The 56,754-nt window shown below is 72.1% G+C and carries 47 protein-coding genes, 1 tRNA gene and 1 pseudogene (2 of these 49 only partly in view); 15 read left to right on the top strand and 34 right to left on the bottom strand.

The annotated features are described in order from the left end of the window. On the bottom strand, positions 1-901 hold the 5' portion of the coding sequence (locus ACIGFK_RS06485) for a carbohydrate ABC transporter permease (protein ID WP_376660927.1). The gene continues 59 nt to the left of window position 1, outside the view; 901 of the gene's 960 nt are visible here — the first part of the coding sequence; the start codon lies at positions 899-901; its stop codon lies off the left edge, out of view. 280 nt (positions 902-1,181) lie between these two features. Then, positions 1,182-2,510: an ABC transporter substrate-binding protein gene (locus ACIGFK_RS06490; RefSeq protein WP_376660911.1), complete on the bottom strand. Its 1,329-nt coding sequence runs from the start codon at positions 2,508-2,510 to the stop codon at positions 1,182-1,184. Between the two features lie 100 nt (positions 2,511-2,610). Here ACIGFK_RS06490 and ACIGFK_RS06495 point away from each other — a divergent pair, with 100 nt between their 5' ends. Further along, entirely contained in the window at positions 2,611-3,648 is a 1,038-nt protein-coding gene (locus ACIGFK_RS06495; protein WP_376660910.1) for a LacI family DNA-binding transcriptional regulator, read from the top strand. Positions 3,649-3,703: 55 nt separating this feature from the next. On the opposite strand, the gene ACIGFK_RS06500 is transcribed toward ACIGFK_RS06495, so the two are convergent. The 4 genes from ACIGFK_RS06500 to ACIGFK_RS06515 form a co-directional block, all read right to left on the bottom strand. Further along, positions 3,704-3,776: transfer RNA gene (locus ACIGFK_RS06500), tRNA-His, on the bottom strand. A 97-nt stretch (positions 3,777-3,873) separates the two neighbouring features. Beyond that, positions 3,874-4,476, bottom strand: a complete 603-nt coding sequence (orn, locus tag ACIGFK_RS06505; RefSeq protein WP_376661470.1) for an oligoribonuclease — start codon at positions 4,474-4,476, stop codon at positions 3,874-3,876. A 117-nt stretch (positions 4,477-4,593) separates the two neighbouring features. After that, a complete protein-coding gene (locus tag ACIGFK_RS06510) occupies positions 4,594-5,766 on the bottom strand; it encodes a helix-turn-helix domain-containing protein (protein ID WP_376661469.1) in 1,173 nt (390 codons plus the stop codon). Positions 5,767-6,142: 376 nt separating this feature from the next. Beyond that, positions 6,143-6,463: a hypothetical protein gene (locus tag ACIGFK_RS06515; protein WP_376661468.1), complete on the bottom strand. Its 321-nt coding sequence runs from the start codon at positions 6,461-6,463 to the stop codon at positions 6,143-6,145. 414 nt (positions 6,464-6,877) lie between these two features. On the opposite strand from ACIGFK_RS06515, the gene ACIGFK_RS06520 reads away from it, so the two are divergent. Together ACIGFK_RS06520 and ACIGFK_RS06525 are read left to right on the top strand one after the other, a co-directional pair. Beyond that, a complete protein-coding gene (locus tag ACIGFK_RS06520) occupies positions 6,878-7,411 on the top strand; it encodes a universal stress protein (RefSeq protein WP_376661467.1) in 534 nt (177 codons plus the stop codon). Between the two features lie 152 nt (positions 7,412-7,563). After that, the gene (locus ACIGFK_RS06525) at positions 7,564-8,130 is read left to right on the top strand and encodes a GPR1/FUN34/YaaH family transporter (RefSeq protein ID WP_400050777.1); all 567 of its coding nucleotides are present in this window, start codon (positions 7,564-7,566) and stop codon (positions 8,128-8,130) included. Positions 8,131-8,206: 76 nt separating this feature from the next. On the opposite strand, the gene glmS is transcribed toward ACIGFK_RS06525, so the two are convergent. The 3 genes from glmS to ACIGFK_RS06540 all read right to left on the bottom strand — a co-directional run bounded on the left by glmS (position 8,207) and on the right by ACIGFK_RS06540 (position 11,393). Next, entirely contained in the window at positions 8,207-10,024 is a 1,818-nt protein-coding gene (gene glmS, locus ACIGFK_RS06530; RefSeq protein ID WP_376661465.1) for a glutamine--fructose-6-phosphate transaminase (isomerizing), read from the bottom strand. Between the two features lie 65 nt (positions 10,025-10,089). Next, positions 10,090-10,365: a hypothetical protein gene (locus ACIGFK_RS06535; RefSeq protein WP_329385221.1), complete on the bottom strand. Its 276-nt coding sequence runs from the start codon at positions 10,363-10,365 to the stop codon at positions 10,090-10,092. A 107-nt stretch (positions 10,366-10,472) separates the two neighbouring features. After that, positions 10,473-11,393, bottom strand: a complete 921-nt coding sequence (locus tag ACIGFK_RS06540) for a DUF4429 domain-containing protein (RefSeq protein ID WP_376661464.1) — start codon at positions 11,391-11,393, stop codon at positions 10,473-10,475. Between the two features lie 51 nt (positions 11,394-11,444). Here ACIGFK_RS06540 and ACIGFK_RS06545 point away from each other — a divergent pair, with 51 nt between their 5' ends. Further along, positions 11,445-13,046 carry a beta-N-acetylhexosaminidase gene (locus ACIGFK_RS06545; protein WP_400050779.1) on the top strand — a complete coding sequence of 534 codons (1,602 nt, stop codon included), beginning with the start codon at positions 11,445-11,447 and terminating at the stop codon, positions 13,044-13,046. A 45-nt stretch (positions 13,047-13,091) separates the two neighbouring features. On the opposite strand, the gene ACIGFK_RS06550 is transcribed toward ACIGFK_RS06545, so the two are convergent. The 13 genes from ACIGFK_RS06550 to ACIGFK_RS06610 all read right to left on the bottom strand — a co-directional run bounded on the left by ACIGFK_RS06550 (position 13,092) and on the right by ACIGFK_RS06610 (position 30,113). Next, positions 13,092-13,625, bottom strand: coding sequence for a hypothetical protein (locus ACIGFK_RS06550; protein WP_400050781.1), 534 nt, complete (start codon positions 13,623-13,625; stop codon positions 13,092-13,094). 2 nt (positions 13,626-13,627) lie between these two features. Beyond that, positions 13,628-14,377 carry a hypothetical protein gene (locus tag ACIGFK_RS06555; protein ID WP_400050782.1) on the bottom strand — a complete coding sequence of 250 codons (750 nt, stop codon included), beginning with the start codon at positions 14,375-14,377 and terminating at the stop codon, positions 13,628-13,630. A gap of 225 nt (positions 14,378-14,602) precedes the next feature. Beyond that, positions 14,603-16,384, bottom strand: coding sequence for an IucA/IucC family protein (locus ACIGFK_RS06560; RefSeq protein WP_376660400.1), 1,782 nt, complete (start codon positions 16,382-16,384; stop codon positions 14,603-14,605). Continuing rightward, complete coding sequence (locus tag ACIGFK_RS06565) at positions 16,381-16,950, bottom strand: GNAT family N-acetyltransferase (protein ID WP_376660399.1); 570 nt, start codon at positions 16,948-16,950, stop codon at positions 16,381-16,383. The genes ACIGFK_RS06560 and ACIGFK_RS06565 overlap by 4 nt, the downstream gene beginning before the upstream one ends. Next, positions 16,947-18,248, bottom strand: coding sequence for a lysine N(6)-hydroxylase/L-ornithine N(5)-oxygenase family protein (locus tag ACIGFK_RS06570; protein ID WP_376660398.1), 1,302 nt, complete (start codon positions 18,246-18,248; stop codon positions 16,947-16,949). The genes ACIGFK_RS06565 and ACIGFK_RS06570 overlap by 4 nt, the downstream gene beginning before the upstream one ends. Next, positions 18,232-19,728, bottom strand: a complete 1,497-nt coding sequence (locus ACIGFK_RS06575; RefSeq protein WP_386472342.1) for a pyridoxal phosphate-dependent decarboxylase family protein — start codon at positions 19,726-19,728, stop codon at positions 18,232-18,234. The genes ACIGFK_RS06570 and ACIGFK_RS06575 overlap by 17 nt, the downstream gene beginning before the upstream one ends. A 142-nt stretch (positions 19,729-19,870) precedes the next feature. Beyond that, positions 19,871-20,782, bottom strand: coding sequence for a siderophore-interacting protein (locus ACIGFK_RS06580; RefSeq protein WP_400050785.1), 912 nt, complete (start codon positions 20,780-20,782; stop codon positions 19,871-19,873). Positions 20,783-20,849: 67 nt separating this feature from the next. After that, positions 20,850-21,884 (bottom strand): ABC transporter substrate-binding protein, encoded by a 1,035-nt coding sequence (locus ACIGFK_RS06585; RefSeq protein WP_400050787.1) that lies wholly within the window; start codon positions 21,882-21,884, stop codon positions 20,850-20,852. A gap of 216 nt (positions 21,885-22,100) precedes the next feature. Next, positions 22,101-24,032 (bottom strand): hypothetical protein, encoded by a 1,932-nt coding sequence (locus tag ACIGFK_RS06590; protein WP_400050789.1) that lies wholly within the window; start codon positions 24,030-24,032, stop codon positions 22,101-22,103. 221 nt (positions 24,033-24,253) lie between these two features. Further along, complete coding sequence (locus tag ACIGFK_RS06595) at positions 24,254-25,414, bottom strand: acyl-CoA dehydrogenase family protein (RefSeq protein ID WP_386472350.1); 1,161 nt, start codon at positions 25,412-25,414, stop codon at positions 24,254-24,256. Positions 25,415-25,421: 7 nt separating this feature from the next. Beyond that, positions 25,422-26,354 (bottom strand): hydroxymethylglutaryl-CoA lyase, encoded by a 933-nt coding sequence (locus ACIGFK_RS06600; RefSeq protein ID WP_400050791.1) that lies wholly within the window; start codon positions 26,352-26,354, stop codon positions 25,422-25,424. Beyond that, entirely contained in the window at positions 26,351-28,474 is a 2,124-nt protein-coding gene (locus ACIGFK_RS06605) for an acetyl-CoA carboxylase biotin carboxylase subunit (RefSeq protein ID WP_400050793.1), read from the bottom strand. Before ACIGFK_RS06605 ends, ACIGFK_RS06600 begins: the two co-directional genes overlap by 4 nt. Positions 28,475-28,496: 22 nt before the next feature. Further along, entirely contained in the window at positions 28,497-30,113 is a 1,617-nt protein-coding gene (locus ACIGFK_RS06610) for a carboxyl transferase domain-containing protein (protein ID WP_376660390.1), read from the bottom strand. 108 nt (positions 30,114-30,221) lie between these two features. Here ACIGFK_RS06610 and ACIGFK_RS06615 point away from each other — a divergent pair, with 108 nt between their 5' ends. The 3 genes from ACIGFK_RS06615 to ACIGFK_RS06625 all read left to right on the top strand — a co-directional run bounded on the left by ACIGFK_RS06615 (position 30,222) and on the right by ACIGFK_RS06625 (position 32,577). Then, complete coding sequence (locus ACIGFK_RS06615; RefSeq protein ID WP_376660389.1) at positions 30,222-30,800, top strand: TetR/AcrR family transcriptional regulator; 579 nt, start codon at positions 30,222-30,224, stop codon at positions 30,798-30,800. A gap of 65 nt (positions 30,801-30,865) precedes the next feature. After that, entirely contained in the window at positions 30,866-31,672 is an 807-nt protein-coding gene (locus tag ACIGFK_RS06620) for a phosphatase (protein WP_376660388.1), read from the top strand. A gap of 89 nt (positions 31,673-31,761) precedes the next feature. Beyond that, the gene (locus ACIGFK_RS06625) at positions 31,762-32,577 is read left to right on the top strand and encodes a DUF4253 domain-containing protein (protein ID WP_400050795.1); all 816 of its coding nucleotides are present in this window, start codon (positions 31,762-31,764) and stop codon (positions 32,575-32,577) included. Between the two features lie 18 nt (positions 32,578-32,595). Here the strand turns inward: ACIGFK_RS06625 and ACIGFK_RS06630 are convergent, their stop codons facing one another. Both ACIGFK_RS06630 and ACIGFK_RS06635 read right to left on the bottom strand, forming a co-directional pair. Then, on the bottom strand, positions 32,596-32,742 hold the full coding sequence (locus ACIGFK_RS06630) for a hypothetical protein (RefSeq protein ID WP_376660386.1): 147 nt from the start codon (positions 32,740-32,742) through the stop codon (positions 32,596-32,598). Between the two features lie 56 nt (positions 32,743-32,798). Beyond that, the gene (locus ACIGFK_RS06635; RefSeq protein ID WP_400050797.1) at positions 32,799-34,010 is read right to left on the bottom strand and encodes an RNA-guided endonuclease InsQ/TnpB family protein; all 1,212 of its coding nucleotides are present in this window, start codon (positions 34,008-34,010) and stop codon (positions 32,799-32,801) included. Between the two features lie 92 nt (positions 34,011-34,102). Here ACIGFK_RS06635 and tnpA point away from each other — a divergent pair, with 92 nt between their 5' ends. Beyond that, a complete protein-coding gene (gene tnpA / locus ACIGFK_RS06640; protein WP_400050799.1) occupies positions 34,103-34,531 on the top strand; it encodes an IS200/IS605 family transposase in 429 nt (142 codons plus the stop codon). Between the two features lie 256 nt (positions 34,532-34,787). Here the strand turns inward: tnpA and ACIGFK_RS06645 are convergent, their stop codons facing one another. The 5 genes from ACIGFK_RS06645 to ACIGFK_RS06665 all read right to left on the bottom strand — a co-directional run bounded on the left by ACIGFK_RS06645 (position 34,788) and on the right by ACIGFK_RS06665 (position 40,979). Beyond that, on the bottom strand, positions 34,788-35,666 hold the full coding sequence (locus ACIGFK_RS06645; RefSeq protein ID WP_376662059.1) for an acyl-CoA thioesterase: 879 nt from the start codon (positions 35,664-35,666) through the stop codon (positions 34,788-34,790). 34 nt (positions 35,667-35,700) lie between these two features. After that, positions 35,701-36,858 carry an acyl-CoA dehydrogenase family protein gene (locus ACIGFK_RS06650; protein ID WP_376662060.1) on the bottom strand — a complete coding sequence of 386 codons (1,158 nt, stop codon included), beginning with the start codon at positions 36,856-36,858 and terminating at the stop codon, positions 35,701-35,703. A 117-nt stretch (positions 36,859-36,975) separates the two neighbouring features. Continuing rightward, a complete protein-coding gene (locus ACIGFK_RS06655; protein WP_400050802.1) occupies positions 36,976-38,499 on the bottom strand; it encodes a hypothetical protein in 1,524 nt (507 codons plus the stop codon). 155 nt (positions 38,500-38,654) lie between these two features. Beyond that, positions 38,655-39,164, bottom strand: a complete 510-nt coding sequence (locus tag ACIGFK_RS06660) for a hypothetical protein (protein ID WP_376662062.1) — start codon at positions 39,162-39,164, stop codon at positions 38,655-38,657. Between the two features lie 177 nt (positions 39,165-39,341). Beyond that, positions 39,342-40,979 carry a PucR family transcriptional regulator gene (locus ACIGFK_RS06665; protein WP_400050804.1) on the bottom strand — a complete coding sequence of 546 codons (1,638 nt, stop codon included), beginning with the start codon at positions 40,977-40,979 and terminating at the stop codon, positions 39,342-39,344. Positions 40,980-41,095: 116 nt separating this feature from the next. Between ACIGFK_RS06665 and speB the strand changes: the two genes are divergently transcribed. The 3 genes from speB (at position 41,096) to ACIGFK_RS06680 (ending at position 47,809) form a co-directional block, all read left to right on the top strand. After that, on the top strand, positions 41,096-42,058 hold the full coding sequence (gene speB, locus ACIGFK_RS06670) for an agmatinase (RefSeq protein ID WP_376659074.1): 963 nt from the start codon (positions 41,096-41,098) through the stop codon (positions 42,056-42,058). Between the two features lie 48 nt (positions 42,059-42,106). Then, positions 42,107-43,789: a thiamine pyrophosphate-binding protein gene (locus tag ACIGFK_RS06675; RefSeq protein ID WP_376659075.1), complete on the top strand. Its 1,683-nt coding sequence runs from the start codon at positions 42,107-42,109 to the stop codon at positions 43,787-43,789. Between the two features lie 153 nt (positions 43,790-43,942). Continuing rightward, entirely contained in the window at positions 43,943-47,809 is a 3,867-nt protein-coding gene (locus ACIGFK_RS06680; protein ID WP_400050806.1) for an ABC transporter ATP-binding protein, read from the top strand. A gap of 58 nt (positions 47,810-47,867) precedes the next feature. On the opposite strand, the gene ACIGFK_RS06685 is transcribed toward ACIGFK_RS06680, so the two are convergent. Continuing rightward, the gene (locus ACIGFK_RS06685) at positions 47,868-48,422 is read right to left on the bottom strand and encodes an EF-hand domain-containing protein (RefSeq protein WP_376659077.1); all 555 of its coding nucleotides are present in this window, start codon (positions 48,420-48,422) and stop codon (positions 47,868-47,870) included. Between the two features lie 98 nt (positions 48,423-48,520). On the opposite strand from ACIGFK_RS06685, the gene ACIGFK_RS06690 reads away from it, so the two are divergent. The 3 genes from ACIGFK_RS06690 to ACIGFK_RS06700 all read left to right on the top strand — a co-directional run bounded on the left by ACIGFK_RS06690 (position 48,521) and on the right by ACIGFK_RS06700 (position 52,165). Beyond that, positions 48,521-50,110, top strand: a complete 1,590-nt coding sequence (locus ACIGFK_RS06690; RefSeq protein WP_400050808.1) for an aldehyde dehydrogenase family protein — start codon at positions 48,521-48,523, stop codon at positions 50,108-50,110. Between the two features lie 144 nt (positions 50,111-50,254). Then, complete coding sequence (locus ACIGFK_RS06695; protein ID WP_400050810.1) at positions 50,255-50,635, top strand: hypothetical protein; 381 nt, start codon at positions 50,255-50,257, stop codon at positions 50,633-50,635. Between the two features lie 84 nt (positions 50,636-50,719). Further along, positions 50,720-52,165 carry a S28 family serine protease gene (locus ACIGFK_RS06700; protein WP_400050812.1) on the top strand — a complete coding sequence of 482 codons (1,446 nt, stop codon included), beginning with the start codon at positions 50,720-50,722 and terminating at the stop codon, positions 52,163-52,165. A 26-nt stretch (positions 52,166-52,191) separates the two neighbouring features. On the opposite strand, the gene ACIGFK_RS06705 is transcribed toward ACIGFK_RS06700, so the two are convergent. Both ACIGFK_RS06705 and ACIGFK_RS06710 read right to left on the bottom strand, forming a co-directional pair. Then, positions 52,192-53,967 carry a glycoside hydrolase family 3 protein gene (locus ACIGFK_RS06705; RefSeq protein WP_400050814.1) on the bottom strand — a complete coding sequence of 592 codons (1,776 nt, stop codon included), beginning with the start codon at positions 53,965-53,967 and terminating at the stop codon, positions 52,192-52,194. Between the two features lie 67 nt (positions 53,968-54,034). Next, the gene (locus tag ACIGFK_RS06710) at positions 54,035-54,934 is read right to left on the bottom strand and encodes a LysR family transcriptional regulator (protein ID WP_376659082.1); all 900 of its coding nucleotides are present in this window, start codon (positions 54,932-54,934) and stop codon (positions 54,035-54,037) included. A gap of 82 nt (positions 54,935-55,016) precedes the next feature. Between ACIGFK_RS06710 and ACIGFK_RS06715 the strand changes: the two genes are divergently transcribed. Beyond that, positions 55,017-55,967, top strand: coding sequence for an EamA family transporter (locus ACIGFK_RS06715; protein ID WP_400050816.1), 951 nt, complete (start codon positions 55,017-55,019; stop codon positions 55,965-55,967). Here the strand turns inward: ACIGFK_RS06715 and ACIGFK_RS06720 are convergent. Together ACIGFK_RS06720 and ACIGFK_RS06725 are read right to left on the bottom strand one after the other, a co-directional pair. After that, a pseudogene (locus ACIGFK_RS06720) lies at positions 55,873-56,370 on the bottom strand (GNAT family N-acetyltransferase); the annotation flags it as partial. The gene ACIGFK_RS06715 and the pseudogene ACIGFK_RS06720 overlap by 95 nt on opposite strands. A gap of 51 nt (positions 56,371-56,421) precedes the next feature. Beyond that, positions 56,422-56,754: the 3' portion of a DUF937 domain-containing protein gene (locus ACIGFK_RS06725; RefSeq protein WP_400050818.1), read on the bottom strand. 174 nt of this gene lie beyond the right edge of the window; 333 of the gene's 507 nt are visible here — the last part of the coding sequence; the start codon falls outside the window, past its right edge — the gene reads right to left on this strand; it ends in the stop codon at positions 56,422-56,424.

Genomic DNA, 56,754 nt, shown 5'->3' on the forward strand with positions numbered 1-56,754 from the left:
TCAGGAACATCGCCCACGCGATCGCCGAGGCCCGGCCCAGGTGCAGGTTCACCCAGCCCTGCTCGTACAGGTACAGCCCGAGCGTCTGGAACTGGTGGTCCGAGCCGCCCGTCGCGCCCGCCCCGCCGTTGAACAGCAGCGGCTCGCCGAAGAGCTGGGTCGCCCCGATCGTCGACACCACACAGGTGAAGAAGATCGTCGGGCGGAGCGAGGGCACGGTCACGTGGACGAACTGCTGCCACGGCGAGGCCCCGTCCAGGGCCGCCGACTCGTACAGCTCGTCCGGCACGGCCTGCATGGCCGCCAGGTAGATCAGCGCGTTGTAGCCCGTCCACCGCCAGATCACGATGGCGGACACCGCCAGCTGCGAGGCGAGGGTCCCGTTCTGCCAGTCCACCGCCCCGAGGCCGACCGCCGACAGCGCCCAGTTGACCATCCCGTAGTCCCGCCCGAAGAGCAGGACGAAGACCAGCGTGGCCGCCGCCACCGAGGTCGCGTACGGGGTGAGCACCGCGACCCGGAAGAAGGCGGAGCCCCGCATCCTGTGGTTGAGCAGGTGGGCCAGGCCGAGCGCGATCGCCAGCTGCGGCACCGTGGACAACAGCCCGATGGTGACGGTGTTGCGCAGCGCGTTCCAGAAGAACTCGTCGTCCCACAGCCGGGTGAAGTTCTTCAGCCCCACCCACGTCATCGAATCCGGATCGGTCAGCTCCACCTGGTGCAGCGCCGCCCAGCCCGTGTACAGCAGCGGGAACAACCCGAAGGCGGCGAAGAAGAGGAAGAAGGGCGCCACGAAGGCGTACGGGCTCCAGCGCACGTCCCACCGGTAGCGGCGCGACCGCCACAACTGGCTGCGCGGTCCCCTCGCGGTGCGGCGGGAGGAAGCGGCGGGGGACAGCACCACGGTCTCGTCGGTCACGACCCCACCGCCCCCGCCCCGCGCCGGGCCAGGCGCCGGGGCTCGGGCGGCTTCGGGGCGTGCCCCGGGCCGGGCCGCGGGCGGCGCATCCCGTCGAGCGGGACCGCCGCCTGCGCGGCCACCAGCCGCCGGGCTGCTGACGGCTGCGCGGCCGTCGGCAGCCAGGGGGCCGCCGGACGGCACAGCCGTGGCTCGCGCAGCGGAGTCGTCCCGGTCGGCGCCGGACGGCACGAGCGGGGCCCGCGCAGCGGCTTCGGCCCGCTCACTGGTCCAACGCGTTGTCGATGGCCTTCACCGCGGCCTCCCAGCCCTCCTGCGGGCTGCGACCCTTCTGGTCGACCTGGAGCATCCCGATGTCCGCCAGGTTCTGCGCGATCACCAGGTCCTTCGGGCCGACCGCCGCCACCGGCACCCCCTCCGCCGCCTTCGCGAAGATCTCGCCGATCGGGGCCCCGCCGAAGTACTCGTGCTTCGCGCCCGACACCGACGGGAGCTTGTACGTGGCACTCGCGCTCGGGAAGCTGCCCCGCTTCTCGAAGAGCTTCGCCTGCTGCGCCGGGGCCGTCAGCCAGGCCGCCAGCTTCGCGGCCTCCTCGGCGTGCTTGCCGGCCTTCGGCACCACCAGGAAGGAGCCGCCCCAGTTGCTCGGCTTCGGCGCTTGCGCCACGTCCCACTTGTCCTTGCCGGCCGGGCCCGCCTTGTCCTGGATGTAGCCGAGCATCCAGGCCGGGCAGGAGACCGTGGCGAAGGAGCCGTTGGCGAAGCCCTGGTCCCAGGTCGGGGTGAACTGCTGGAGCTTCGCGCTCAGTCCCTCGGTGGCGAAGGAGGCCGCCAGGTCGAACGCCCCGCGCACCGCCGGGTTGGTCTTGTAGACGACCTTGCCCTGGTCGTCGTAGAACCGCTGCGCGCTGCTGCCGGTCACGGCCGCCATCACGCCCGAGGCCGAGTCCACGAAGGCCTTCCCCTCCCCGGCCTTCGCCTTGTAGGCCTTTCCCGCCTCCAGGTACTTGTTCCAGTCGCCCGCCCACAGCGCGCCGACCGCCGCCCGGTCCGTGGGCAGTCCGGCCGCCTCGAAGAGGTCCTTGCGGTAGCAGATGCCCTGCGGGCCGATGTCGGTGCCGAGACCGACCGTGGCGCCGCCCTTGGCCGCGCTCGCCGTGCCCTGCGCCCACTTCCACGGCAGGTAGGCGGCCTTGTCCACGCCCGGAGCCTTCGCCAGGTCGACCAGCTTGTCGGCCTGGGTGGCGGTGATCTCCGCGATGTTGTTGACCTCGACGGCCTGGATGTCGGCGAGCCCGCTGCCCGTGCCCAGGTGGGTCAGGAGCTGGGGGTAGTAGTTCTCGTTCCGCTCGATGGAGGTCTGCTCGATGCGGACCCCGGGGTTCTGCGCCATGTACTCGTCGTAGAGCCCGGCCTCCTGGAGGCCGAAGGCCCCGAAGACCCCGATGGTGAGGGTGGTCTTCGCCTTGCCGTCGCCGGCCGGGGCGCTGGGCCCGGCCTGCTCGGCGGGATCCTCTGCGCACCCCGCGAGGAGCAGGGCGGCCGCGCCGATCAGACCGGCCGTGGTGACAAGGGTTCTTCGGGCTCGCATCTGGGTCCTCCCTGGGGGACGGAACGTGCGGTGTCGCGTGTCACAATGTGGGAGCGCTCCCACGGCCGTCAAGAGGTAGATTCACATCCGGGAGGAAGCCATGAACGGGCAAGCGCGCGGTGGGGGACGGCCGACCCTTGAGGAGGTCGCGGCGCGGGCCGGGGTCGGCCGCGGCACGGTCTCCCGGGTGATCAACGGTTCCTCCAAGGTCAGCGAGCGGGCCAGGGCCGCCGTCGAGCGGGCCGTGACCGAGCTGGGGTACGTGCCCAACCGCGCGGCCAGGGCCCTCGCCGCCAACCGGACCGACGCCATCGCGCTCGTGATCCCCGAGCCCGAATCCCGCTTCTTCGCCGAGCCGTACTTCTCCGACGTGGTCCACGGGGTCGGTGCGGCCCTCGCCGAGACCGACGTCCAGCTGGTCCTCACGCTGGCCGGCGGCGACCGCGAGCGCCGCCGCCTCGCCCAGTACCTGACCGGGCACCGCGTCGACGGGGTGCTGCTCGTCTCCGTCCATGCGGGCGACCCGCTGCCGGAGATGCTGGCCGAGCTCGGCATCCCGACGGTGATCAGCGGCCGCCGCTCCGCCGACGAGCCGCTGCCCTGCGTGGACTCCGACAACCTGGCGGGCGCGGCCGAGGCCGTACGTCACCTCCTCGGCCGGGGCCGGCGGGCGATAGCGACCATCACCGGACCGCTGGACGTGTACGGGGCCCAGTGCCGCCTCGACGGCTACCGCCAGGCCCTGACGGCCGCCGGGCAGTCCGTGGACGAGGGGCTGGTCGCGATCGGCGACTTCACCGAGGAGGGCGGCCGGCGGGCCATGCGCGAGCTGCTGGAGCGCCGCCCCGCGCTGGACGCGGTCTTCGCGTGCTCGGACGTCATGGCAGCCGGCGCCCGCCGGGAGCTGCGTGCGGCCGGGCGCCGGATCCCGCAGGACGTGGCGCTGGTCGGCTTCGACGACTCGGTGGTGGCCCGGCACATGGACCCGCCCCTGACCAGCGTCCGGCAGCCGATCGAGGAGATGGGCCGGACCATGGCGCGGATGCTGCTGGACAGGATCGGCGGGGCGGAAGGCGCGGCCGGCGGCACGGCGGGCGTGGTCCTGCCGAACCGGCTCGTGGTCCGCGAGTCCTCGTAGGCCCCCCGGCACGCAGAAGGCCCGGTCCGCTTGCGCGGACCGGGCCTTCTCGCAGGGTGAGTGACGGGACTTGAACCCGCGGCCACCTGGACCACAACCAGGTGCTCTACCAACTGAGCTACACCCACCATGTCCGGTCGGGGAAAACCGACCGGCCGAAGAAAAGGGTACAGGGTCCGGGAGGGTGCTCGCTCCCCCCTTGTTCCGCCCCCGGCTCCGGTGCGGCTATTCGGCGCTCACCACGTGCTTGGCCGCGATGGCCCGCGCGGTGTCCGTGTCGGGCCCGGGCTGGGGCACGAAGACGGCCTCCCGGTAGTAGCGCAGCTCGGCGATGGACTCCCTGATGTCCGCGAGCGCCCGGTGGTTGCCGTTCTTCGGCGGGCTGTTGAAGTAGGCCCGCGGGTACCAGCGGCGCGCCAGCTCCTTGATCGAGGACACGTCCACGATCCGGTAGTGCAGGTGGCCCTCCAGCGCCGGCATGTCCCGCAGCAGGAAACCGCGGTCGGTGCCGACCGTGTTTCCGCAGAGCGGCGCCTTGCGGGGCTCCTTCACGTGCTCCCGTACGTAGGCCAGGACCTGGGCCTCGGCGTCCGCGAGGGTGGTCCCGCCGGCCAGCTCGTCGAGCAGTCCGGAGGAGGTGTGCATCTCGCGCACCACGTCGGGCATGGTCTCCAGGGCACGGTCAGGCGGGCGGATCACGATGTCCACGCCTTCGCCGAGCACGTTGAGCTCCGAGTCGGTGACCAGCGCGGCCACCTCGATAAGTGCGTCGTCCGTCAACGAGAGCCCGGTCATCTCGCAGTCGATCCACACCATGCGATCGTTCATGTGTCCCACCTTATGCGGTTGCCCGGGGCTCCGGTGGTGTCCGGCGGGTCGTACGCGAAAGGTCCCCCACCGGTGGTGACCTGTGGGGGACCTTCCATTCCGTACCCGTTGTGTGGGTTACGCGTGTTCGCGCAGGACCCGGCCCGGAGCGTAGAGCTCCGTCACCGTCGGGCCCGTCGCGGCCAGGGCCGCCGCCGCCCGCTGGGGCTGCGGGGTGCGCTGGTGCGGCACCGGCGCGGCCTGGATGTCGGACACCTGGGCCACTTCGGCCTGCGGCCGGCGTGCCCGGTAGGCCGAGCGGTAGGCGGCCGGGGAGGACCCCAGCTGCCGGCGGAAGTGGCCGCGCAGGGCGACCGGCGAACGGAACCCGCAGCGCCCGGCGACCTCGTCGACCGAGTAGTCGGAGGTCTCGAGCAGCCGCTGTGCCTGGAGCACCCGCTGGGTGATCAGCCACTGCAGCGGCGCGCTGCCGGTCAGCGAACGGAACCGCCGGTCGAAGGTGCGCCTGCTCATGTAGGCGCGGGCCGCCAGCGTCTCCACGTCGAACTGCTCGTGGAGGTGCTCCAGTGCCCAGGCGACGACCTCGGCCAGCGGGTCGGCGCCGATCTCCTCGGGCAGCGACCGGTCGAGGTAGCGCTCCTGGCCGCCGGTGCGGCGCGGCGGGACGACGAGCCGGCGGGCCAGTGCCCCGGCCGCCTCGCTGCCGTGGTCCGTGCGCACGATGTGCAGGCACAGGTCGATTCCGGCCGCGGTGCCCGCGGACGTGAGCACGTCGCCGTCGTCGACGAACAGCTCGCGCGGGTCGACGTGGACGGACGGGTACCGCTTGGCCAGCGTCGGCGCGTACATCCAGTGCGTCGTCGCGGGCCGGCCGTCGAGCAGGCCTGCGGCGGCGAGCACGAAGGCTCCCGTGCACAGTCCGACGATCCGGGCACCCTCCTCGTGCGCCAGACGCAGTGCGTCGAGCGCCTCCGGAGGCGGCGGTGAAGTGATGGAACGCCACGCGGGAACGACGACCGTGCCTGCCCGGGCGATCGCCTCCAACCCGTACGGCGCGGTCAGTTCGAGTCCGCCGGTGGTCCGCAGCGGACCGTCCTCCCCGGCGCACACGAGCAGTCGATAGCGTGGAACTCCCGCGTCCTGCCGGTCAATGCCGAACACGGAAAGTGGAATGGAGCTCTCGAAGATCGGCCCGCCGCTGAACAGCAGCACCGCGACGATCTCCCTGCGGCGACGCCCCGCGAGCTTCCGTCCCGCGTCAGCGATGACTGCGGTGGAATCCTGGCTCATGGCGCTAAGCCCCCCTTGGGTGTCGCGACTCCTTGGTCTGGTCGCACCTGCACGTTTCCCCTCGGCCTTGCACGTGGATCCCCCGCCGTAAATACATGATCGAATCTACTGCGTCCCGTGGTGTCGGCGTGACAAGTTCAGCACGCAGCGCTATGTCGACTTCTCAACTTGGCGAAAAGCATTCGATCAGGAAGCGTTCCGCTCCGCTACCGGTGCGGCGGCCGTTCCGTGCGCTCGTGGCCAGTACACATAGGGTCTCGATGTCCTGCCGACCTTGTAGTCCCTGGTGGTAGGGGGGTTGGGGGGACACTCCGGCAAGGGGGCGGTCCTGCCGGGAAGTTGGCTGAAAACATGCGGGTGTGGGTGTGCGAATCAGTCAGCCCTGCGGGTCCGGGGGCTCGGAAGTGCGGCAGCCGCGCCGTCCGCCGGCCCCTCCTCGGGGGCGCCGGCGGTGGTGGGCGGGCGGAAGGTACTCCTCCGACAGCACCCGCGCCGCGGTCCGCTCCGCCCGCTCCGAGTGGCGCAGCAGCACCCGGCACGCGGCCGTGACGGCCATCAGTCCGAGGGTCGCGACGGCGGCCCCGCCGAACGAGGTCCCGTAGACGACGAGGACCACCGGGACGAGCAGGCAGCTGAAGGCGGCCCAGCGCACGACGTCACCCGCGGGGTCGTCGTGGTGCCGCCCGGCGGAGTGCACGGACGGGTGAAGCGGAGGGCGGGGTGAGGGGGCGGAGTGGGTCGGCTGAGCGGGCTGGACGGGCTGGACGGGGTGAACCGGACGGCCGGACACGGCGTACTCCCTGCGGGCTCGTACCTGAAGGTCGGACGCATGACCAACGCCGCGCGGCGGGCCTCGGTCACTGCGCGCACGGGTGGCGGAGACCCGACCTCGTCACTGGCTGTAGGGGACAGTGGTCATTGCCAAGGGGCGCTCGCTCCGGCATGCTCCCTGGGACGCTCCCCAAGGGCGGCAAGCCCTGTGCAGGACAGGAGTGTCGCCGTACCCTGGTGGGTATGGGCTTGGGAAGATGCTTCCCGGACAGAGCTCCGTCACCCTGCGTCGCCAATTTCCCCTGTTGCTTCCTCCAAGGACCTCTTCGCCGAGACACTCATGGCCGGTCACGACTTCTCCGAACCCGCGGACCGCAAGCGCAAGCGGCTCGCCGACCCCGCGTCGGCCGCCGAGCTGCGCCCGGCGGAACAGCCGCGCCTTGCCTGCGATCCGGCCTTCCGGCACGGAGTCGTTGTGGGATTCGACGGATCCACTTCCAGTGAGCGCGCCCTGGCCTACGCGATCGGCATGGCCCGCCGCTCCGGATCCGGTCTGATCATCGTCCATGTGGCCAACCGGCTGCCCACGACCGTGTGGGCTGGCTGCGAGCCCCCGGTCTTCGTCGACGTGCCGGACCACCGCACCGAGGTGCTCGGGCTGGAGCTGGCCTGCGCGGACTATCTGGCCGAAGTGCCGTGGATCCTGGTCGAGCGCGGTGGTGACATCTGCCATGAGCTGGAGGAGGTCGGCCGGGAGTATTCGGCCGACGCCATCGTGGTGGGATCCACCCAGGGGATCGTGGGCCGGATCTTCGGCTCCGTGGCCGGCCGGCTGGCCAAGCGCGCACAGCGACCGGTCGTCGTCATTCCCTGACCGTCTTCGGAGGCGACCGGACCGGTCCGGTCGCTCGGCGTTGTCATCTCGTGACCATCTGTTAAGGCGCTTGTGCGGTTGTGTGCCCGTGTAAAGGGTAGATAAGTGCTGCTGGGACGCAGCAAACAACTGCAGATCGAAGGGAGCCCGCCGTGGACAATGGTGTCTCTGCGGGAAGCACGGCCTCGACTTCGACCCTGGGGAACATCGCCCTGGGTCTCACCCTTCTCGCATTCGGTATCGGCCACACCGGCGTCATCGACGGCGTGACCGCTGCCAGTTCCGTGTCGCTCGCGATGTACGTCGGCGGCGTCGCCCTGTTCCTCCTCGGACTCCTGGAGTACCGCGGCGGCAACGGATCCAACGGCACCGCCTTCGCGGGCCTCGGCATCTTCTGGTTCACCTGGGCCAAGGGCGCGGGTGCGGCGGCTTCCGGTGAAGCCGCCGGAACGTTTCTTGTCCTCTTCGCGCTGCTCGCGCTGACCCTCACGGTCGCCGCCGCGAGCGGTCTGTTCAGCCAGGGCGTCTACGCCCTGCTGACCCTGGCCCTCGTCCTGCTGGCGATATCCGCCTTCGCGGACAGCGGCGGCCTGGCCAAGGCCGGCGGCTGGGTCGCGGCCGTCTCCGGCCTGCTGGCCTGGTACGGGGCCACGGCGGCGCTGGCGAACTGGCCGATGGCCGTCGGCAAGGCCGGCAGGGGCGCGGTCGCCGCGAGCTGAACCGGAGTACAGGGCACCACAGGGAAGAACCCCCGTGCGCGGTGCGCACGGGGGTTCTTCGCCGGATCGGCTGCGACTACTCGACGGTGACCGACTTCGCCAGGTTGCGCGGCTTGTCGATGTCCCGGCCCATGGCCAGGGCCGTGTGGTACGCCAGCAGCTGGAGCGGGATGCCCATCAGGATCGGGTCCAGCTCGTCCTCGTTCTTCGGGACCACGATGGTGTGGTCCGCCTTCTCCTGCTCGCGGTGGGCGACCGCGAGGATCCGGCCGCTGCGGGCCTTGATCTCCTCGAGCGCCGCGCGGTTCTTCTCCAGCAGGTCGTCGTCCGGGACGATCGCGACCGTCGGCAGCGACGGCTCGATGAGCGCCAGCGGGCCGTGCTTGAGCTCGGAGGCGGGGTAGGCCTCGGCGTGGATGTAGGAGATCTCCTTGAGCTTCAGGGAGGCCTCCAGGGCCACCGGGTAGCCGCGCACCCGGCCGATGAACATCATCGACTTGGCCTCGGCGAACTCGGCCGCCAGCTTCTTGATGTCCTCTTCGCCCTCGAGGATCTCCTGGATCTGCGCGGGCAGCTTGCGCAGGCCCTCGATGATCCGCTTGCCGTCGGTGACCGACAGGTCCCGGATGCGGCCCAGGTGCACGGCGAGCAGCGCGAAGGCCACGACCGTGTTGGTGAAGCACTTGGTGGACACGACGCAGACCTCGGGGCCGGCGTGCACGTACACGCCGCCGTCGGCCTCGCGGGCGATGGCCGAGCCGACCACGTTGACGACGCCCAGGACGCGGGCGCCCTTGCGCTTGAGCTCCTGCACCGCCGCGAGCACGTCGTACGTCTCACCGGACTGGGAGACGGCGATGTAGAGGGTGTCGGGGTCCACGACCGGGTTGCGGTAGCGGAACTCGGAGGCCGGCTCGGCGTCCGCGGGGATGCGGGCCATGCCCTCGATGAGGCCGGCGCCGATGAGGCCGGCGTGGTACGAGGTGCCGCAGCCCAGGATCTTGACCCGGCGGATGCCGCGCGCCTCGCGCGGGTCCAGGTTCAGGCCGCCGAGGTGGACGGTGTTGAAGCGGTCGTCGATCCGGCCGCGCAGCACGCGGTCGACCGCGTCGGGCTGCTCGGAGATCTCCTTGTGCATGTAGGTGTCGTGACCGCCCATGTCGTACGAGGCGGCCTCCCACTCCACGGTCTCCGGGGTGGAGGTCGTGGTCGCGCCGGAGGTGGTGTAGGTGCGGAAGTCGTCGGCCTTCAGGGTGGCCATCTCGCCGTCGTCGAGGGTGACGATCTGGCGGGTGTGGGCGACCAGGGCGGCGACGTCCGAGGCGACGAACATCTCCTTCTCGCCGATGCCCAGGACCACGGGGGAGCCGTTGCGGGCCACGACGATGCGGTCGGCGAAGTCGGCGTGCATGACGGCGATGCCGTAGGTGCCCTCGATCGCCTTGACGGCCTCGCGGACCTTCCCCTCCAGGGAGTCGGCCGTGGAGCGGGCGATCAGGTGGACGATGACCTCGGTGTCGGTCTCCGAGACGAAGACGACGCCCTCGGCCTCGAGCTTCGCGCGCAGCTCGGAGGCGTTGTCGACGATGCCGTTGTGGACGACGGCGACCTTGTTCTCGGCGTCCAGGTGGGGGTGCGAGTTGATGTCGCTCGGGGCGCCGTGCGTGGCCCAGCGGGTGTGGGCGATGCCGGTGGTGCCGGCGAAGCGCTTGGGGACGCGGGACTCCAGCTCGCGGACGCGGCCCTTGGCCTTGACGACCTTGAGGGCGGCGGCCTTCGGGCTGTTCACGACGATGCCCGCGGAGTCGTACCCGCGGTATTCAAGGCGCTGCAGTCCTTCGAGCAGCAGCGGTGCCACGTCACGCTTGCCGATGTAACCGACGATTCCGCACATACGGTTTAGCCCCTCCTGAAGTTCGGTTCCTGTACTCGCTCGCGGCCGCAGGTGCGGCGGCCGGCTCAGCCGTAGACGATGCGGCGCAGCTGCCGGAGCGAGAGCTCCGGAGGCGCCACGGCGCGGTGCGGCAGTTCGGCCGCGATCCGCTCGAAGATCTCCGCGTTCACCGCTCCGCCGGACTGCAGTTCCCGGTGGCGGCGGCGGACGAACTCCTCGGTCGTCTCGTCGAAGTAGGCGAGCACGTCGAGGACCACCCGGGCTGCCTCGCCCCGCTGGAGCGAGGTGCTGCGCACCAGGTGTTCGACGAGGTCGTCATGCGACGGGCGGCGATCGAGCACCCGTAGATACTGGCGTCTCCAAGCGATGAACGCAAAGATCCTGCCCGAAATCGGGCAGGATCTCGCTGGTCTGGACCAGGGAATGCGTACTTCCGGTTGTAAATCGGCTAGAAACGCCGCAGAACGGCCTGCTTGGCCGAGGCGAACTCGTCCGCGGTCAGCACCCCCGACCGGTGCAGGTCGCCCAGCTCGCGCAGCCGCCGCAGCAGGGCGTCGTGGTCCTCGGCGGGGGCCGCCGACCCGGCGGGGTCGAGGGACTTCTGCGCTGCGGGCGCAGCGATCGCCGTGACCCCCGCCGGCAGGGCGTCCGGCGGGGCGTCCTGCGGCGCGGCCGGGTGGGGCATCCGTACCGCCACGGCCGCCGCGACCAGGGCCATCAGCGGGTCCTTCTTGAAGCCGAAGAGCTCCACCGTGTGCGGGTCGTACTTGGGCGCCAGGGCCTGCCCGGCGCCCGCCAGGGTGAAGCGCAGCCAGCCGTTCTCCAGCCCCTTCGACGGGGACCACTCCACCGACCGCAGATCGGCGATGCGCAGAACACGCGGTCCGCCGGAACGCTTGGCCTCCTCCGTCGTCCAGTTCCACTCCAGCGCCACCCGGTCCCCGTCGAAGGCCGCGGTCCCGTCGCCCGCGCCCACCGTGATCGGGACGGAGGGCCCCGGCAGCAGGTACTCGAGCGCCGGGCCCGGGTCCACCTGGTCCAGCAGCAGGGCCTGGCGCACCTCGTCCACGAAGTACTCCGCGACCCCCGTGCGGTCCGCCTCCACGGTCAGCCGGTACGGGTCCGAGGCCTCCGGCAGCCGCCCGCCCGTCACCTGCAGCAGCGGATCCGCGCCGTCACGCAGCCGCAGCCGCAGCCGGCCCGCCTTGCGGCCGGGCTCGTACGAGATCCCCGCGAGCGCGCGGAGCGGCACGAGCACCTCGCCGAGGGTCTGCCGCAGCAGTGAGACCCCCTTGTCGCGGCCCGGCACGATGCGCACCGCGTCCCCGTCGAAGGTCCAAGTACCGTCCTTCTGGATGATTTCCGCCATCCGATCATTCTTCCACCCACCGGGACGGGCCAGTTGGCCTATACCTGGGCCATGAGAGTCCTGCGACCGCGACGCACGCTCGCCGCTTTCCTCGGTGCCCTCCTCGCTGTGGGCGCCGCCTCCTCCTGCACCGCCGCCCGCGGCGACGACGCCAGGCCGGGAGGCGGGCGCCGGGCCGCGCTCACCCCCTTCGAGGCGCTCCTGCCCGCCCCCGTCTCCGCCCGGGCCGCGGGCCCCGGGTACGAAGTCGGCCCGGGCACGGTCGTCCGTACGCCGTGGGGCTCGGGCGAGGAGGTCCGCCGGGTCGCCGAGCTCCTGGCCGGACAGCTGCGCCGCCCGAGCGGGCTGCCGCTGCCGGTGGTCGACGGGGGCGGGGGCGGCGGGATCCGGCTGCGGATCGACGCGCGGGCCGAGGGCGTGGGGGAGGAGGGCTACCGGCTGGAGTCCCGCCCGGACGGGGTCACCCTGACCGCCCGCACCCCGGAGGGGCTCTTCCACGCGGGGCAGACGCTGCGGCAGCTGCTGCCCGTGGCCGGACCGGGGACGGTGCCGGGCGGGGAGATCACCGACGCGCCGCGGTTCGGGTACCGGGGGGCGATGGTGGACGTCGCCCGCCACTTCTTCACGGTGGAGCAGGTCAAGAGGTACGTGGACCAGCTCGCCCTGTACAAGGTCAACACCCTGCACGTGCACCTGACCGACGACCAGGGCTGGCGCCTGGCGGTCGACTCCTGGCCACGGCTCGCCGAGTACGGCGGCGGCAGCGAGGTCGGCGGCGGCCCCGGCGGCCACTGGACGAAGGACGAGTACCGGGAGCTCGTCGCCTACGCGGCGGAGCGGTACGTCGACCTGGTCCCGGAGATCGACATGCCGGGCCACGTGAACGCGGCGCTCGCCTCCTACCCGGAGCTCAACTGCGACGGGAAGGCCCCCGAGCGCTACACCGGCGTCAAGGTCGGCTTCAGCTCGCTCTGCGTCGGCAAGGAGCGGACGTACGAGTTCATCGACCAGGTCCTCGGCGAGCTCGCGGAGCTCACCCCGGGCCGCTACCTCCACATCGGCGGCGACGAGGCCCACTCCACCCCGGCGGCCGACTACGCGGCCTTCATGGACCGGGCCCAGGCGGTGGTGGCCCGCCACGGCAAGACGGTGGTGGCCTGGCACCAGCTGGCCGCGGCCCGCCCGGCACCGGGCGCGGTGCTCCAGTACTGGGGCCACGACCGCACGCCGGCGGCGGAGAAGGACCGGGTGGTGGCGGCGGCCGCGGCGGGCCATCCGCTGATCCTGTCCCCGGCGGACCGGCTCTACCTGGACATGAAGTACGACCTCACCACGAAGCCGGGCCTGGCCTGGGCCGGGCTCGTCCCGGTGAAGAAGTCGTACTCCTGGAACCCGGGCACCTACCTGCCCGGCGTCCCGGAATCCGCGGTCCTGGGCGTGGAGGCCCCGCTGTGGACGGAGACCATCGCGACCCGGGCCGACTGGGAGTTCATGGCCTTCCCGCGGCTGCTGAGCCTGGCGGAACTGGGCTGGTCCCCGGCGGGAGCGCTCGGCTGGGAGGCGTACCGGAACCGCCTGGCGGCGCAGGGCCCTCGGCTGGACGCCCAGGACATCCCCTTCTACCGGGCGCCGGACGTGCCGTGGGGGCAGTGAGGGGCGGGCGGAAGTGACGGGCGGGTGAGGTGACGGGCCAGGGGATCAGGGGCCCCAGCAGCTGGTCCTGGCCCCCTCGACGTCCGCGCCGACGGTGATCTCGAAGCCGGCACCGCCGGCGAACTCGGGACCGGCCTCCGGCCCGTAGAACTCGGCGATCCGTTCCGGCGTGACGAAGTGGACCCTGAGCTCCTTCGCTTCGCCGTCCCCGCCCTTCGTGAAGCACGAATCGACCTGCCGCATGCCGGGTACCGGATTGGGTTCGTACCGCCAGCCGTCGGCCTCCGCCGCCTTGCGGAAGTGGTCGAGCACCTCTTGGCGGGTTCCGGCGTAGACGTAACTGCGACTGGCGGTCAGATAGGCGTCGCCGCTGTCGTCCGCGCACTCGGAGAAGGCGGCGTCGCTCTTCGTGGGGGGCGTCGCGCCGGGCGGGGGCGAGGCGAGCAGCGGGAGCGACTCCAGCTCCTTCATGAGCGCGTCGGTCCCCTCACAGGTGGTGAAGGGGGACAGCAGCGAACAGCCGGTCAGCCCGCCGGCGAGGAGCACGGCCGACAGCAGCCACCGGATTCCCCGTTCCATCCTCAGAGCCCCTCGGCGGTGACGGTCTCGCTGTCGGCGGGTGGCCGGAGCTGGGTGACCGTCTCGAAGTCGTAGTAGGTGATCTCGGACCGGAGCCGACCGGTCTGGGTCCGCTTCAGCAGGTAGGGGCGGCCCTGCGCGGCAACGTAGTCGGTCACGGTGCCGCCCCCCGCCGCCCGATGCGTCAGCGTGACGGCGGGTTGCCCGTCGACGGTGGCGGAGGCTCCCCTGGTGATCTGCGGGTCCTGTTCCTCCAGCAGCATCGTGGGGTCGGAGAACCTGCATTCCTGGCCGATGCCCTTGGCTTCGGCCTGATCGGCGGTCAGTCTGATCCAGCGGCCGGCGGCCCGCTCGACCGCCGCGTCCTCCTGGGCCTTCGACCCCGTGAGGCTCGCCCGCCACGCTTCGGCGTCGAGCTTGGCGTGGACGACCTCGGGCGTGGCGTGGATCTCCGTTCTGCCGAGGCCTTCGCCGCTGAAGGTGCCCGCGCAGTCCACACGGGCGAAGGAGAAGTCGAGCGATCTGGTGACCCCGTCGCCCTCCAGCCGCGCCCGGACCTTCTTGAAATCCGCGGTGCGCGTGGTGTCGTAGGCGAGCTGCCGGATCTCCTCGGGCGTCTTGTCGGCATAGGAGTCGCCGGCGGAGGCCGCACGGCCCTTGCCGTCCGTGGCCGACTGGCCGGGCCCGCATGCCGCGAGGACGAGAGCGGCGAGGCAGGCGCCGATGGGCACGGCGGCGGTACGAGCGGACAAGGTGATCCCCCCTGGGACGAGTGCGCGGCAGGCGGGCAGGCTACACGGCGCCCGCAACGCGGCCACCGAACCCACCTGCCCCGACGCGGGCTTCGCCGCGAAGTCAGGGGCTGCGGGGGATGACCGGGCCGGACTCGTGGGCGGGGACGACGAGTCGGGCCCGGTCGCGGGAGACGGGCGGGAGGCCGAGGAACCGTATCGGCCTCCCGCCCGCTCCCCCCCCCGTCACCGCCGGGCGAAGGGCGCGACGGGGTTCTTGAGGGTGCCGATCAGCTGGAGCGCTGCGGACGGGTCGGCCAGGTCGACCATCTGCTTGTTGTTGCGCAGTTGGAGGCGGTTCAGGCAGGACAGCTGGAACTCGGGAGCGAAGAGGTCGTAGCGGGCGAAGCGGTCCGCCAGCGCCGGGACCGAGTCCTGGTAGTCGTGGGCGCAGTCGGCCACGGCCTTCCAGAAGGTGTCCTCCGTGCAGATGCCCTCCGAGGCGAGGATCGAGCCGAGGAAGCGGAAGAAGCAGTCGAAGACGTCCGTGAAGAGGGAGAGCAGCTTCATGTCTTCCGGGATGTCGGCCTTGATGCGCTCGACCGCGGGCGGGAGGACCGCGTCCGGGTCCATGACCACGATCTCCTCGGCGATGTCCTTGAAGACCGCCCGCTGCACGACGCCGTCCCTGATGACCAGGATGGTGTTCTCGCCGTGCGGCATGTACGCGAGGTCGTACCGGTAGAAGCAGTGCAGGAGGGGGAGGAGGTACGCGCGGAGGTACGGCTTCAGCCACTCGGCGGGGGTGAGGCCCGATTCCTCGATCAGCGCGCCGACGAATGACCTGCCCTCCGCGTCCACGTGGAGGAGGGAGGCCATCGTGGCGAGGCGCTCCCCGTCCTGGAGCCCGTTCACCGGGGACTCGCGCCACAGTGCGGCCAGCATCTTGCGGTACGGCGAGTAGCGGTCCGTCGCGCGCTCGTACTGGCGGTGGTGGTAGCCGATCGCCGCCCGCTCCCGGATGATCGAGAAGTCGACGGACCGGAGGACCGGATCCACCTCGATCAGGCGGTGCAGCCAGTCGTTGATGGCCGGGGTGGCCTCCATGTACGCGGCGGAGAGGCCGCGCATGAAGCCCATGTTGAGGACCGAGACGGCCGTCTTGACGTAGTGCTTGGCGGGGGTCGTGGTGTTGAAGAACGTACGGATCGACTGCTGCGGCAGGTAGGCGTCGGCGCCCTCGCCCAGCAGGACCAGGCGGCGGTTGGCGATCTCGGCCGCGAAGGTGACCGTCGTCTTGTTCCACCACTGCCAGGGGTGGACGGGGAAGAGGTGGTAGTCCGCGAGGTCCAGGCCGAGGGCGGTCAGTTTGGCCGCGAAGCCGGCGATCGCCGCCTCGCCGAGCTCCTCGCGCATGAACGAGTCGTGGTCCAGGCCCTCGCCCGCCGTGAAGGTGGACACGTCCTTGCGGGCCGCCACCCACACCAGGTGGACCGGGCTCGCCGTCTCCGGGGCGTACGCGAGGTACTCGTGCACGCCGAAGCCGAGGCGGCCGTTGTTGGCGACGAAGCAGGGGTGGCCCTCGGTCATGCCCGTCTCGATGTCCTGGAAGGAGGACTTGGCGAGGACCGAGGAGGAGAGCTGGGGCTTCGTGTACTTGAAGCCGGTGCCCGCCAGGGTGGAGGAGATCTCCTCCAGGTAGACCGGCAGGACTTCGGGGCTCAGGCCCAGGGCCTGCCGGAACTCGATGAGGAAGTCGAGGGCGTCGAGCTCGAGTGCCGTGCCCTCGCCGTGGCGGGTGATCGAGGTCTCGTCCACCGCCCAGTGGTCCAGCGCGTGGAGGGTGGCCCGGAAGCGGTACTCCACCGCGGAGTCGTCGCTGCGGACCGAGTACCAGGAGTCCCCGAGCGGGGTGGGGGTCAGCAGGCGTTCGTGGGAGAACTCCGCGAGGGCCTTGCGGACCAGGGCGCGGTTCGCCCGGGCCCACAGCTCCGGGGAGAGGTGGGAGACGGCGTCGGCGAGGCTCATATCGTGGCCGCCTCGAACTGCGCGCGGGTGCAGAAGCTGAGGAGGGCTTCCTTCTCCGGCTTGCGGACCGGGCCGTCGGGGACGAAGCCCACCGCCTCGTTGAGGGCGTGCACCGCCGTGTTGCGGACGTCCGGCTCGACCACGACCCGGTGGGTGGAGGGGTCGGAGAACAGGTACGACATGACCGTCGTGATCACCGCGCGGGTGAAGCCGGCGATGGGGGTGTCGGTCGGGGCTACGAGGAAGTGCATGCCGACGTCGCCCGGCCGGGGGTCGTACAGGCCCACCAGTTCGAGGTGAGCGGGGTCGTAGCTCTCCATCAGGAAGGCGGGCCGGCCCTCGTGGAGGCCGATGAAGGCCTGGTGGTGCTCGGCGGCGGAAATGCGCATGTACTCGCGCTCCACGTCCGGCAGCGAGGCGTCCTGCATCATCCAGAACGAGGCCTTGGGGTGGGTGACCCAGCCGTGCAGCAGCTCCGCGTCCGAGAAGGGGTCCAGCGGGCGGATCGAGAACGTGCCGAGGGCGGCGTCCTCACGGGTGAAGAGGGTGTTCGTGGTGGTGCTCATGCTGCCGTGCCTTCCGGGGCTGCGAACTGCTGGAACGCGATGGACTTCTCGACCTTGTAGTGCTCGCGGCCGAGGAGCTCGCCGACGATGTACGCGTTGCGGTACGCGGCCATGCCCAGGTCGGGCGAGGTCAGGGAGTGGTTGTGCGTGGTGCCGTTCTGGAGGTAGATCCCGCGCCCGGTGGTGTCCACGCTGTAGTTGCGGGCGGCGTCCAGGCGGCCGTGGCCGTCGAAGACCAGGCGGTCGTGGACGGGGGCGAGGAAGTCCGGGATGCGGTACCTGTAGCCCGTGGCCAGGACCAGTCCCTCGGTGCCGAGGGTGAAGTCCCGCTCCTGCTCCTCCTGGCGCAGACCCAGGGTGTAGGTACCCGTGGTGGTGTCGTATGCCGTGGAACGGAGGGAGGTGTTGGTGAGCAGCGTGGTCGGGACGGCCCCCGGCATGCTGATCCTCTTCTGGTAGAGCAGGTCGAAGATGGCGTTGATGAGCTCGCCGTCGATGCCCTTGAAGAGGTTCTTCTGCTGGGTCTCCAGGCGGTAGCGGGTCTCCTCCGGGAGGGCGTGGAAGTAGTCCACGTACTCCGGGGAGGTCATCTCCAGCGTCAGCTTCGTGTACTCGAGGGGGAAGAAGCGGGGCGAGCGGGTCACCCAGTTGAGCTGGTAGCCGTACGTGTCGATCTCCGCGAGGAGGTCGTGGTAGATCTCGGCGGCGCTCTGGCCCGAGCCGATCAGGGTGATGGACTTCTTGCGCTGGAGCTCCGCCTTGTTCTGCATGTAGGAGGAGTTGTGGAGGAAGTCCCCGCCGAGGTTCGCGCAGGCCTCGGGCAGGTGCGGCGGGGTGCCGGTGCCGAGGACCAGGCGGCGGGCCCGGTGGGTCCCGCCCTGGTCGGTGCGGACCTCGTAGAGGCCGGCCCGCTCGTCGTAGGTGACCTCGGTGACGGACGTGGAGTACAGGACGTTGTCGAGGCGGTCGGCGGCCCAGCGGCAGTAGTCGTTGTACTCGGCCCGCAGCGGGTAGAAGTTCTCCCGGATGTAGAAGGAGTACAGCCGGTCCTTGTCCTTCAGGTAGTTCAGGAAGGAGAAGGGCGAGGTCGGGTCGGCGAGGGTGACCAGGTCCGACATGAACGGCGTCTGCAGGTGCGCGCCGTCCAGGAACATTCCGGCGTGCCACTCGAAGTGCGGCTTGGACTCGATGAAGAGGCCGTCGAGCTCGTCGATCGGGGCGGTCAGGCAGGCGAGTCCCAGATTGAAGGGACCGAGGCCGATTCCGATGAAGTCGTGGGGCTTAACGGTGGACGGCAAGGGATTCTCCCAGGAACTGCGCGGCGTGGGCGGCGAGGAGGTCGAGGACGGCCTCGATGTCGGCCGTCGTGGTCTGCGGGTTGAGCAGGGTGAACTTCAGGTACTGGTCCCCGTCCACCTTGGTGCCGGCCACGACGGCCTCACCTGAGGCGAACAGGGCCTTGCGGGCGTGGAGGTTGGCCTCGTCGACCAGGTCGGCGCGGATGTCCGCACCGCCCTCGGGGACGTAGCGGAAGACCAGGGTGGAGATCTGCGGGCGGACGACGACCTCGAAGCGCGGGTCTGCGGCGATGACCTCGTAGCCCGCCGCGGCCAGGTCGACGACCTCGTCGAAGAGCGAGCCGACTCCGTCGGCGCCCATGACGCGCAGGGTCATCCAGAGCTTGAGCGCGTCGAAGCGGCGCGTGGTCTGGATGGACTTGTCGACCTGGTTGGGGATGCGCTCCTCGGCCATCCGGCGGGTGTTGAGGTAGTCCGCGTGGTACGTGGCGTGCTTCAGCGTGTCGCGGTCGCGCACCAGCATGGCGCTGGAGCTGACCGGCTGGAAGAAGGACTTGTGGTAGTCGACCGTGACCGAGTCGGCGTGCTCGATGCCGTCGAGGAGGTGCCGGCGGGTGGGGGAGACCAGCAGTCCGCAGCCGTACGCGGCGTCCACGTGCATCCACGCGGAGTGCTCGGCGGCCAGCTGGGCGATCTCGGGGAGCGGGTCGATGGACCCGAAGTCGGTGGTGCCGGCGGTGGCGACGACGGCCATGGGGAAGAGGCCCTCGGCGGCGCAGGACTCCAGCTCCAGGGCGAGGAGCGAGGTGTCCATGCGGCGGGCCCGGTCGACCGGGACGGCGATGACGGCCTCGTAGCCGAGCCCGAGCATGGCGGCCGACTTCTTCACGCTGAAGTGGCTGGCCTCGGAGGTGAAGATGCGCAGCTTCGGGAGCAGTTCGGCCTTGGTGAGCTCGTGTCCCTCCGCCATCGCCCGCTGCATGACGATGCGGCAGGCCTCGTCACGGGCGAGGAGCAGCGCGTGGAAGTTGGACTGGCTGCCGCCGGAGGTGAAGACGCCGTCCGCGGCCGGGCCGAGGCCGATCCGCTGGGCGGTCCAGTCGATCAGGCGGCGCTCGATGAGCGTGCCGCCGATGGACTGGTCCCAGGTGTCGAGGGAGGAGTTGACGGCCGACAGGACGGCCTCGCCGAGCACCGCCGGGATGACGACCGGGCAGTTGAGGTGGCCGAGGTAGCGCGGGTGGTGGAAGTACACCGCGTCCCGCAGGTACACCTCCTCGAGCTCGTCGAGGGCGGCGGCCGGGTCGTCGAGCGGCTTGTCGAGGTCGATCCCGTTGATGACGGGGGCGAGTTCGTCGACCGATATGCCGGTGTGAGGCCGCTGCGTGCCCGCGAGTTTGGCGGCGACGCGTTCGACTCCCTGGGTGACGGAACGCCGGTAGAGGTCCGCGGTCGTCTCATTCAGCAGATGCGAGCGCATCAACTTTCCTCCGGGCAGGGAGAGTGGGGAGTGGGGGTGATGAACTTAGGTTAGCCTAACCTAAGTTCAATGACAAAGAGAGATGGGCCCCGGCGGAAAGCCGGGGCCCATCTCTCGAATGCCCTGTGACGTGCGCGAATTGCTACAGCTCGGAGGTCGGCTCCTCGCTGGGGGCCTGGCCCGCGTAGGCCTCGGCCAGGAGCTGTTCCTCACTCGCGCCGAGCCGCCAGTAGCCGGTGAAGCGCACCGAGCGGCGGTCGACGGACCGTTCCTGCACGAAGTGGCGCCGGGTCGCGCGAACGGTGCCCGCCTCGCCCGCCAGCCAGACGTACGGGGCTGCGGCGGCCGGCACGTCCGCGGAGCGGAGCGCGCCCAGTACCCGGTCGGTGCGGTCGCGGCCGTCGCTCCGGCGCACGATCCAGGTGATGTCGGCGTCCGCGGCCGTCTGCAGCGGCAGCCGGTCGTCCTCGTGCGGGACCTCGAACCAGGCCCGCACCGGAATCCCTTCCGTCAGCCGTTCCAGGATCGCGGCCGCGGCCGGCAGGGCGGTCTCGTCCGCGTACATCCAGACCGCGTCGGCGGCCGGCGGCGGCTGGAACCGTACGGACTTGTTCTCCGCGACGGCCGGGCCGATCGCCAGGATCCGGCGGCCGGTCACCGCCCGCCCGGCCCAGCGGGAGGCGGGGGACGCATCGCCGTGCAGGACGAAGTCGATGTCGACCTCGTCCACGCCCTCGGGCGTACGGCGCTGGTCGCGCACCGTGTAGGACCGCATCACCGGACGGTCCTCGTCCGGCATCCCGCGCCAGGCTCCGAACCAGGTGTCCTCGTCCGTCGACGGGAGCACGGTGTGCTCCCGCCCGTCGGGCGGCAGGAAGAGCGAGAGGCTCTGGTCGAAGCCGCCCGAGCGGAAGTCCGCGAGGGATGCGCCGCCGAACGTGACGCGCAGGAACGAACGGCCGAGGCGGCGGGTGCGCAGCACTTCGAGCTCGAAGAACCGGAAGTGCGCGGTCTCCGCTGCGGCGTCGGCCGTGTCGGGCGCGGTGGCGGTCATGCGGTGGTCCCCCCTGGGTGTGGTCCTGGTTCAGCGGTGTTCGGCCGGTTCAGCCGAGTCGGCCGGGTCAGCTGACCTTCTTGGCGTTCTGGATGGACTTCGCGAGGTCCTCGAGGATCTGTGCGCACTTGGCGTACGAGTAGATCGGCTCGGTCACGCGCGGGGTGATCTGGCCGGCCTTGACGGCGGGCAGCTCGGCCCACGTGGCCTTCGCCTTCAGCTCCTCCGGCTGCAGGGTGCCGGTGCGGTTGTCGAGCAGGACCACGTCGGCCTTGTACTTGCCGGCGTTCTCCCAGCTGAGGCTCTCGAAGAAGCCGCCCTCGTCCAGCTTGTCCGGGGTGACGAACTCGACGCCGAGGGACTTGAAGTACTTCAGGTCGGCCGAGGTGTCCGGGGTGGAGGCGTAGAACAGGTCGGCGGAGCCGGAGCCGACGAGCACCTTGATGCCCGGGTTGGCCTTGGTGGCCTCGCGCAGCTTCGCGGCGGCGGCCTCGAAGCGGGCCTTGGCGTCGACGGTGTTCTTGGCGTTCATGTCGGCGCCGAGGGACTTGGCGAGGTCCGCGGTGCGCTCCAGGGCCTTGTCGAGGGTGACGTCGCCGCCGACCTTGATCGCGGCGGCGGGGGCCAGCTTCAGGATCTTGTCCTTGGAGGCCTCCGGCACGTACCAGTAGGTGCCGTCCCAGGTGTTGGTGACCAGCAGGTCGGGCTGGAGGGCCGCGTACTTCTCGACGTTGAACTCGTCGTAGACGTTGCCGAGGATCTCCACCTTCGAGATGTCCATCGAGCCGGCCTGGACGTCGGGCTTGCCGTCCGCGGTCCTGGTCGGGCCGAACACGCCCTTGACCGGGATGCCGTAGTCGTACAGCGCGGCGGCGGTGCCGGTGAAGGCGACGATGTTCTTCGGCTTCGCCTTGGTGCTGACCGGCTTGCCGAGGTCGTCCGTGAAGGACCAGGCGCCCGAGGCCGCCGAGCCCTTGTCGCCCGCACCGTCCTTCGCCTCGTCGGTGCCGCCGCATGCGGCGAGTGCCGCGACCAGGCCGAGGGCGCCGCCGGCCGCGATGACTCCGCGGCGGGTGAAGGGGGAGATGCGGGACTTGGGCATGTCGGTGTCCGATTTCGTGCGTGCCGGTGGCCACTGGGCCGTTCGGAGGGAAGGTTAGCCTAACCTTGGCTAAAATTGGTAAGGGGGACCTAACGTTCCTTGCGGTGTGTCCGGCTCCGCACGCGGAGAGGGCCTTCCGTCGGTGACGGAAGGCCCTCTCTGTCAGTCATGGCCGGAGCGGATCCGGCCTCGGCCGGGATGGCCGGGGCGGCCGGATCAGAGGCCGTTGTTGATGGTGATGTTGGAGTTCTCGGTGCCGCAGGTGCTGGTCGCGCTGTTGTGGGTGGCGTCACCCGAGTAGGTCGCCAGCCACTTGTACTCACCCTGGTTGGCGGCGTTGATGTAGAAGTTGGTGTTGTTGGTCTGGGCCGTGCCGTTCGACAGCGTGCCGGTCCAGGTGCCCACCTTGTTGGTGCTGCAGTTGTTGTTGTTCGGGCCGTACAGGTCGAAGGTGACCGTTCCCGTGGGCTGACCGCCGAAGTTGGCCGAGACCGTGGCCGTGTCCTGCGGGAGGAACCGCTGGCGGGTGAGGATGTTCGCCGGGGCCTTGCCCACGGTCAGGGGCTCGTCGGTGCAGGCGCTCACCGCCGGCATGTTGTTGGCGTCACCGCTGTAGCTGGCCTGCCAGTAGAACGTGCCGATCTGGTTGAACTGCACCGCGGCCGAGTTCGGGACGACCCCGTTGGTGACCGTCACGGGGTTGCCGGCCTGGACCCTGTTCAGCGTGCAGGCCGCGTCCGTGTAGTAGGCGTACGTGACCGTTCCGCCCGCGTTGCCGGTTGCGCCGCTGAGGCTGGCCGAGTCGTGCACGAAGTCACCGATGGTGGCCGTGGTGATCGGGTTTCCCTGGGCGTCGAGGAGCTGGGTGTTGATCGACGGGGCGGTCCGTCGGACCACGGTCGTCTCGTCGGCGTCCCGGCAGGAGGTGGCGGCGGGCTGGTTGTTCGCGTCGCCGGTGTACGAGGCGGTCCAGTAGTAGGTGCCGGCGGCCGTCGTGGTGAACCCCGGGTTGGTGGTGTACTGGCCGGGGCCGTTGACCGCGATCGGGCCGAAGCTCTGGACCAGAGCCGTGCAGGTCGAGTTGCTGTAGAGGTTGAACGTGATGCTGCCGCCCGCGTTGGCGGAGGCGCCGCCCAGCGTCGCGGTGTCGTTGATGGTGTCACCGACCGTCGCCTCGGGCGTGGCGGAGGTGATCAACGAGGTGCAGTTGGTGATCTGCACCGGCTCGGGCGAAATGAAGTCCTTCAGCTCGGAGTTGAACGAGTCCGAGGAGCGGCTCTTCACGTAGGCGGAGCCGAAGGTCGTGCAGGAGCTGCCCGACGGGAAGAGCGCGCTGTACGAGATCGCCGCCTCGCCGAACGTGAACGGGGCGAGGGCGGTCGGGCTGAGTCCGCCGGTCTGGTTGGCGGGGATCGAGGTGGTGTTGACCGAGCCCACCGCCAGCGGGTTCGACGTACCGCTGATGACCGTCGGCGAACCCCAGGCCGAGCCGCTCCAGGTGCGGATGGAGATGGTCGGGACGGTGCCGCCGTTGGAGAGGTCGTAGGTGATCAGCTTGTCGCCGATGGTGCGGACCGGGGTCTCGGGCGGCACGTTGGACCCGTTGTTCGCGCAGTTCGTGGGAACCTTCGTCAGGTCGCAGAACTTCTGGTTCAGCTCGAAGTCCATGTTCGTTGTGCCCTGCGGGTTGTTGACCCGCTGCCAGAACAGCTCCAGGAACTTCGGCGTCGTGTTCTGCTCCGTGAACACGCCGAAGTTCTTCAGGTCGCTCTTGTTCGGCGGGATCGAGCCGAACACGATGGTCGGGTTCGGGTCGTCCTCCTTCGAGCCCTGGCCGAAGGCGTCGTCGCTGCTTCCGCTGGGCCGGTCGGCCTTCACCAGGACCCCGCTGCGGAACGAGCTGTTGCTGCCGCCGGTGAGCCAGTCGATGCAGGAGACACCACCGTTGACGACCAGGTTCGCGTTGAGGTCGATCTCGAAGCGGCTGTTGTCGAGGGCCGTCGCCGTCGTGCACAGCTGGACCGCCGCCATCGCCTGGGCGTTCAGCGCCGCCGGCGCCGTGAGCGAAGCGGCGAGCGTAGCTGTGACGAGAGCTGCCCTGAGCCGTCGGCTCCTCCGGAGCGGGGGCGGCTGCACGGAACTGATCACCTGGGGTTCTCCTCATGTGCTTGAGGCCGGAGCGCGCCCACCGGCACCCCGGTCCCCGGACTGAGGCCGGGACCAGGGGCAGCGCGCAGCGAGGAAGCTAACACCGGCAAATTGCACATACACGGCAACACTCTGTTATCCCGGAATACCGTGACTAGTCACCCAATACGCCAAAAAGCGGCCCGCGTGGGGGCGCGGGCCGCTTCGAACCTGGGGCGGGGTCAGCCGGTGAAGCCCAGCTCACGGGCGATCAGCATGCGCTGGACCTCGCTCGTGCCCTCGCCGATCTCGAGGATCTTCGAGTCCCGCCACATGCGGGCCACCGGGTACTCGTTCATGAATCCGTAGCCGCCGTGGATCTGGGTCGCCTCGCGGGCGTTGTCGACGGCGACCGTCGAGGAGTACAGCTTCGCGATCGCCGCCTCCTTCTTGAACGGCTCCCCGGCCACCAGCCGGGAGGCCGCGTCGCGCCAGCCGATGCGGGCCATGTGGGCGCGCATCTCCATGTCGGCCAGCTTGAACTGGATGGCCTGGTTGTCGCCGATGGCCTTGCCGAAGGCGTGACGCTCCTTCGCGTACTTCACCGACTCGTCCACGCAGCCCTGCGCCAGGCCCGTGGCCAGCGCCGAGATGGCGATCCGGCCCTCGTCGAGGATCCGCAGGAACTGGGCGTAGCCGCGGCCCTCCGCGCCGACCAGGTTGGCGAGCGGGACCCGTACGTCGTCGAAGGACAGCTCGCGGGTGTCCGAGGAGTTCCAGCCGACCTTCGAGTAGGGGGCGGCCACCGTGAAGCCCGGGGTGCCGGACGGGACGATGATCGAGGAGATCTCCGGGCGGCCGTCCGCCTTGCGGCCCGTCACGGCGGTGACGGTGACCAGGCCGGTGATGTCCGTGCCGGAGTTGGTGATGAAGCACTTCGAGCCGTTGATGACCCACTCGTCGCCGTCGCGCACGGCGGTGGTGCGGGTGCCGCCCGCGTCGGAGCCCGCGCCGGGCTCCGTCAGGCCGAAGGCGCCGAGGATCTCGCCGGAGCACATCTTCGGCAGCCAGGTCTGCTTCTGCTCCTCGGAGCCGAAGAGGTAGATCGGCATGGCGCCGAGGGAGACCCCGGCCTCCAGGGTGATGGCGACCGAGGAGTCGACCCGGGCCAGCTCCTCGAGGGCGATGCCGAGGGCGAGGTAGTCGCCGCCCATGCCGCCGTACTCCTCGGGGAAGGGCAGGCCGAACAGGCCCATGCGGCCCATCTCGGCGACGATCTCGTACGGGAACTCGTGCCGCTCGTACAGGTCGCCGATCTTCGGCGCGACCACGTCGTGCGCGAACGCCTCGACGGTGCGGCGGAGTTCCTCGTGCTCGGGGGTGAGCCGGTGGTCGAGGGACATGTTCTCGTTACTCCTTGTGGGAGAGGGCGCGGACGGTACGGGAGGGGCTGGGACGGCCCAGCCGTTCGGCCATCCACACGCTCGTGGCGGTGAGGGCGGCCAGGTCGACCCCGGTCTCGATGCCGAGGCCGTCGAGCATCCACACCAGGTCCTCGGTCGCGAGGTTGCCGGTGGCGCTCTTCGCGTACGGGCACCCGCCGAGGCCGCCCGCGGAGGCGTCGACGGTGGTCACGCCGTGCTGGAGCGCGGCGAGGGTGTTGGAGAGGGCCTGGCCGTAGGTGTCGTGGAAGTGCACGCCGATGCGGTCGGTGGCGACGCCCGCCTCGTTGAGGGCGCTCAGCAGCTGCTGGACGTGGCCGGGGGTGGCGACGCCGATGGTGTCGCCGAGGCTCAGCTCGTCACAGCCGAGGTCGAGCAGGGCCTTCGCGACGGAGACCACCTGGTGGACCGGGACGGGGCCCTCCCAGGGGTCGCCGAAGCACATGGAGAGATAGCCGCGGACATGCGCCCCGCCCTCCTTCGCGCGGGCCACGACGGGCTCGAACATCGCGAGGGACTCGGCCACGGTCCGGTTCAGGTTCCGGGAGGCGAAGGTCTCGGTCGCCGAACCGAAGACCGCGATACGGGTGGCCCCGAGCGCGAGCGCACGGTCCAGGCCCCGCTCGTTGGGCACGAGGACGGGCAGGGCGGCCTCCACGTCGCCGAGCAGCGGGAACAGCTGCTCGGCGTCGGCCAGCTGGGGGACCCACTTGGGGTGCACGAAGCTGGTCGCCTCGATGGTGGTCAGCCCGGCGGCGGCCAGGCGGTGGACGAACTCCGCCTTCACCTCCGTGGGGACGGCCGTCTTCTCGTTCTGGAGCCCGTCCCGGGCCCCGACCTCGTGGATCCGGACCCGGGCCGGCAGGCCGGGGGCCGGCACGTTCATGGGCAGCCGGTTCATGCGCCCTCCTCCTCGTCCGGGGTGACGACGGCCAGGACCTGGTCCATGGCGACGGTGGTGCCGGGCGAGACGTCCAGCTCCGTGACGGTGCCGGCGTGCGGGGCGGAGATGACGTGCTCCATCTTCATCGCCTCGACGACGAGCAGGCTCTGACCGGCCGTCACCTTGTCCCCGACGGCCACCTTGACGACCGTGACGGTGCCGGGCATGGGGGCGGCGAGGGTGTCCGCGCCGGTCCGGGTCCCGCCGCTCAGGTTCGCCTCGACCGGGTCGTACGCCTGGACGTGCCAGGAGTCGGCGTCGCGGCCGAGCCAGGTCCCCTCCGGGGAGGTGGCGTGGCTGAACCGGTGCGTGACTCCGTCGAGTTCGATGGTGAGGTGGTCCGGGGTGAGGCTGACGATCCGGCTGCGGGCCGGTGCGCCGGGGCTCCGCCCCGGACCCCGCGCCTCAAACGCCGCCGAGGCTGGATCCGGGCTCGTGCCGTCTGAGATGAGCAGCTCGGTGCTCGCGTCCAGAGGGCGGGTACGGACTTCCACCGGGTCCTGGCCGGGGAGCCGGAAGTGGTGCACGGTCCAGGCGGGCGTCCCGCCGAGGCGCCACCCGTCGGCGGCGTCGAACGGGTCGACCCAACCACCCGTCCCCGCCGGGGCGTACCCACCCGGCCCCGCCGGCGTTTGAGGCGCGGGTCCGGGCAGAGCCCGGTTTCGGGGGAAAGAAGCCTTGAGCAGCGCAGCCGCCGCGTACACCTCGGCCGGGACGCCCTCCGGCAGCAGGGTCGGGAGGTCGCGCTCGACCAGGCCGGTGTCCAGGTCGCCGGACACCACGTCGGGGTGGGCCAGCAGCCTCCGCAGGAACCCGGCGTTGGTCTGGACGCCCAGGATCACGGTGTCGGCCAGGGCGCCGCGCAGCAGGCGCAGCGCGGTGGCGCGGTCCGGCCCGTGGACGATGACCTTCGACAGCATCGGGTCGTACGTCGACCCCACCGGCACGCCCGCCGTCAGGCCGGAGTCGGTGCGCACCGGCCCGCCGTTCGGCTCCGACAGGGCCAGGACCGTACCGCCGGACGGCAGGAACCCCCGCGCCGGGTCCTCCGCGCAGACGCGGGCCTCGATCGCGTGCCCGGTCAGCCGGATCTCGTCCTGGGTGACGGGCAGGGCCTCGCCGGAGGCGACCCGCAGCTGCTGCTCCACCAGGTCCAGGCCGGTGATCAGCTCGGTCACCGGGTGCTCGACCTGGAGGCGGGTGTTCATCTCCATGAAGAAGTAGGAGGACGGGTCCCCGCCCGGGACGATGAACTCCACCGTGCCCGCGCCGACGTACCCGCAGGAGCGGGCCGCGTCGACCGCCGCCGCGCCCATCGCCGCGCGGGTTTTCTCGTCGAGGAGCACCGAGGGGGCCTCCTCGATGACCTTCTGGTGCCGGCGCTGGAGCGAGCACTCGCGCTCGCCCAGGTGGACCACGTTCCCGTGGGCGTCGGCCAGCACCTGGATCTCGATGTGCCGGGGCCGGTCGATCCACCGCTCCACGAGCAGCGTGTCGTCGCCGAAGGAGGAGCGGGCCTCGCGGCGGGCCGCCGCGATCTCCTCGGCCAGCACCGCCTCGTCGCGCACGAGGCGCATGCCCTTGCCGCCGCCGCCCGCCGAGGGCTTCAGGAGCACCGGCATGCCGATCTCCGAGGCGGCCGCGACCAGTTCGGCGTCGGACAGGCCGCTGCCCGAGGAGCCGGGGACCACGGGAACGCCCGCCGCCTTCACCGTCTCCTTGGCGCGGATCTTGTCGCCCATGAGCGAGATGGCGGAGGCGGGCGGCCCGATGAAGGCCAGCCCGGCGTCGGTGCAGGCGGCCGCGAAGGCCGCGTTCTCGGCGAGGAAGCCGTAGCCCGGGTGGACGGCCTCGGCGCCCGTCCGCTTCGCGGCGTCCAGGAGCCGCTCCACCGACAAGTAGCTCTCGGCGGCGGCGGCCGGGCCGATGCGGACGGCCGTGTCGGCCTCCCGTACGTGGCGGGCGTCGGCGTCGGCGTCGCTGAACACGGCCACGGAGCGGATGCCGAGCTCCCGCAGGGTGCGGATGACCCGGACCGCGATCTCGCCGCGGTTGGCGACCAGAACAGTGCTGAACATCAGTGAGGTCCTCACGCTCGCGTCACATACGGAAGATGCCGAAGCCCGCGTCGCCCAGTGGGGCGTTCGCGCACGCGGTCAGGGCCAGTCCCAGCACCTGCCGGGTCTCCATCGGGTCGATGACCCCGTCGTCCCACAGCCGCGCCGTGGCGTAGTAGGCGTTGCCCTGCTCCTCGTACTGGGCGCGGACCGGGGCCTTGAAGGCCTCCTCGTCCTCGGCGGGCCACTCCTGGCCGGCGCCCTCGATCTGGTCGCGCTTGACCGTGGCGAGGACGGAGGCCGCCTGCTCCCCGCCCATGACGGAGATCTTGGCGTTGGGCCACATCCACAGGAACCGCGGCGAGTACGCCCGGCCGCACATCGAGTAGTTGCCCGCGCCGTACGAGCCGCCGACCACCACGGTCAGCTTCGGCACCCGGGCGCAGGCCACGGCCGTGACCATCTTGGCGCCGTGCTTGGCGATGCCGCCCGCCTCGTAGTCGCGGCCGACCATGAAGCCCGAGATGTTCTGGAGGAAGAGGAGCGGGATGCCGCGCTGGTCGCACAGCTCGATGAAGTGGGCGCCCTTCTGTGCGGACTCGGCGAAGAGGATGCCGTTGTTCGCGATGATGCCGACCGGGTGGCCGTGGATCCGCGCGAAGCCGGTGACCAGCGTCTGGCCGAACTCGGACTTGAACTCCTGGAAGCGGGACCCGTCCACGATCCGCGCGATGATCTCGCGGGCGTCGTAGGGGGTGCGCGAGTCGACGGGGACCGCGCCGTACAGCCCGTACGGGTCCACCTTCGGCTCTTCCGGCGCCTCGACCGACCAGGGCAGGGCCCCGCGCTCGGGCAGGGTCGCCACGATGTTGCGCACGATCCGCAGCGCGTGCGCGTCGTCCTCCGCGAGGTGGTCCGTCACGCCCGAGATCCGGGAGTGGACCTCGCCGCCGCCGAGCTCCTCGGCCGTGACCACCTCGCCGGTGGCGGCCTTCACCAGCGGCGGGCCGCCGAGGAAGATCGTGCCCTGGTTGCGGACGATGACGGCCTCGTCGCTCATCGCCGGCACGTACGCCCCGCCCGCCGTGCAGGAGCCGAGGACGGCCGCGATCTGCGGGATCCCGGCACCCGACATGCGGGCCTGGTTGTAGAAGATGCGGCCGAAGTGCTCCCGGTCGGGGAAGACCTCGTCCTGCATGGGCAGGAAGGCACCGCCCGAGTCGACCAGGTAGAGGCAGGGGAGACGGTTCTCCAGGGCCACCTCCTGGGCGCGGAGGTGCTTCTTGACGGTCATCGGGTAGTACGTGCCGCCCTTGACGGTGGCGTCGTTCGCGACGATGACGCACTCGCGGCCGCTGACCCGGCCGATGCCCGCGATGACCCCGGCGGCGGGGGCGGCGCCCCCGTACATGCCCTCGGCGGCCAGCGGGGCCAGCTCCAGGAAGGGGGATCCGGGGTCGAGGAGGGCGTCCACGCGGTCGCGCGGGAGGAGCTTCCCGCGGGCGGTGTGGCGGGCGCGGGCCTTCTCGCCGCCACCGAGGCGGGCCGCTTCCAGCCGGGCGCGCAGGCCCTCGGCGAGCTCGCGGTGGGCGGCCTCGTTGGTCCGCCAGGCCTCGGACGCCGGGTCCGCGGCGGTCGTCAGCACTGGTGCCTGCTGCATCGGTCGAGCTCCCTTGCTCGGTCCACACTGTGCACACTGTTAATGGTCGTTAACGTGTATGCGCCTTAGGTTAACGACCGCTAACCGCCCTGTCTAGAATGGATTCCCATGAGCACCAGAGCGGCCGCACCGACCCGACGCGAGCAGATCCTCAGTGAGGCCGCCCGCCTCTTCGCCGCGCGCGGATTCCACGGTGTCGGCGTGGACGAGATAGGGGCCGCGGTGGGCATCAGCGGCCCCGGCCTGTACCGGCACTTCGCGGGCAAGGACGCGATGCTCGCCGAGCTGCTCGTCGGGATCAGCGAGCGGCTGCTGACGGGCGGGCGCCGCCGCGTCGAGGAGACCGGCGGGGACCCGGCGGCCCTGCTGTCCTCCCTCATCGACGGGCACATCGACTTCGCCCTCGACGACCGGGCGCTGATCACCCTGCACGACCGCGAGCTCGAAAAGCTGCGGGAGGCCGACCGCAAGCTCGTACGGCAGCTGCAGCGCCAGTACGTGGAGCTGTGGGTGGACGTCGTACGCCGGCTCCACCCCGAGGTGGGCGAGGCCGAGGTACGGGTCTCCGTGCACGCGGTCTTCGGCCTGCTGAACTCCACCCCGCACCTGGCGGCCCTCGGCCGGGAGGCGACGGAGGCGCTGCTGCGCAGGCTCGCGCACGGGGCGTTCGGGGCGCTGACGGCGTGAGCGGGCGCGGCCGGCTGTTCCGAAGATCGGTATGGACGCGGCGGCTCCGCCCCGGCGGCGGCAGAATGGCCCGTATGCCGAAGCCGATAGAGACGCCCAGCCGAGCCGAACTCATCGACCATCTGGTCCGCACGCGGATCGCGGGACAGGTCGCGACCCCGCGCGAGAACAACCTGAGCCACTACCGCAAGCTCGCCAACGGCGACCGGCACTACTGGCTCGGCCTGGAGCTGGGCGACCGCTGGACGGACGAGCAGGACGTGCTCGCGGTGATGGCCGAGCGCGTCGGCGTGGTCGACGACCCCTCGCACCGGGCCGGCCAGGACACCATCGACCCCGAACTGACCGTGGCCGGCCTGGACCGGATGGCGGCCCGGCTGCGCAAGGCGGCGCTGGACCGCCAGAGCGTCCTGTTCGCCACCGGGCACCCGGGCGGGCTGCTGGACGTCCACCGCGCGACGGCCGCGGCGCTGCGGGGCGCCGGCTGCGAGATCGTGGCCATCCCCGCGGGCCTGGTCGCCGACGAGGGCTCCGTGTGGCAGTTCGCGGACGTCGCGGTGCTGGAGCGCGGTGCGACGCTGTGGCACACCCACTCGCCCGAGCCGATGGCCGCGATCCTGGACGGGCTGGCGGCGGAGGGGCGCCCGCAGCCGGACCTGGTCGTCGCCGACCACGGCTGGGCGGGCTGCGCGGCGCAGCGCGGCCTGGACGCGGTGGGCTACGCGGACTGCAACGACCCCGCGCTGTTCCTCGGCGAGGCGGAGGGCACCCTCCAGGTGGCGGTCCCCCTGGACGACCACGTCCGCGACCCGCGCTTCTACGACCCGATGGTGGCGTACCTCCTCGCGGCGGCGGGCCTGAGGGACGCGTAGCCCCTGCGGGCCGCCCTCCCGGGGCTCCGCCCCAGGGTGCCGCGCAGCGGCATCTCCGGCCTGTCAGAGGGAGCCGTTACGGTGGCCGTATGAGCGATCGCCCGAGCCCGCTGACCGCGCTCGGCTCCGCCGTTCCCGGCCTGCCCCCGGGCAGTGTCGTCAGTCGCCCGGTACGCCGCCGGCTGCGACGGGCGCGGATGGAGCCGTTGCTGTGGCTCTCCGACCGGCCGGTGGACGCGCCCGCCTCCGCCTACCCCGCACCCGCCGGGTTCCAGGCCGTGTTGCTCCATGACCGGCCCCACCTGGAGGAGTGGTGGAACACGGACGCCCTGGACCCGGCCCGGGCGTCCGACCCCGACGGCCACCATGCGGAGCCGGTGCTGCGGGAGTTCTGGAGCGCGGTGATCCCGGAACCGGAGGAGGGGGAGGAGCGGGAGAACGAGGAGCTGATCACCCCCTTCGGGCCGGCCTGGCCGGGACTCGCGGCGGCGGGCACCCCCGTCCGGGACCCGGAGACGGCGGCCGCGGAGCTCGCCGCCTCGTGCATGCGGGAGGGCTGGTTCGGCCGCCCCCGCCTCGCCCTGGTCCCCGCCCGCCGCGGCGCCGACGTGCCCGCCGCGCTGGGCTGGGGCGGCCCGCTCAACCACGAGAGCGACACGGCCCGGATCAGCGCGGTGCTGCGCTCCTGGGAGGACCGGTTCGGCGCCCGCATCCTGGCCCTCGGCTTCGACCGCCTCGACCTGCACGTGGCGGCCCCGCCCCGCACCACGGCCGAGGCCCTGCCGGTGGCCGCGGAGCACTTCGCGTTCTGCCCGGACAACGTCTGGCAGGGCTCGGGCACGGTCCGCGACTACGCCGAGGAGGCCCTGACCGGCAATGACCACTGGTCGTTCTGGTGGGACTGACCCGGGCCGGGCGCCCGGTCAGCGGCCGCCCGCCAAGGTGTTCTGGAGCCAGTCGAAGACGACCTCGCAGTGCAGTTGCGGTGCCATGGGGGAGCAGTGCAGCTGAGCGCCTTGCTGCGCGGTCAGCTTGACGTAGTCCTTCGGGGACGTGAGTGCGTCGTACATCCGGCGGGGCTGCCCCGGTTGAAGTGCTCTCCCGGCTGAAGCCGGGAGATTCCTGCTTACCTTGCGGTAGCGGGCTTGACGCGCTTGGCGCGCCTGACGACTGCCCTTCCGGCAGCCGGGATGGGCGCGAGGCCCATCCGGTACAGGTGCAAGACGTTGCGGGCCGCGTTGTGGTCGGCGTTGCCCGACCAGCCGCACTCCGGGTTCTTGCACACGAACACGGCCTGGGACTCCCGGCTGCCGGGCGTGGTGTGGCCGCAGGCGGAACAGCGTCGGGAGGTGCCGGGGGCGGGGACCTTGACCAGGGTGCCGCCGTGCCGGGCGGTCTTGTACGCCAGCATGGTTACCGTCCGGCCCCACGCCTGTCCGCTGATGGAGCGGTTCAGGCCGGATTTCTGGGCGACGTTCTTCCCTGGCTCCTCGAGGGTTCCCCTGGCGGACTTGACCATGTTCGTGATGGTGAGTGCTTCGACCACGACGGTGCCGTAGGTGCGGGCGATGGTGGTGGTCGTCTTGTGCTGCCAGTCCAGGGCCCGGCGCTTGGCTTTCGCGCGCAGTCCTGCGATCCGGTCGTAGGTGTGGTGCAGCCGGCGACTGGTCGGCTCGCCGGGTTGGCGATGGCGCTTACGCTGCGCGGCGCGCTGCTCCAAGCGCCGGAGCCTGGCCTTCTCCTTGGCGGTCAGCCACTCGCCGTGCTCGTACGTCTGCCCGTCCGAGAGGGCGAGGGGTACGGTGATGCCCACGTCGATGCCGACTTCCAGTCCCTGGTGGGCCTCGGGCTTGGCCTCCAGGGTCTGGACACGGAAGGCGATGTGCCAGCCCAGCGTGTCCTTGACCAGCCGGGCCCCGGTGATCCGGTTCTCCGCGTTGGCACGCTTGCCCACGGGCAGGTCTTTGGTCCACCGGAACCGGACCCGGCCCACCTTGGGGATGTTGACCATGCCCCAGCGGCGGTGCACGCGGAGGATGTTCAGGTCCCGGCCCTGCGGGATGTCCACGGACATCACCGTGCGCAGCCGGCCCTTGAAGGTGGGGGCGTCGGCGCGGCCGTCCCAGCAGTTCTTCCACGCCTGGAAGTACGTCTTGAGGACCGCTTGCGCGGCCTGCGCGGGCAGGGCGGCGAGAAAGCCGATGTCCTCGCGGGCCTGCCGTATCGCGGCGTCCGCGTTCGCCAGGGTTCGCTTGTCTTTCGGCATCATCTGCCGCCAGGCGTGCAGCAGGTTCCACATGGCGCGGGCCGCGTGTGCCTGGCCATCGGTCTTCAACACCCCGGCAGGCGAGAGCGCAAGCCGGGCACGGTGCCCGAACTGCCGCTTTACCAGGGTGCCTTGACTCACGATCGGGAACCTAGCGTTGGTTTATGTCACCGCGCTGGAATCCTCATCCCGATGTCAGAACGGGTCGCCATGTTGTCCACAACCTGCACGTTCACTTGGTCTTCGTCACCAAGTACCGGCGAAAAGCGTTCACCAACGCCATGCTGACCCGCACCGAAGAGATCATGCGGGAGGTCTGCGCCGACTTCGAGGCCGAGCTGAAGCAGTTCAACGGTGAACAGGACCACGTGCACCTGCTCGTGCACTACCCGCCGAAAGTCCAGCTCTCCAAGCTGGTCAACTCCCTCAAGGGCGTCAGCTCCCGCCTCCTGCGCCAGGAGTACGACAGTCATGTCCGGCGGTACCTGTGGGGCGGACACTTCTGGTCCGGCTCCTACTTCGCCGGATCGTGCGGCGGGGCACCCTTGACCGTCATGAAGCAGTACATCGAGAACCAGCAGCGCCCCCTCTGACCGTCACCACGGAGGCACAGAGCCCTCCGGCGCTCCGCGCCTCCTGCCCAAGGATGGCCTTCACCCCCGCCCTGAAGGGCGGAGCACTGGCCAAGACCAAAGGTAGACGCGGGCGGGCAGGACGGCATCCGCTCCGCACGGGCCGCGAGCCGTCCCCGCGTGCGGTCGCGGACGCACCGCACCCGGTGCGGCAGGGCGGGAGCCCGTATGCCGACCGTTCGGGGCTCATGGGGCCGTTCGGCGGAACGGCCCCGGGTCAGGCACGCGGAACGCGTACGACGCCTTCCTGGATGACCGTGACCGCGAGGCGGCCGTCCTGGGTCCAGATACGGGCCTGGCCGAGGCCCCGGCCGGCGGCGGCCGAGGGGGACTCCTGGTCGTACAGCAGCCACTCGTCGGCGCGGAACGGCCGGTGGAACCACATCGCGTGGTCCAGGGAGGCCCCGACGACGTCGCCGACGGCCCAGCCGCCCCGCCCGTGCGCGAGCAGCACCGAGTCGAGCAGGGTCATGTCGGAGACGTACGTGGCCAGACAGGTGTGCAGCAGCGGGTCGTCGCTGTCCAGCTTGTCGGCCGTACGGAACCACACCTGCGTGTGCGGTTCGATCGGCTCGCCGACGCTGCCCCACGGCGGGGTCGTCGCGTACCGCAGGTCCACGGCGCCGCGCGCCGCGATCAGCCGCTCCACCACGCCCGGATCGCGGAAGACGTCCCGGTACTCGGGCAGCGACTGCTCCGCCGTCGGCAGGGACTCCGGGTCCGGGGCGGCGGGCATGGCGGCCTGGTGGTCGAGGCCCTCCTCGTACGTCTGGAACGACGCCGAGAGGTGGAAGATCGGCTGGCCGTGCTGGACGGCGACCACGCGGCGGGTGGTGAAGGAGCGCCCGTCGCGGATCCGGTCCACCGAGTAGACGATGGGCGCGCCCGCGTCCCCGGCGCGCAGGAAGTACGAGTGCAGCGAGTGCGCGGTGCGGTCCCCGGGCACGGTCCGGCCGGCCGCGACCAGTGCCTGGGCCGCGACCTGACCACCGAAGACGCGCGGTACCAGCGAAGGGCGGCTGGTACCGCGGAAGATGTTCTCCTCGATCTGCTCGAGGTCGAGCAGATCGAGGAGCGTCGTCAGCGACTCGTTCATGGGGAAAGGGTAAGTGCCTTGACGGATCGAGGACTTAAAGGCCCATGGACTTGGCGATGATCGACTTCATGATCTCGCTGGTGCCGCCGTAGATGCGGTTGACGCGGTTGTCGGCGTACAGGCGGGCGATCGGGTACTCGTTCATGTAGCCGTAGCCGCCGTGCAGCTGGAGGCAGCGGTCGATGACGCGGTGCGCGACCTCGGTGCAGAACAGCTTGGCGCTGGCGGCCTCGGCCGGGGTCAGCTCGCCCGCGTCCAGGGCCTCCAGGGCGCGGTCGGCGACGGCCTGGGCGGCGTCCACCTCGGCCTGGCAGGCGGCCAGTTCGAACTTGGTGTTCTGGAAGTGCGCGACCGGCTTGCCGAAGACGGTGCGGTCCGTGACGTACTGCTGGGCGAACCGGACGGCCGCGGCGGCCTGGGCGTACGCGCCGAAGGCGATGCCCCAGCGCTCGGACGCCAGGTTGTGGCCGAGGTAGTAGAAGCCCTTGCCCTCCTCGCCGAGCAGGTCCTCGACGGGCACCTTCACGTCGACGAACGCCAGCTCGGCGGTGTCGGAGGTCTTCAGGCCGAGCTTGTCCAGCTTGCGGCCGATGGAGTAGCCCTCGGACTTGGTGTCCACGGCGAACAGGGAGATGCCGAAGCGGCGGTCCTCCGCGGTCGGGGCGGCGGTGCGGGCGCAGACGATCACGCGGTCGGCGTGGACGCCACCGGTGATGAAGGTCTTGGCGCCGTTGAGGACGTAGTGCGTGCCGTCCTCGGAGAGCTTGGCGGTGGTCTTCATGCCCGCGACGTCGGAGCCGGTGCCCGGCTCGGTCATCGCGAGGGCCCACATCTCCTCACCGGTGACGAACTTCGGAAGGAAACGCTTCTTCTGCTCGTCGTCGGCCAGCATCTTGATGTACGGGAGGGCGAGCAGCACGTGCACGCCGGAACCGCCGAAGTTGACACCCGCGCGGGAGGTCTCTTCGTAGAGGACGGCCTCGAACTTGTGGGTGTCCAGGCCCGCGCCGCCGAACTCCTCGGGCACGTTGATGCCGAAGACGCCCAGCTCGCCGAGCTTGTAGTAGAAGTCGCGCGGAGCCTGGCCCGCGGCGAACCACTCGTCGTAGACGGGCACGACCTCGGCCTCGATGAAGGCGCGGATCGTCTCGCGGAACGCCTCGTGGTCCTCGTTGAACACCGTACGGCGCACGGCCTGCTCCCTTCGGTCGCGGCAGTCCGCCGCCTGAATCTAAGCGCTTGCTCAGAATAAGTTACCGGCGGGTTGTCCTCCCTGTCCAGAGTGCCGTTCGCCACTGCGCGCGAGGGATCAGCCCGGCACGCCGAGCCGGTCCAGCAGCTCGTGGAGGCGGGCGGCGGAGAGGCCCGGGTTGGCCGCGGCGCCCTCGGCGGTCGCCGGGTCCTCCAGGAGCGCCGCGAGGAGTGCGGCGGGCAGCAGCGGGTTCGCGGCGGCGGCCCTGCGTACGACGGCCTCGGGATCGGAGAGGAGCCGTACGGGCGCCTGCGCCAGCGTGACGTCGGCGGCGGCCAGCGCGCGGACCTCCGCGTCCTCGTGGCCGAGGAGGTGCCCGAGCCCGGTACGGGGCAGGGTCGGCAGCGTCAGCAGGTGCGGGCGCTGCCCGGGGCTGGTGAGGAAGGTGTCGAGCACGAGCGCGGGCGGGGCGAGGGGGTGGTGGCAGGCCAGCGCCCGCCGCACCTCCGCAGCCGGGTCCGCGGCCAGCAGCTCCACCAGCTCCCCGGGCAGCAGCCGGTAGGTGGCGGCGATCCGGCGCAGGGGCTCGTGCTCGGAGCGGGCGCAGTCGGAGTACCAGTCGCCCTCCCGCTCCAGGTAGCCGTCGACGATCGCGCAGGCGCAGCCGAAGCTGTGGAAGACGGCGTGGTCGAGGACGTCGCGCTGGGCCCAGGTGCGGGGCAGCGGGTGGATCCGTGCGCGCGTGCGGACCCTCTCGTCCGGGTCCTCGGCCAGCTCCGCCAGGAGCGCCGGGCCGATGTCGGCCTGGGCCGCGACGGCCGCGCGGACCTCGGGATCGGGGTCGCGGGCGAGGCGGGCGACGGCGTCTGCGGGGGCGTCGCGGTTGTAGGCCAGCTCGTAGAGGTTGCGGCCCTCGGCGAGACAGGCCTCGACCACGGCCCGGGACACGGGGCGGTTCATGAGCAGGTGCTGCCTCGCGTGCCCGTCCTGCTCGGGCAGCTCGGCCTCCAGGGCCTCGGGGTCGCGCTCGCGGGAGGCCCGCTGCGCGGCCCGGAGTGCGGCCTCGCGCACCGTGGGATCGGGATCGGCGAGGAGGGCCGCGTGCTGCTCGGGGGCCAGGCTTTCCCAGCTGTAGGTCGCGTAGGCCCGCAGCGCGGGGTCCCTGTGCTCGGGCAGACGGCGGCGGAAGGGCATCGGTATCTGCCCGGAGGACTCCAGCTCCTGGCGGATCTCGTTCGCGGTGATGTGGAAGTCGCCGTCCGGATCGTCCTGCGCGGCCAGCAGGACCTCCAGCGCCGCGTCGGGCAGCGGGCGGACCCTGCCCGTCCGGGGCCGGGGACCTCCGGCGAGCCAGGCGCGCACCAGCGTGTGGGGGTCGTGCGCGAGTCTGCCGCGCTGGGCGGGATCGGCGTGGGGGTTCTGGGCGAAGGCCCGGCGGACCGAACGCTCGGGGTGGGCGAGTACCGCCTCGACGACGGCCGGGGGCAGGTCGCGCTCCCCGCAGAGGGCCGTCCAGGCCTCGCGGGCGGCCGGGTCGAGGAGGCGTACCAGGACGTCGGGCGGCGCGGCCGGATGCGCGGCGATGCCGCGCAGCCAGTGCTCGCGGAGCGGTCCGGGTCCGCTGGGGAGGTCGGAGGGCATCGGGACATCCTCGCAGCGGTCACGGCCGGGCCGCGCGGGGGTTTCGTGCGGCGCCGTGGGCGGGGGGAGAGGCAGGGCCTCCCGGTGCGGCTCGGAGGGTTCACCCACCGCCGAGCCGCCCAGAAGGCCCTGCCTGACGTCCCGGGACCGGGACGTCAGAACACGACGGTGCCCTCCGGCGGGATCACGATGTCGCCGAGGTCCTTGAAGAGGATGTCGGTGCCGCCCTGCTGGATGTGCAGCACGACGTGGTCGTACTCGACCCGGGTGAGGTTGACGGTCCAGTTCCCGTTGGGGCAGACGTCCCGTGAGGAAGGGGCCTCCGGGATCGGGAGGTTCACGTTGGTGAAGGTGATCTGGCCGTTGCGCGGGTTGAAGTTCCGCGTCGGGCCGACGACGGTGTTGAACTCGGTGCCCTGGCCGGGAGCGGTGTTGCCGCCCCGGTTCACGCAGAGGTACTCGGCCTGGACGGAATCCGCCGTGAGGAAGGCGGCGGTGGGGCGGTTGCCCAGACCGGCCGCCTTGCCGCTGCACGTGAGGCCCGAGGTGAGGGACTTCGTGCACGTGACGGCACCGATGAAGTGCTCGCCCTGGGCGGTGGCCGTCACCGTGCCGGCGGCACTGGCGACGAGGGTGAGGAGCGCGGTCGCGAGGACGCGTCGCATGGAATCTCCGTTTCGATGGAGGCTGAGACGAGTGCGCGACGGGCCTCCGGGCCGCGTCGGCGACCCGGCCATGTCACGCCGGAGCCCGGACCATGCGCGGCTTGGGGTGTCCGGCGTAGGGATCGAGCCGGTGTGAGTGACACCGTCGGCGGGTCTTCGCGAGGCGCGTGCGGGCCCTCAGGCCTCCTGGTCCCGGCGGAGGGCGAACCACAGCTCCATGCGGACGTCCGGGTCGTCGAGGTCGCGCCCGAGGAGCGCCGCCGTGCGGGCGGTGCGCTGGCGGACGGTGTTGCGGTGGACGCCGAGCGCGGCCGCGGTGCGGTCCCAGCTGCCGTGGTGGGCCAGCCAGGCGCGCAGGGTGGTGCGGAGGGCGGGGCTCAGGGGGGCCAGGAGGGCCTCGGCGTGCGCGCGGGCCTCCGCTTCGCCGACCAGCCCCGCGAATCCGGGCTCCGCGTGCCGGGCGAGCGGGGTGCGGGAGGCCTCGGCCCGTTGCAGTGCGCGCCGCGCCTGGGCCTCGGCGGCCTCCAGGGCCTCGGGGCCGGCCGGGGCGCCCACCCCGAGGCGCCACCCCGGCTGCGGGGCGGGCTCCCGCTCGGTGAGCAGGCGTACGTCGTCCCCGCGCGCGTCCAGCAGTACGGTGCCCAGCGCGGCCGCCAGGGCGTGCGGGTCGCCGGTGCCGCGGGCGTGGACGACGTACCAGGGCCCGGGAGCGAGCGCCTGGGCGGGGGACCCGCCGAGGAGGAGCCCGGTCAGCGCGGCGGCCTCCGAACCGGCCGGGCGGCGCGCGGTGAGCAGGCTCAGCAGCACGACCGCCACGGAGGCGATGGTGTGGTCGCCGGGGGTGCGGGCCGGGGTGGCCAGCGCGAGCACCCGCCCGCCGCCGACGGCGTAGGCGGCCAGGTGGGTGCCGCCGAGGGTGTCGGTGGCCGTCGCGACGCCCCCGCGGACCCGCTGCGCGAGCGCCGCCAGGGCCCCCAGCGCCTCCTCGCCGGGCTGGAACCCGCCCCCCGCCGCCGCCCTGGCCGCGCGGAACCCGCCGGCCGCCCCGTCCCCGCCCCCACCGCCCCGCCCCGCCCCGGCCCGGGTGTCCGTGCCCGTCCGGGGTCCGGTGGCGGCGGTTGCCCCCGGTTCGGTGGTCGGCTCCGGCTCCGGCTCCGGCTCCGGCACGGGCGCGGGCGCGGCGGCCGTGGCGCCCGGGACCTCCTCCGGCTCCGGGGGCAGCAGGGCCGCCCAGCCGCCCAGGCTCGCCGCGAGGCGGGCCAGTACGGCCGGGACCGGATCGGGGCGGGCGGCGGCCGCCGCGAGGGACTGCTGGGCTTCGGTCACCCGGCGCAGCTCGCGGGTGCGCGCCTGCGCCATCAGCCGCCAGACGGCGCGGGCGACCGCCGTGAACGGGGTGCGCGGCGGCACCTCCAGCAGCGGCAGCCCGTACCGGTCGCACGCGTCGAGCAGCGCCTGCGGGACGACCTCGTGCACGGGCGTCACCCCGAACCCGAGCGCCCCCACCCCGGCCCGCACGAGCCGCTGCACGTACTCGGCGGCGTCGACTCCGGCAACCCCCGCCCCGGCAGGGCCGGCGAGGCCCGCGCCCGCCGTCAGGAGCAGTTCGCCGCCCAGCAGGTAGGGGGACGGGTCCGCCATCTCCGAGGCGTGCACCCCGTGGACGTCCACCGCGCCGATGCCCGCCGGGCCGCCGCCCGCGAGCAGCCGCAGGCCCAGCTCGTCCGTGCCGAGCAGCGCGGTGAGCCGCACCGGCTCGGTCGGCGGCGTGGGGCGCGCGCCCGGTCGCTCCGCATCACCGGAAGACGGCCGCATGGATACTCCGTACAGGTCAAGGAGAGGCAGTGGATAAAACATACACTTCGCGCCCCCTCGGCGTCCGCTTACGCTCGAAGGACCGCACACGTCAGGCCAGAGAAAGAGGCACAGCCATGAGCACGCAGCCGCGCGGACCCGTCGACTCCTCCCGCATCCCGCGCTACGCGGGCCCCGCGACCTTCGCCCGGCTGCCCCGCCTCGACGAGGTCGGTTCCGCCGACGTCGCCGTCGTCGGCGTGCCCTTCGACTCCGGTGTCTCCTACCGCCCCGGCGCCCGCTTCGGCGGCAACGCCATCCGCGAGGCCTCGCGCCTGCTGCGCCCGTACAACCCGGCGCAGGACGCCTCCCCCTTCGCCCTGGCGCAGGTCGCGGACGCCGGCGACATCGCCGTGAACCCCTTCAACATCAACGAGGCCGTCGAGACGGTCGAGGCCGCCGCCGACGAGCTGCTCGCGGGCGGCTCCCGCCTGATGACCCTCGGCGGCGACCACACCATCGCGCTGCCCCTCCTGCGCTCCGTCGCCAAGAAGCACGGCCCGGTCGCGCTGCTCCACTTCGACGCGCACCTCGACACCTGGGACACGTACTTCGGCGCCGAGTACACCCACGGCACCCCGTTCCGCCGCGCCGTCGAGGAGGGCATCCTCGACACCGAGGCGCTCTCCCACGTCGGTACCCGCGGCCCGCTCTACGGCAAGCAGGACCTCGACGACGACGCCAAGATGGGCTTCGGCATCGTCACCTCCGCCGACGTCTACCGCCGCGGCGCCGACGAGATCGCCGACCAGCTGCGCCAGCGCATCGGCGACCGCCCCCTCTACATCTCCATCGACATCGACGTGCTGGACCCGGCCCACGCGCCCGGCACCGGCACCCCCGAGGCCGGCGGCATGACCTCCCGCGAGCTGCTGGAGATCATCCGGGGCCTGTCCTCCTGCAACCTGGTTTCGGCCGACGTCGTCGAGGTCGCCCCGGCGTACGATCACGCGGAGATCACCTCGGTCGCGGCCTCGCACACCGCGTACGAGCTGACCACGATCATGAGCCGCCAGATCGCCGCCTCCAAGGCGAAGTAAGGCGAAGCAGGCGGCCCACGCAGCACGGCACGAAGGGCACGCACGCACGTGACGCACGACCACGACCTGGTACTCCGTCCCACCGAAGCCCAGACGGCGGCCGCACTCGCGCCGCCGCCCGGGCGGACGGGCGGGGACCTGGTCGTGGAATCGCTGCGCTCGCTCGGCGCGACCACCGTGTTCGGCCTGCCCGGGCAGCACGCCCTCGGCCTCTTCGACGCGGTCGGCCGCTCCGACCTCCGCCTGGTCGGGCTCCGTACGGAGAACAACGCGGCCTTCGCCGCCGACGCGTACGGCCGGCTCACCGGCGAGGCGGCCCCGCTGCTCCTGTCGACCGGCCCGGGCGCGCTCATGGCGCTGCCGGCCCTCGCCGAGGCGGCGGCGGCATCGGCCCCCGTCCTGGCGATCTCCTCCCAGGTCCCGACCCCGGGCCTGGGCGGCGGCCGGCGCGGCCACCTGCACGAGCTCCGGGACCAGGCCGCCTCCTTCCGCGAGGTGGTGAAGTCGGTCCACACCGCCCGGACCCCCTCCCAGATCCCCTCCGTCATCGCGGAGGCCTGGGAGTCGGCGCTGACCGCCCCGCACGGCCCCGTCTGGGTGGAGATCCCCGAGGACGTGCTGCGCGCGGAGACGCTCATCCCGCAGGTCACCGGCGTGGACGCGACCCCGCACGAGTCGGCCCCCCGGCCGGAGCTCACCGCGCTGGCCGCCCACTGGCTGTCGAAGGCCGAGCGCCCGGTGATCATCGCGGGCGGCGGGGTCGTCCGCGCCGACGCCTCCGGCAAGCTGAGGCAGCTGGCGGAACGCCTGAACGCCCCCGTCGTCACCACCTTCGGCGGCAAGGGCGCCTTCCCCTGGACGCACCCGCTGTCACTCCAGTCCTGGCTGGAGGACCGCCACATGACGGACTTCCTCGAGGACGCCGACGTCCTGCTCGTCGTCGGCTCGGGCCTGGGCGAGCTGTCCTCGAACTACCACACGTTCTTCCCCACCGGCCGGGTCGTCCAGATCGAGGCCGACCTCGGCAAGCTGGAGTCCAACCACCCGGCCCTCGGCATCCACGCCGACGCCCGCCTCGCCCTCCAGGCCCTCCTGGAAACCGTGGAGCCCCGGCAGGACGACGCGGCCCCCGAACGGGTCCGCGCACTCCTCGCCGCGATCGCGGAGCGCCTCGCCCCGCAGGACGTCGCCCTGGAGCAGCAGCTCCTGGCCTCGATCCGCGCGGCCCTCCCGCCCCGCTCCCCGTCCTTCTGGGACATGACGATCCTGTCGTACTGGGCCTGGTCCGCCTTCGACGCCAAGCACCCCAACACCATGCACTCGGCGCAGGGCGCGGGCGGCCTCGGCTACGCCTTCCCCGCCGCGCTCGGGGCCTGCGTGGCCGAGCCGGGCACCCCGGTCCTGGCGGTCTCGGGCGACGGCGGCGCGATGTACTCGGTCTCCGACCTGGCGACCGCCCGCCAGCACGACCTCGACGTCACCTGGCTGATCGTGGACGACGGCGGCTACGGCATCCTGCGCGAGTACATGACCGACTCCTTCGGCCGCGCCACGGCCACGGAGCTGACCCGTCCCGACTTCGTGGCCCTCGCGGAGTCCTTCGGCGTCCCGGCCGCCACGACGAGCCCGGAGACCCTGAAGGACGACCTCGAGAAGGCCCTCGCCGCCCCCGGCCCCTCGGTCCTCGTCCTCCCGGCCACCCTCAGGATGTTCGCGCCGACCCACGTCTAGGACCCGGGCGCGCCCGAGGCCCTGCGCATTCGGGCGCCGCCCGGGTGCGCCGGAGGCTCCGGGCGTACACGTTCGAATTGTTGCGGCGGGATGAAATCCGCCGGTCGGGGCGTTGGCGCTTCCGGCAGGACAGGACGAACGGGGAGGCCTCACGTGGCGGCGGCAGAGACAGCGGCTGGGGAAGAACAGGGGTGGGGCAGGCGGCTTGCCGCCTACACCTGGCGCTACAAGGCCAATGTGCTGCTCGCGCTCGGGTCCTCCCTGGCCGGCATGGCCGTCATGGCGCTCGTACCGCTGGTCACCAAGGTGATCATCGACGACGTCATCGGCGACCGGAGCAAGCCCATGGGGCCCTGGGCGGCGATGCTCATCGGCGCGGCCGTCCTCGTCTACGGCCTGACCTACGTGCGCCGCTACTACGGCGGGCGGCTCGCACTCGACGTGCAGCACGACCTGCGCACCGACATGTACGACACCATCGCCCGCCTCGACGGGCGGCGGCAGGACGAGCTGTCCACCGGACAGGTCATCGGGCGGGCCACCAGCGACCTGCAGCTGATCCAGGGCCTGCTCTTCATGCTGCCCATGACCATCGGGAACTTCCTGCTCTTCGGGATATCCCTCGGGATCATGCTGGCGCTCTCCCCGCTGCTGACCCTCGTCGCGCTGCTCATGGCGCCCGCGCTCTGGTTCATCGCCAAGCGCAGCCGCAAGAAGCTCTTCCCCGCCACCTGGTGGGCCCAGGGCCAGGCCGCCGCCGTCGCGACCGTCGTCGACGGGGCCGTGACCGGCGTACGCGTGGTCAAGGGCTTCGGGCAGGAGCAGCAGGAGAGCGGCAAGCTGCGCGAGGCCGGCCGCAGGCTGTTCGCCGGCCGGATGCGCACCATCCGGCTGAACTCGCGCTACACCCCCGCCCTCCAGGCCGTACCCGCCCTCGGGCAGGTCGCGATGCTGGCCCTCGGCGGATGGATGGCCACCAACGGGCACATCACCCTCGGTACCTTCGTGGCCTTCTCGACCTACCTCGCCCAGCTCGTCGGACCCGTGCGCATGCTCGCCATGGTCCTGACCGTCGGCCAGCAGGCCCGCGCCGGTGTGGAGCGGGTCTTCGAGCTCATCGACACCGAGCCCGAGATCCGCGAGGGCGCGGACGAACTGCCCGCCGACGCGCCCGCGACCGTCGAGTTCGAGGACGTCCGCTTCGGCTACGACCCCGAGCGGCCCGTCCTCGACGGGTTCTCGCTGTCCGTCGCGGAGGGCGAGACCGTCGCCGTCGTCGGCGCCTCCGGAAGCGGCAAGTCCACCGTCTCGCTGCTGCTCCCCCGGTTCTACGACGCCGACCACGGCACCGTCCGCGTCGGCGGGCACGACGTCCGCGAGCTGACCTACGCCTCGCTGCGCGGGGCGATCGGGCTCGTGCCCGAGGACTCGTTCCTGTTCTCCGACACCATCCGGGCGAACGTCGCCTACGGGCACCCGGAGGCCACCGAGGACCAGATCCGGGCCGCCGCACGCGCCGCGCAGGCCGAAGGGTTCATCGAGGCGCTGCCCGCCGGGTACGACACCAAGGTGGGCGAGCAGGGGCTCACCCTCTCCGGAGGCCAGCGCCAGCGCATCGCACTGGCCCGCGCGATCCTCACCGACCCCCGGCTGCTGCTCCTCGACGACGCCACCTCCGCCGTCGACGCCCGCGTCGAGCACGAGATCCACGAGGCCCTGCGCTCCGTCATGGCGGGCCGGACCACCCTGCTGATCGCCCACCGCCGCTCCACGCTCGCGCTCGCCGACCGAATAGCCGTACTGGAGCACGGGCGGCTCGCCGACATCGGCACGCACGAGGAACTGGAGCGCAGGTCCCCGCTCTACCGGCGGCTGCTCACCGACCCCGACGCCCTCGGCGCGGGCTCCCCGCGCACCCCGGACGCCCCCGCCATGGCCGAGTTCGAGCGCGACCTGGAACGGGACCTGGAACGGGACCTCGAGCTCGAAGCGGAGATCGACTCCGAGCCCGTCAACGCCAAGCGCCGCGTCGTGGACGGGGTGACCCCCGAGCTCTGGCGGCGGGAGGACGCCCAGGACGCCGGCGCCGCCCAGGGGACCGGCACGAAGACGCCCGCCGCCGCGGGCGGCGCCCCCGGCGCCGGGCACTCCATGGCAGGCGCCGTCGCCGGCATGCCCGCCACCCCCGAACTGCTCGCGCAGGTGGCCGCGCTGCCGCCCGCGGACGACGAGCCCGCCGTGGACGAGGACCGCGCCGCGGCCGCCGAGGAGAGCTACGGCCTGCGCCGCCTGCTCCGCGGCTTCTGGGCGCCGCTCGCCGTCAGCCTCGCCCTCGTCGCCCTCGACGCGGGCGCCGGACTGCTCCTGCCGATCCTGATCCGGCACGGCATCGACAAGGGCGTGGAGCAGGCGGCCCTCGGCGCCGTCTGGGTGGCCGCGGGTCTCGCGCTCGCCGTCGTCGTCGCGCAGTGGGCCGCGCAGTTCGCCGAGACCCGGATGACCGGCCGTACCGGCGAGCGCGTGCTGTACTCGCTCCGCGTCAAGATCTTCGCGCAGCTCCAGCGCCTCGGCCTCGACTACTACGAGCGCGAGCTGACCGGCAAGATCATGACCCGGATGACCACGGACGTGGACTCGCTGTCCAGCTTCCTGCAGACCGGGCTCGTCACCGCCGTCGTCTCCGTGTTCACCTTCTTCGGGATCCTGATCGCCCTGCTCGTCCTCGACGTCGAGCTGGCACTGATCGTCTTCGCGACCCTCCCGGTGCTCGTCGTCGGCACGATCGTGTTCCGGCGCAAGTCCGTGGCCGCCTACGAGCTCGCCCGGGACCGGGTCAGCCTGGTCAACGCCGACCTCCAGGAGTCCGTGTCCGGGCTGCGCATCGTCCAGGCCTTCCGCCGCGAGTACGCCGGCGCCGACCGGTTCGCCGAGCGCAGCGACTCGTACCGCGAGGCCAGGGTCCGCGGGCAGTGGCTGATATCGGTGTACTTCCCCTTCGTCCAGCTGCTGTCCTCGGGCGCGGCCGCGGCCGTGCTGATCGTGGGCGCGGGCCGGGTGGAGGCCGGGACGCTGACCACGGGCGCGCTCGTCGCGTACCTGCTCTACATCGACCTGTTCTTCGCCCCGGTCCAGCAGCTCTCCCAGGTCTTCGACGGCTACCAGCAGGCGACCGTCTCCCTCGGCCGCATCCAGCAGCTGCTGCGCGAGCCCACCACCACCCCGCCCGCCGAGACGCCCCGCGAGGTGCGGGAGCTGCGCGGGGAGATCGCCTTCGAGGACGTCCGCTTCCAGTACGGGACGGCCGAGGAGCGGGGCGAGAAGGGTGAGGCGCTGGCCGGGATCAGCCTGCGGATACCCGCCGGGCAGACCGTCGCCTTCGTCGGCGAGACCGGGGCCGGCAAGTCCACGCTGGTCAAGATGGTGGCCCGGTTCTACGACCCCACCTCGGGCCGGGTCACCGCGGACGGCACCGACCTGCGGGAGCTCGACCTGACCGGCTACCGCCACCGGCTGGGCGTCGTCCCCCAGGAGCCGTACCTCTTCCCGGGGACGGTCCGCGACGCCATCGCCTACGGGAAGCCCGACGCCGGCGACGCGGAGGTGGAGGCCGCCGCCCGCGCGGTCGGTGCCCACGACATGATCGCCACCCTCGACGGCGGCTACCTGCACACGGTCGCCGAGCGCGGGCGCAACCTCTCCGCCGGGCAGCGCCAGTTGATCGCGCTGGCCCGCGCGGAGCTCGTCGACCCGGACGTGCTGCTGCTCGACGAGGCCACCGCGGCCCTGGACCTCGCCACCGAGGCCCAGGTCAACCAGGCCACCGACCGCCTCGCCGGCAAGCGCACCACCCTGGTGGTGGCTCACCGGCTGACCACCGCGGCCCGCGCCGACCGGGTGGTGGTCATGGACCGCGGCCGGGTCGTGGAGGACGGCAGCCACGCCGAACTCCTGGCGCGCGGCGGCCGGTACGCCGAACTGTGGCGCACCTTCGTCGGGGAGGACGAGCGGGCCGCGGCCTAGCCGCCGCCCGGGCCCGGGCTCAGGCCCGGGCTCAGGCCCGGGCTCAGGCCTTCAGGGCTCAGAGCTCGCCGAAGAGCAGGTTGCCGGGGGCGTCCTCGTCGCTGCCCGTGTAGTACTCGCGGACGGCGTCGAGGAGCTCGTCCACCGACAGGTAGCCGTCGTGGTTCTTGTCGATCCTCGAGAACAGGGCCTCCGCGTCGGCCCGTTCCAGCTCGGTGTCGAAGGCGCTCTGGGCCTTGAGGAACTCCTCGGGGCTGATCCGCCCGTCGCCGTTGGTGTCCACGATCGTGAGGATCGCCTCGACCATCGGCCGGAAGGACCGGTCGTAGGCCGGGCCGCCGTCCTTGTACAGCCGGGTCATGCCCAGGGAGTACTCCTCGGGCGTGAGCTTGCCGTCCCGGTCCACGTCCAGCTCGGTGAAGAGCTCCTGCCAGAAGTCGACCAGCCCGCCCATCACCGCGGTGGCCTTCGGAGAGGTCGCCGGCTCTCCGAGGGCCGACAGCAGCCGGGAGCCGAGCGCGATGATGTCGTGCTCGTCGATCACGCCGCTGTTGTCGGCGTCCAGGTGCGTGAAGGCGCGCTCCAGCTTGCGGTCGAGCAGGTCGGTCGTCATGTCATGGCCTTTCATGGCTACGTCGTGCGGTCGATCGGTCACCTAGCGTAGTGTCCGCCGTGGTCGTGCAATCTCGTTCTGCCGCTGGGAAGTTGTGTATGCACTCTTACGAGGTATGGGTCGCCGGTGCCGAGGAGCCCGGGACGCGCTGGGTCCACCAGCCCCGGGTGGGCCGGCTCCTGCGCGAGCCCTTCCGGGTCCTGGGCCTCAAGGCGCGGCTGGAGCGCGGCGAGGAACTCCCGTACGACGAGGGGCTGATGGCCGGCAGGGTCGCCATGTCCGCCCCCGAGCAGGGACTGCGGGCCCTGGCCGCCGCGCGCGCCGCGCAGCCCGGCTGGTCCCGGGTGCCCCTGGAGGACCGGCTGGAGCTGCTGCACGGGGTCTACCGGGCCGTCGTCGACCGGCGCGCCGAGCTGGTCGACCTGCTGGTCGCCGAGGGCCACCCCGTGCGGCTGGCCGCCTGGGAAGTGGCCTCCGTGGCCTGCGCGTTCCACCCCGACTCCGTCGCCGACTTCACCGACCAGCTGGTGCGGCCGGAGCGGACCTCGGCGGGCCGGCGGATCCGCATGGTCCGCAAGCCGGACGGGGTGGTGTGCCTGAGCCCGCCGCGCAACGCCCCGACCTCCAACTCCTTCTACGGGGTCCTGGTGCTGGCCGCCGGCAACAGCCTGGTCGTCAACGCGCCGCCGACCGCCCCGCTCGGGGTCGCCTTCGTCTACCGGGAGATCGTGGCCCCCCTCCTGGAGCGGCTCGGCGCCCCGCCCGGCGCCCTGAGCGTGCTGTCGACGCACGCCCGCGCCGCGATGCGGCAGTGGCTGGACAGCCCCGACTGCGACGACGTCGTCTTCTTCGGAGGGTCGGAGCAGGGCCTCAAACTGGAGCGGGAATGCGTCGCCGCGGGCAAGAAGCCCGTGCTCGAACTCTCCGGGAACGACGGCGTGCTCGTGTGGGCCGACGCCGAGGTCGATCTCGCTGCGCGCGCCCTGTGCGAGCGGTACTACGGCTCCGGGCAGATCTGCATGACCCCGAAGTTCGCGATCGTCCATCCGGAAGTGGCGGACCTGCTGCTGAAGGAGCTGGTGGCGGGGGTGCGCGAGATCCGGCCGGGACCGCCCGAGGACCCGGACACGGTGCTGAGCCCGGTGGTCAAGCGGGCCGAGTTCACCGAGTACCTCGACGAGGTGCTGGCGGCCGGCGGGGAGCTGCTGTGCGGCGGCGAGTTCGTCGACGTGGACGACGTGCCGGCCGCCGCCGGGCCCTTCATCCGCCCCGCCGTCATCCGCGTGGACGGCCTGGAGGCGGCCGCCCGGCTGCGCGCGTTCCGCGAGGAGACCTTCTTCCCGCTGCTGTGCGTGGTCGTGCCCGGGGCGCCGCTGCGGATCGAGGACGCCTTCGGCTTCCTCAACGCCAACCGGTACGGGCTGCGCAACTCCCTGTGGGCGCAGGACGAGCAGGTCGTCGAGCGGTTCTGCGCGGAGGTGGCCAACGGCGGGATGCTGAAGGTCAACGACTCGCACATCGGCTGCCTGCCGGTGCTCCCGTACAACGGCGGCACGGGCGCCACGGGCGGGATCTTCGGCGAGGCCAACCAGCCCGCCGTGCGCACCACGCACTTGCAGTCGATCGCCGTCGCCACCCTGGTCCGGCCCCGCTCGTCGGTCTTCGACCACGCCGCCGGTGTGATGTGAACCGCACGTGAACCGGGCCTCGGGTGCCCTTGCCCGCCGCAACCTTCCCGGTGGCCCGGGCGTCGTACGTGCGTGTGCTCGTTGTACGTACGACCGATGGGGGACAGAGTGGTCGAGGGGTGGCGGGGGCGCGGTCGGAGGGCCGTGTCCCTCGGGATGTTCACGGCGGCGCTGTGGCTGTGCGTCGGCGGGCTGTTCACGGGGACGGCCGCGCACGCGGCCCAGGACGGGGCCGGGTCCGGGCTCTGCGGGGGCCGTCTCGTGCGGACCGTGCCGTTCGAGACGGGTGAGGTGCGCATGTACAAGACCCGTACGCAGGCCTGCGCGCTGGCCGTGGCGCGGGTCCCGGGGCAGCGCCGGCAGATGGCGGTGAGCATCCAGCCGCGCGGCGGAGCCCCGGTGCGCGATGCGGGGCGGTTCACCCGGCATGCCGGCCCCGTCACGGTCGGCGCGATCAACCGGTGCGTGTACGTAAAGGGGGGTGTGGGGGCCGGATCGGCCGACTCCGGCTGGATCCTGTGCTGAGGGAGCGGCCCAACTGGGTCTGGTCAGCGGCGCGTTGACCCCGCTAGGTTCACGGCGACCGAAGTGAACTCAAGGGGAGGGTGAATGCGCAAGACGCTCGGATGGCTGCTGTCGCTCGTGGTGCTGATCGGCACCATGGGCGCGGCCGGCTTCACGGCGCAAGCGGCCACAGCCGCGGAGCCGGCCGCCGCCGCGGACATCAAGGACCGGATCCTCGGCATTCCGGGGATGAGTCTGATCGAGGAGAAGCCGTACCCCGGCTACCGCTTCTTCGTACTGAACTACGAGCAGCCGGTCGACCACCGGCAGCCGTGGAAGGGCACCTTCAAGCAGCGCCTGACCCTGCTGCACAAGGACGAGTCGCGCCCGACGGTGTTCTTCACCTCCGGCTACAACGTCAACACCAACCCGCGCCGCAGTGAGCCGACGACCATCGTCGATGGCAACCAGGTGTCGCTGGAGTATCGATTCTTCACGCCCTCGCGGCCCGACCCGGCCCACTGGGACGACCTGACCATCTGGCAGGCCGCCAGCGACCAGCACCGCCTCTTCACCGCCCTGAAGAAGATCTACACGAAGAACTGGCTGGCCACGGGCGGCAGCAAGGGCGGTATGACCGCGACGTACTTCGAGCGCTTCTACCCGCGCGACATGGACGGCGTCGTCGCGTACGTCGCGCCCAACGACGTCGTCAACAAGGAGGACTCGGCCTACGACCGGTTCTTCGCGGGCGTCGGCACCAAGGAGTGCCGCGACGAGCTGAACGCGGTGCAGCGCGAGGCGCTCGTACGCCGTGAGCCGCTGGAGGCCAAGTACGCGGCCGCGGCCGCCGAGAACGGCTGGACCTTCACCACCGTCGGCAGCCTCGACAAGGCCTACGAGGCCGTCGTGCTCGACTACGTGTGGGCCTTCTGGCAGTACAGCCTGCTCGCCGACTGCGCCACGATCCCCGCCGCCGCCACAGCGAGCGACCAGGAGATCTGGGACACGGTCGACGCGATCTCCGGCTTCTCCGCCTACGCCGACCAGGGCCTGGAGACGTACACGCCGTACTACTACCAGGCGGGCACCCAGCTCGGCTCCCCGGACATCAAGCAGGCGCACCTGGCGGGCCTCAGCCGCTACGGCTACCAGCCGCCGCGCAACTTCGTGCCCCGCGACATCCCGATGACCTTCCAGCCGGCGGCCATGCGGGACGTGGACAACTGGGTCCGCAAGAACGCGAACCAGATGCTGTTCGTGTACGGGCAGAACGACCCGTGGGGCGCCGAGCCGTTCCACCTCGGCTACGGGGTGCGCGACAGCTACGTCATGATCGCGCCGGGCGCCAACCACGGGGCCAACGTCGCCAAGCTCCTCGACGGCGAGAAGGCGCTGGCCACCGCGAAGATCCAGCAGTGGGCCGGGGTGGCCCCGGCCGCCGCGCCCTCTCTCGCGGGCGGCGCGGTGTCGGCGGCGCAGCCGCTGGCGGCGCCGGACGCGGTGCTGGACCAGCCGGAAACGCGGCGGGACCAGCAGCTGCGGCGGTAGGCCGCGGGGCCGCGGCCTGACGCCCTTCAGTACGTCAGGCCGTGGCCCAGCGGGTAGCGGCCCGGCACCGGGACGGGGAGGCGGCCCGATGGCCGTACCGCCCCGGTGAGCACCCGGGCCGCCGCCCGCATCTCCACGTCCGTCCAGGAGTACGTCGCCAGTTCGGCGGCGCAGGCGGGCAGCCGCGCCGGGTCGTACGGATTGCGGACCGCCAGCAGGACCACCGGCACCCCGGTGGCCAGCAGGTCCGCGACCAGCGTGCGCTGGGCGCTCTCCCCTTCGGGGACGTTGTACGTGCACACGAGCACCGCCGCCTGCCCCGCCGCGGCCGCCACCGCGCGGGCGGGCGGCGCCGCCGTCGCCCGGCAGCCCTGCGCGGTCAGCTCCCGCGCCAGAACGGCCGTCGGAGGGCCGGTCGTACCCGTGGGGGAGACCGGGTCCGTCCCCGTGACGAGCAGCCGGGGGGCCTCGCCCGCGTCGAAGGGCAGCAGGCCGGCCGGATTCGCCAGCAGGGTCGTCGTGGCGGCCGCGATCTCGTCCGCCGCGGCGAGGTGGTCGGGAACGCCGACGGTGGCGTCGACCGCGGCATCCGGTTCCCCGGACATCGCCTCGAACAGGCCCCGGCGGGCCTTCAGTTCCAGGATCCGCAGCACGGACTCGTCGATGCGCGCCTCGCTCAGCTCGCCCGCCTCCACGGCCGCCAGGACGCTCCGGTGCGCGAGCGCCAGGTCCGGCGGGTTGAGCAGCTGGTCGCAGCCGGCCAGCAGGGCCAGCACCGGGACGCGTTCGTCCCCGTACTTCTGGCGGACCCCGGCCATGTCCAGGGCGTCGGTCACCACCACGCCCCGGAAGCCCAGGCGTTCGCGCAGGATGCCGGTGACGATGGGCCGGGAGAGGGTCGCCGGGTCGCCCGAGGGATCGAGGGCCGGGAAGACGATGTGGGCGGTCATGACCGCGTCCACGCCCGCCCGCACCGCGGCCCGGAAGGGCGGCTCGTCCAGCTCCTCCCACTGTGCGCGGCTGTGCCGTATCACCGGCAGGCCGACGTGGCTGTCGGTCTCGGTGTCCCCGTGGCCGGGGAAGTGCTTGGCGGTGGCCGCCACGCCCGCGTCCTGGTAGCCGCCGATCTGGGCGGCCGCCAGGGCCGCCACGGCCTGCGGGTCCGACCCGAAGGACCGCACGCCGATCACCGGGTTGGCCGGGTTCACGTTCACGTCCGCCACCGGGGCGTAGTCCTGGCGGATGCCCATCGCGGCGAGCTCGGCACCGGCGATGCGCGCCGAGCGTCCGGCGGCGGCGGTGGAGCCGGCCGCGCCGAGGGCCATCGCTCCGGGGAGGAGGGTCGCGGGCTTGCCGATGCGGGCGACGATGCCGTGCTCCTGGTCGGTGGAGAGCAGGAGCGGGATCCGGGAGCCGGTGGTGCGCGCAGCCTCCTGGAGGCCGGCCGACAGCGCGGCGATCTGGTGCGGGGTGCGGGTGTTGTGGGCCCAGGCGAAGTAGATGATCCCGCCGAGGTGGTAGCGGGAGACCAGCTCGGCGGCGGTGCGGACGCCGAACAGGGCCAGGTTCTGCTCGGCGTCGGCGGGGTCGGGGTCGGTGGCCGAGTGCCCGTAGACCCGCGAGACGAACAGCTGCCCCACCTTCTCCGCCATGCTCATCCCGCCCAGCACGCGGCGCGCGGCCCTCCCGGGCGGGTGGGGCGCGCGGTGCGCGCCGACGGCGGCGGAGCCGCCCCCGGCGGCCGTGACGGCGGCCACGGCGGCCGCGGCGAGCAGATTCCGGCGCGAGGCGAGGTACGGCACGCGCCGGACCCTACCCCCGCACTCCGGGCCCGGCCGGGCGTGTCGGCGCGTGTCGCGCGGGCGGGGGTCAGGCCGGGGGCCAGTGGGACCGGAGGGTGCGGACGGTTTCCGTGATGGCGGGGCGGCGGGCCGCGCCGGTGCGCCAGAGGGCGTAGAGGCGGCGTACGGGACCCGGTTCGAGGGGGACCGCCACCGCGCCCGCGGGGAGCGGGCCGGTGCCCAGCCGGGGGACCACGGCCACGCCGAGCCCGGCCGCGACCAGCGCGACGATGGTGTGGTTCTCCTCGGCAACGTGCGCGATGTCCGGCTCGAAGCCGGCCGTGCGCAGGGTCCGGACCAGCCAGTCGTGGCAGACCCTCCCCGGCGGCTGGCAGATCCACCGCTCGCTGCCGAGGTCGCCGCGGCGGACGGTCCGGCGGGCGGTGAAGGGGTGGCCGGCCGGGACGATCAGGTCGCAGGGGTCGTCGCCGATGACGGCCTGGTCGATGCCTTCGGGGGCGGGGAGCGGCGCGATGTCCCAGTCGTGGGCCACCGCCAGATCGGTGACGCCGCGGGCCACCAGGTCCACCGAGAGGTGGGGGTCGACCTCGGTGAGGCGGACGTCCAGGGCGGGATGCCGGCCGGCCAGGTCGGCCAGTACGGCCGGCAGCAGCCCGCGGGCCGCCGAGGCGAAGGCGGCCACCGTCAGCAGCCCGCTCGGCAGGCCGCGGCGCTCCTCCAGGGTGGTTTCGGCGCGCTCCACGATCGCCAGCAACTCCTGCGCGGTGGCGGCCAGATGGAGGGCCTCCTCGGTGAGCGCGACCCCGCGGCCGCGGCGTTCCAGGAGGGTGGTGCGGGTCTCCCGCTCCAGCTTGGCGATCTGCTGGGAGACGGCGGAGGGGGTGTAGCCGAGGGCGGCCGCCGCACCCGCGACCGAGCCGTGGACGGAGACGGCGTGCAGGGCGCGGAGCCGGGCGAGGTCGAGCATGGCTCAATCGTAAGCAATGCTTCATCCATCGCGGAAGTGATTCGCGCTGGTGCTTCACGATGGAGGCGCCGATGCTGGTCGCATGCGTCCCGTACACACCGCACTCGCCGTGCTCGTCGCCGCCGTCTGGGGCTTCAACTTCGTCGTCATCCAGATCGGGCTGGGCCATTTCCCGCCGCTGCTCCTGTCCGCCCTGCGATTCCTCGTCGCGGCCCTGCCCGCCGTGTTCATCGTCGGGCCGCCCAAGGTCGCCTGGAAGTGGATCGTCGGGGTGGGGCTGGCGCTGGGGGTCGCCAAGTTCGGCCTGCTCTTCACCGGCATGGCCGCCGGGATGCCGGCCGGGCTCAGCTCGCTCGTGCTCCAGATCCAGGCCGTCTTCACCGCCGTCTTCGCTGCCGTCGCCCTGGGTGAACGGCCGGGCTGGGCAAGGGTGTTCGGGATGGGGGTGGCGCTCGCCGGGATCGTGGTGGCCGCCGTGGACGGGGGCGCCGGCGGGCCGGTGTCCGGCTTCGCGCTGGTCGTGGCGGCTGCCGCGTGCTGGGGCGTTTCCAACGTGCTGACCCGCAAGGCCTCGCCGCCCGACGCGCTGAACTTCATGGTGTGGGTGTGCACGGTCCCGGTGCTGCCGCTGGTCGTGCTGTCGCTGCTGTTCGAGGGGCCCGAGCGGGACCTGGCCGCCCTGCGGGGGCTGGACTGGTCCGGGGTGGGCGTCATCGGGTACGTGGCCTGGGTGTCGACCGTGTTCGGGTTCGGGGCCTGGGGGTACCTGCTGCGCCGCTACCCGGCTTCGGCGGTGGCGCCGTTCTCGCTGCTGGTGCCGGTCTTCGGGATGTCCTCGGCGGCCCTGGTACTGGGGGAGTCCGTGTCGGGGCTGCGGTGGGTGGCCGCGGTGCTGCTGGTGGGCGGGGTCGCGCTCACCTCGCTGGCGCCCGCGCGGCTCAGTGGGGGCGGCTCTCCTGGAGCGGAAGCCGCCAGTCCTGGCCCGTCAGGCTCACTCCGTACGAGCGGTGCGGGCGCTCCGCGATCAGTGTGAAGCCCGCCCGCAGGTAGAGCTTGCGGGCCTCGTCGAGCACGTCGTTGGTCCACAGGACGAGTTCGCGGTAGCCGACCGAGCGGGCGAAGTCGATCACCGCGGAGACCAGGTCCGTGCCGATGCCGCGGCCCCGGCCCTCCGGGTCGACGAGGAGGAGCCGCAGCCGGGCGGTGCCGGGAGTGCTCTCCTCCCGTACGCACATCACGGAGCCGACGGGGCGGCCGTCCAGTTCGGCGATCCACACCCGCTCCAGGTAGGGATCGTGGTCCTGGGCGAAGTCGGCGACGATCCGGGCCACCATGCCCTCGAAGTCGCTGTTCCATCCGTACTCGGCGGCGTACAGCGCGCCGTGGCGCTGCACGATCCAGCCCAGGTCTCCCGGTTCGGGGCTTCGGAGCCGCACGTTGTCAGCCATGGGCCCGATTTTATGGCCGTGGGCCGCCGAACGGGTGGGTTACTGCTTCCTGGCGCCGCCCAGGATCTGGCCGAGGAGGTCGCCGAGGCCGCCTTCCGCGGGGGCCGCCGCGGGGGCGCCCGCGCTCGCCTTGCCGGAGGACGCGCGCTTGGCGATGACCGCGAGCAGGACCGGGATCAGCATCTCGATGACCCGGGCGACGGTGGCGGCGGGGATGCCGGTCTTCTTCGAGACGGCGTTGGCCACGGGTTTGCTCGCCTTGGCCAGGACCCCGGCCATCATCCCGCCGCCGAGCAGGCCGCCGAGGCCGCCGCCGAGCGTGGCCACGCCCTGAAGCTGGGGCTCGGCCGCCTCCGCGAAGGCCTGGCGGAC

It is taken from the genome of Streptomyces sp. NPDC085524 (assembly GCF_044541755.1).
Lineage (GTDB): Bacteria > Actinomycetota > Actinomycetes > Streptomycetales > Streptomycetaceae > Streptomyces.

Coding starts and splice junctions, on each gene's coding strand:
- ACIGFK_RS06490 (WP_376660911.1), bottom strand. CDS start 2,510: ATGCGAGCCCGAAGAACCCTTGTCACCACGGCCGGTCTGATCGGCGCG.
- ACIGFK_RS06495 (WP_376660910.1), top strand. CDS start 2,611: ATGAACGGGCAAGCGCGCGGTGGGGGACGGCCGACCCTTGAGGAGGTC.
- orn (WP_376661470.1), bottom strand. CDS start 4,476: ATGAACGATCGCATGGTGTGGATCGACTGCGAGATGACCGGGCTCTCG.
- ACIGFK_RS06510 (WP_376661469.1), bottom strand. CDS start 5,766: ATGAGCCAGGATTCCACCGCAGTCATCGCTGACGCGGGACGGAAGCTC.
- ACIGFK_RS06520 (WP_376661467.1), top strand. CDS start 6,878: ATGGCCGGTCACGACTTCTCCGAACCCGCGGACCGCAAGCGCAAGCGG.
- glmS (WP_376661465.1), bottom strand. CDS start 10,024: ATGTGCGGAATCGTCGGTTACATCGGCAAGCGTGACGTGGCACCGCTG.
- ACIGFK_RS06540 (WP_376661464.1), bottom strand. CDS start 11,393: ATGGCGGAAATCATCCAGAAGGACGGTACTTGGACCTTCGACGGGGAC.
- ACIGFK_RS06545 (WP_400050779.1), top strand. CDS start 11,445: ATGAGAGTCCTGCGACCGCGACGCACGCTCGCCGCTTTCCTCGGTGCC.
- ACIGFK_RS06550 (WP_400050781.1), bottom strand. CDS start 13,625: ATGGAACGGGGAATCCGGTGGCTGCTGTCGGCCGTGCTCCTCGCCGGC.
- ACIGFK_RS06560 (WP_376660400.1), bottom strand. CDS start 16,384: ATGAGCCTCGCCGACGCCGTCTCCCACCTCTCCCCGGAGCTGTGGGCC.
- ACIGFK_RS06565 (WP_376660399.1), bottom strand. CDS start 16,950: ATGAGCACCACCACGAACACCCTCTTCACCCGTGAGGACGCCGCCCTC.
- ACIGFK_RS06575 (WP_386472342.1), bottom strand. CDS start 19,728: ATGCGCTCGCATCTGCTGAATGAGACGACCGCGGACCTCTACCGGCGT.
- ACIGFK_RS06580 (WP_400050785.1), bottom strand. CDS start 20,782: ATGACCGCCACCGCGCCCGACACGGCCGACGCCGCAGCGGAGACCGCG.
- ACIGFK_RS06585 (WP_400050787.1), bottom strand. CDS start 21,884: ATGCCCAAGTCCCGCATCTCCCCCTTCACCCGCCGCGGAGTCATCGCG.
- ACIGFK_RS06595 (WP_386472350.1), bottom strand. CDS start 25,414: ATGTCCCTCGACCACCGGCTCACCCCCGAGCACGAGGAACTCCGCCGC.
- ACIGFK_RS06600 (WP_400050791.1), bottom strand. CDS start 26,354: ATGAACCGGCTGCCCATGAACGTGCCGGCCCCCGGCCTGCCGGCCCGG.
- ACIGFK_RS06605 (WP_400050793.1), bottom strand. CDS start 28,474: ATGTTCAGCACTGTTCTGGTCGCCAACCGCGGCGAGATCGCGGTCCGG.
- ACIGFK_RS06610 (WP_376660390.1), bottom strand. CDS start 30,113: ATGCAGCAGGCACCAGTGCTGACGACCGCCGCGGACCCGGCGTCCGAG.
- ACIGFK_RS06615 (WP_376660389.1), top strand. CDS start 30,222: ATGAGCACCAGAGCGGCCGCACCGACCCGACGCGAGCAGATCCTCAGT.
- ACIGFK_RS06620 (WP_376660388.1), top strand. CDS start 30,866: ATGGCCCGTATGCCGAAGCCGATAGAGACGCCCAGCCGAGCCGAACTC.
- ACIGFK_RS06625 (WP_400050795.1), top strand. CDS start 31,762: ATGAGCGATCGCCCGAGCCCGCTGACCGCGCTCGGCTCCGCCGTTCCC.
- ACIGFK_RS06630 (WP_376660386.1), bottom strand. CDS start 32,742: ATGTACGACGCACTCACGTCCCCGAAGGACTACGTCAAGCTGACCGCG.
- tnpA (WP_400050799.1), top strand. CDS start 34,103: ATGTCACCGCGCTGGAATCCTCATCCCGATGTCAGAACGGGTCGCCAT.
- ACIGFK_RS06645 (WP_376662059.1), bottom strand. CDS start 35,666: ATGAACGAGTCGCTGACGACGCTCCTCGATCTGCTCGACCTCGAGCAG.
- ACIGFK_RS06655 (WP_400050802.1), bottom strand. CDS start 38,499: ATGCCCTCCGACCTCCCCAGCGGACCCGGACCGCTCCGCGAGCACTGG.
- ACIGFK_RS06660 (WP_376662062.1), bottom strand. CDS start 39,164: ATGCGACGCGTCCTCGCGACCGCGCTCCTCACCCTCGTCGCCAGTGCC.
- ACIGFK_RS06665 (WP_400050804.1), bottom strand. CDS start 40,979: ATGCGGCCGTCTTCCGGTGATGCGGAGCGACCGGGCGCGCGCCCCACG.
- speB (WP_376659074.1), top strand. CDS start 41,096: ATGAGCACGCAGCCGCGCGGACCCGTCGACTCCTCCCGCATCCCGCGC.
- ACIGFK_RS06685 (WP_376659077.1), bottom strand. CDS start 48,422: ATGACGACCGACCTGCTCGACCGCAAGCTGGAGCGCGCCTTCACGCAC.
- ACIGFK_RS06690 (WP_400050808.1), top strand. CDS start 48,521: ATGCACTCTTACGAGGTATGGGTCGCCGGTGCCGAGGAGCCCGGGACG.
- ACIGFK_RS06700 (WP_400050812.1), top strand. CDS start 50,720: ATGCGCAAGACGCTCGGATGGCTGCTGTCGCTCGTGGTGCTGATCGGC.
- ACIGFK_RS06710 (WP_376659082.1), bottom strand. CDS start 54,934: ATGCTCGACCTCGCCCGGCTCCGCGCCCTGCACGCCGTCTCCGTCCAC.
- ACIGFK_RS06715 (WP_400050816.1), top strand. CDS start 55,017: ATGCGTCCCGTACACACCGCACTCGCCGTGCTCGTCGCCGCCGTCTGG.